This window comes from Pandoraea pnomenusa (assembly GCF_040391475.1).
GTDB lineage: Bacteria > Pseudomonadota > Gammaproteobacteria > Burkholderiales > Burkholderiaceae > Pandoraea > Pandoraea pnomenusa_C.
Window position 1 is genome coordinate 1 of record NZ_JBEBXS010000030.1, and the last position, 55972, is coordinate 55972.

Consider the following 55972-nt stretch of genomic DNA (forward strand, 5'->3'; position numbering starts at 1 on the left):
AAAACGCCGGGCACTCCCCGGCGTTTTGCATTGGTGGGGAGAAAAGAGGGACTGGGGCGAGGCGGGAGGAAGCGGGAAGCGGACGGTGTCGGTGGAGGGACTGGGGGCGTGGAGGTGGGACGGATCGGGGCCCCTTTCTGAGGCGAGTTGGGTTTATGTCTGAGCAGCGGAAAGGGGCCCCGATCCGTCCAGGGGGGAGGTTTTGTCCACCACATCGAGACAAACTTACAAATTCCACCATCTTGATGCATTCCAGCGGGACTCTAGAATTGCCACATGTTTCGCGAATCGCGCAAACACCCACTTAAAAAGGCAGATGAAAAATGCGTTACCTCTCGCTTGAATCGAACAAAGATGGCGTGCTGTTGGCGGCACGCGTATTGCTGATGGTGTTGTTCGTGATGTTTGGATACCAGAAGCTGATGGGCTTCGAGGGCACCATTGGCTATATGGCGGCGACGGGTGCCCCGATGCCGACGATCTCGGCAGTCATTGCGGTGGTGGTTGAGTTGATTGTTGGTTTGATGATCGTCGTGGGTTTGTACACGCGTCCGTTGGCATTGGTGTTGGCGGTGTACACGTTGGCGACGGCATTCATTGGCCATCGGTATTGGGGATTGAGCGGCATGGACCAGTTCATGGCGATGATCAACTTCTACAAGAACGTGAGTATCGCGGGCGGTTTGCTGCTGTTGGCCGTGACGGGTCCGGGCAAGTACTCGTTCGACCGTAAGTAAATCGAAGCCAAACAAAACGAGGGCGCCATCGTGCGCCCTCGTTTGCTATGCCTCCGACAGCATCAGGGGTGCACGGCGTCCGAATAATCCTCGGGCCGTGTCGCGTCCGCGTGCGGTTGCATGCCCAGCATCTTCACCAGCGCAGTCACCAGCACTGCGACGATCAGATTGACGACGAGCGAATAGAACGCCGCGTATCCCGGCATGATCAGCGAGCCGAGATGTAGCGCGAAGATCGACGACTTGAAGCCCGTCGAGGCTGCCATCCAGGTACCGAACGCGATGCCGGCGAGCCAGCCGATCAGCAGACCTCGGTGATCCAGCCAGCGCGTGTAGAGGCCGAGGACGATCGCGGGCAGCGTCTGAATGATCCAGATGCCGCCGAGTAGTTGAAGTTGAATCGCGTACTGAAGCGGAAGAAACAGCACGAAGAACAGTGCGCCGAGTTTCACCACGAGCGACACCCGTTTCGCGATCAACGTTTCCTGCGACGCCGACACATTCCGGTTCACGAATGTCTTGTGCACGTTTCGCGTGTAGAGATTTGCCGCAGCAATCGACATGATTGCGGCCGGCACGAGTGCGCCAATCGCAATCCCCGCGAAGGCCACACCGACAAACCACGATGGGAACGCGTACAGGAACAGTGCAGGCACTGCGAAATTCGTCCCGTATTGCGCGAAATACGGTGCAAACTGCGGCATCGATTTCACGTCGGCGGCCAACGCCATATAGCCGAGCAGCGCAATCAGCCCGAGCAACAGCGTGTAGGCCGGGAGCAATGCCATATTGCGCCGAATCGTATTCCCGTTCTTCGCACTGAGCAGCGCCGTGATCGAATGGGGATACAAAAACAATGCGAGTGCCGAACCCAGTGCCAGCGTTGCATACGCGCTGTACCCGTTAAGCGAACCGCCCGAAGGGGACTTCAGCAGCAAATTGTCCGCAGGCACCGCAGCAAAGATGTGCGAGATACCGCCAAGACGCGCCGGAATCACCACCAACGCCGCGATGATCGTGATGTAGATCAGCGTGTCCTTCACGATCGCGATCATCGCCGGCGCACGTAGCCCGCTCGTGTACGTGTACGCCGCCAGGATCACGAACGCGATGATGAGCGGCAGATCGTCCAACCAGCCGCCCGCGTGAAAACCGAGCGCGCCGATCACCACCTCGATCCCGACCAACTGCAACGCGATGTACGGCATCGTCGCCACGATCCCCGTCACCGCAATCGCCAACCCCAACCAACCGCTGCCATAGCGAGCGCTCACAAAGTCAGCCGCCGTCACATAGCCGTGCTTGCGTGACACCTGCCAGAGCTTCGGGAACACCACGAATGCGAACGGAAAAATCAGGATCGTGTACGGCAGCGCGAAAAAGCCCAGCGCGCCAGCGCCGAACACCAACGCAGGTACCGCGATGAACGTATAAGCCGTGTACAGATCCCCGCCCAGCAGAAACCAGCTCACTATCGTGCCGAAACGGCGCCCGGCCAGCCCCCACTCGTCCAACTGCGCCAGATCTCCACGCCGCCAATGGGCTGCCACAAACCCCATCACCGTCACCAGCGCGAAGAACGCCACAAACACCACCGTCGCGGTCCAGTTCATGATTGGCCCCCCGCAGCGTTATCCAGCGGCGCGGTGCGCAGATACACCCATGCCGTCAGCAGCGCGGTAAGAATCACCCACGCGAACTGATACCAGTAGAAAAACGGGAAACCGAAGAGAGACGGCTCGAGCCGGTTGTAGAACGGCACCCAGAGCACGCCGAAGAAGGGCAGCAGCAACAGCCACAACCAGCCCCTGCCGCGCGATTGCGGCGCATCGTTGTTCATGATTGCGTACCTCCCGGCGGGATCGCCGCCGATCGCTAACGCAACGTGTGCCTGATAACGACTATATGTCGCGAAAAACAAAACGGCTTACGGACAAACCCCAACGTTGCCGGAGTCGCCAGTAAGCCGCACTTCCATCATTTTCCCACCATACTTCCACCGTATTTTCGCCGTATTTCGAGGGGGAAAACCGGCGCAACGTTCGCACACCGGTGCCCTCAGTCACGACTCACATACCGTGCATCAAGCTGCCGGCACCACTGCCGTCACCTCGATTTCCACCTTCGCTTCGTCCTCCACCAGATCGGCCACCTCGACCGCCGTCATCGCAGGGAAGTGACGACCGATCACCGCGCGATAGTGCTCGCCGATCGCCGGATAGCTCGCCACATACTCTTCCTTGTTCTTCACATACCAGGTCATGCGAACGATGTGCTCCGGCTTCGCCTTGCCCTCGGCAAGGATCGCCACGATGTTCTCCAGCGTCTGACGCACCTGAAGCGCGAAATCATCCGTCTCGAAACGTTGCTGCCCATTCCAGCCGATCTGACCGCCGACAAACACGATGCGGCTGCCCACCGTCATCTCGAAAGCCATGCCATTTGCATAGCCACGCGGTTTCGCCCACTCGGGCGGTTGCAGAACTTGCAGCATCACGACACTCCTTCAATCACAGAATCAGGTGCGGCAAAGCGCACAATCGCCTCACGTTGCGCCGCCGGCACCGCAATCGCGGCAGGCCGGCCGCCCTCGCCCTTCGCCACCCACACCAACACCAGCGTGGCCTCCAGACGTGTCTCGTCATTCGCGCCCGCGAACCGGATTCGCAGCGTCATCGACGAACGTCCCAGTCGTACCACCTCCAGCGAACGCGACAGCGTGTCGCCCAGGAAACTCGGTGCGCTGAAACGACACTCGATATTCGCCGTCGGCACGCCCATTCCGTCGCGCAGATGCATTTCGCCGAACGACAAGCCCAGCCCGTCAGCGCACCAATCCTCGACGAGATCGTTCATCATCTCGAAGTAGCGCGGATAAAACACGATGCCTGCCGGATCGCAGTGCTTGAAGCGCACCAGCAACGGCTTCACGAAAGCATGTGTTGCCACGTCGGCTCCCGCCATCATTCCCCTCCTGTCCAACCACTCGCCGTACCGCCCGACAACCTCGCGACGTCACGGTCTCCAAAAAGTCAGTGGGTGCCAACTGGAGCGCCCCACCCCCAACTCACTGCGCCATCTGACGCAGCTTGAAACGCTGCAGCTTGCCCGTCTCCGTGCGCGGCAACGCGTCGACGAACTCAATCGCACGCGGATACTTGTACGGCGCGATGTTAGCCTTCACATACTCCTGAAGCGCCTTCACCATCGCGTCGTCGCGCGGTTCGCCCGCCTTGAGCACCACATAGGCCTTCACGATCTGCCCGCGTGCTTCGTCGTTCGCCCCCACCACCCCGCACTCCGCCACGGCCGGATGCTGCAACAGCGCCGACTCCACCTCCGGCCCGGCGATGTTGTAACCCGCCGAGACGATCATGTCGTCCGAGCGCGCCTGATAGTAGTAATTGCCCGCTTCGTCACACATGAACGTGTCGCCCGGCAGATTCCAGCCGTTCTTCACGTAATTCGTCTGACGCGAGTCCGCGAGATAGCGGCAACCCGTCGGCCCCTTCACTGCCAGCTTGCCCACCTTGCCCGGCGGCAGCGGCTGCATGTTCTCATCCACGATCATCGCGATATAGCCCGGCACCGGCTTGCCGATCGCCCCCGGCACCACGTCGCCATTCGCCGCCGAGATGAAGATGTGGATCATCTCCGTGCCGCCAATGCCGTCGATCATCTCGATGCCCGACGCCTGCTTCCACAACTGGCGCGTCGCATCCGGCAATGCCTCGCCGGCCGATACCGTCTTCTTCAGACTCGACAGATCGTATTTGCCGACCAGCGCCGCCATCTGACGATAGAACGTCGGTGCCGTGAAACAGATCGTCGCGCGGTACTCCGCAATCGCCTGCAACAGACTGTCCGGCGTGAGCTTTTCCAGCAGCACCGTCGACGCCCCCACGCGCAGCGGGAACGTCAACAAGCCGCCCGTGCCGAAAGTGAACGCTAACGGGGGAGTGCCGCAGAAAATATCGTCCGGCCCCGGCTTCAGCACATGACGCGGGAACAGATCGCACATGGCCAGCACGTCGCGGTGAAAGTGCATCGTGCCCTTCGGCTGCCCCGTCGTGCCGCTCGTGAACGCGATCAGGCACACGTCATCCACCGCCGTGTCACACGCCTCGAAGCTCGCCGGCTGACGTGCCATGCGGGCCTCCAGTGAGTCCTCACCCACGTCGTGGAAATACACCACCTGCGTGAGCAACGGACAGAAATACTCATGCCCTGCCTGACGGTTGAACTCCAGTTCCTCTTTCAGACGACCGTCGCACAACGCCGCGCCGATCTCCGCCTTGTCGATGATCTGCTTGAGCTCCTTCGCGCGCAGCAGCGGCATCGTCGGCACACCGACCAGCCCCGCCTTGATCACTGCGAGCCACGCGGCCGCCATGAACAGATTGTTCGGCCCCCGCAACAACACGCGATTGCCCGGCACCAACCCCATATCGTTGCGGAGCACGTGCGAGATCCGGTCGACCATCTCGCGAAGTCCGAGATACGTCGTGACCGTCGGCTTGCCGTTCTCCACCGAGTAGATGGCGGGTGCATCGCCCCTGCCCTGTGCAATCGTGCGATCCAGCAATTCGGCGGCGCAGTTGATGCGCGCCGGGTACGCCACGTCCGGATTGTCCAGCAGAAACTCAGGCCACTCATGCGCGGGCGGCAGGTTGTCGCGCGCAAAAGTGTCGAGATGTCCAGATCGTTCCATGTGCTTCTCCTTGCCCCCGGTAATCAAGCATGACGCCGGCCACGCAGGCCGGGCATTGTCCTAGTGCTTCCAAGTGTTCTGCAAGACGCCATGCTGTCCCGGTCTCCACGGGCAACACTGCGCACATCACAAGCCATCTACAGGCCATGCCCCACGCGTCGAACCGAAACGCTCAATCGTCCTTGAGCAGTTCGCGCGCGATGATCAGTTTTTGTACTTCCGTTGCGCCCTCATAAATCCGCAACGAACGAATCTCCCGGTACAGACGCTCCACGATCGCGCCCGACACCACGCCCGCGCCGCCGAACATCTGCAAGGCCCGGTCGATCACCTGCTGCGCGGATTCCGTGGCAAACATCTTCGCCATCGCCGCTTCACGCGTCGTGCGCTGCCCCTGCACGTCGCGCTGCCAGGCCGCGCGATACGTGAGCAGTGCGGCCGCATCCACCGACGTCGCCATGTCGCCCAGCGCCGCCTGCGTGATCTGGAAGTCCGCGAGCGTCTGCCCGAACATCTCGCGCGACTTCGCACGCGCCAGCCCTTCGTCCAGTGCTCGACGCGCAAACCCCAGCGACGCCGCCGCCACTGACGCGCGGAAAATATCCAGCGTCATCATGGCGACCTTGAAGCCCTGCCCTGCATCGCCAAGCCGTTGCGAGGCCGGTACGCGGCAGTTCTCGAACTTCAGGCGCGCCAACGGATGCGGCGCGCTCACGTCGATGCGCTCCGCAATCGTGAGGCCCGGCGTGTCGGCATCCACCACGAACGCGCTGATGCCGCGCGCACCGGGTGCCTCGCCCGTGCGCACGAAAACGCAATAGAAATCCGCAATCCCGCCGTTCGAGATCCACGTCTTCTCGCCGTTGAGCACGTAGTGATCGCCATCCGGCGTAGCCGAGCAGGCCATCGCGGCAACGTCCGATCCGGCGTTCGGCTCCGACAGTGCGAAGGCCGCGATCGCCTCACCCGACGCCACACGCGGCAGATAGCGCTGCTTGAGCGCGTCGCTGCCCGCCAGCGTGATCGCACCGCTGCCCAGCCCCTGCATCGCGAATGCGAAATCGGCAAGGCCGTCGTGACGTGCAAGCGTCTCGCGCAGCACGCACAGCGCGCGCGAATCCAGCTTGTCCAGCGCGCCACCATGGCTCGCGGGCACGCAATACTTCAACCAGCCCGCGCGCCCCAGCTGACGCACCAGCGACACACACGTGGCATCCGTATCCGCGTGATGATCGACGTGCAGCTCACGCGAGCACCAGTCATCGAGATCGGCACCGAGACGCCGATGGGCGTCATCGAAAAACGGCCATGCCAGAAAGTCGGCGTTGCGCGCGTTGCGGGGAGTTTCAGTCGTCATAGCACTCATCGTCTCGCGTCAGTCGCCCTTGAACACCGGCTTTTGCCTGGCGACGAAGGCGTCGTAAGCGCGGCGGAAGTCCTTCGTCTGCATGCAGATGGCCTGCGCTTCGGCCTCGGCCTCGATGGCCTCGTCCACGCCCATGTTCCATTCCTGATGCAGCAGCTTCTTCGTCACGCCATGCGCGAACGTCGGACCACAGGCGATCTGATCGGCCAGCGTCTGCGCCGCCGAGAGCACCGCGCCGCCGTCGTGCAGCGCGTTGAAGAAGCCCCACTGCAGCCCCTCCTCCGCCGTCATCACGCGCCCGGTGTAGAGCAGCTCCGAGGCACGGCCCTGTCCGATCATGCGCGGCAGCAGCGTGCAGGCGCCCATGTCGGCACCGGCCAGCCCCACGCGCACGAACAGGAATGCGGTCTTCGCTTGCGGCGTGCCCAGACGCATGTCCGACGCCAGCGCCATCATCGCGCCGGCACCGGCACAGATGCCGTCGATGGCGCTCACGATCGGCTGCGGGCAAGCCCGCATCGCCTTCACGAGATCGCCCGTCATCCGCGTGAAATCGAGCAGTTCCGGCATGCTCATGTTCGTGAGCGGGCCGATGATTTCGTGGACGTCGCCGCCCGAGCAGAAATTGCCGCCCGCGCCGGTCACCACCACCGTCTTGATGTCCGTCGCATAAACCAGCGCGCGGAACAGATCGCGCAGCTCCGCATACGAATCGAACGTCAGCGGGTTCTTCTTGTCCGGACGGTTCAGCGTGATCGTGCCGATACTCGGACGCCCTTGCGCGTCGTTCGACACCGACCACAGGAAGTGCTTGGCTTCATAGTTCGCGAAGGGGCGCTTGTGATGCGCCATCGTCAGTTTCACGTCACTCATTGGCCGATCTCCTTGAATGGGTTGTGCGTGCGCGCCGTGGCTGATTGAGGCGACGGCACGCCGATGTGATTGCGTATGTGTGCGGACTTACCCGACGGTCACTTCGCCGCCCGCCACCGCGAGCGACTGCCCCGTCATCGCACCGGCGCCCGGCTGGCAGAGCCACAGCACCGCGTCGGCAACCTCCTGCGGTTGCACCAGACGCCCCTGCGGGTTGCGTTTGGCCAGCTCGGCGCGGGCTTCGTCTTCACTGCGTCCGGTCTTCGCGACGATATTCGCCACGGCGTCGCGCACGATATCCGTCTCCGTATAGCCGGGGCACACGGCGTTGACCGTCACGCCCTTCTTCGCCACTTCCAGCGCCAGCGCACGCGTGAGCCCCACCACGCCGTGCTTGGCGGCGCAGTAGGCCGTCACGTAGGGATAACCGATCAGGCCGGCCGTGCTGGCAACGTTCACGATGCGCCCCCATCCGGCGGCCAGCATGGCGGGCAGTGCGGCGGAGATGCAGTGGAACGTGCCCGTCAGGTTCACGTCGATCATCTGCTGCCAGAGCGCGCTGTCCGTCTTGCCGAACGGTGCGCTCACCGCCTGCCCGGCATTGTTCACCAGCACCTGCACCGGGCCGAAACGTTCGGCCGCGCGTGCGAATGCGGCGTCGACGGCAGCGGCATCCGAGATGTCCGCGCTGACCCAGGCCACCTCACCGTGCGCTGACAGGGCTTGCGCGCCAGCGGCAAGCGAGGCTTCGCTGCGCCCGAGCAGCGTCACACGCGCGCCTTGCAAGAGCAATGAGCGGGCGACGGCTTCGCCAATGCCACGCGCACCGCCCGTCACGAGCGCGTGTACGCCTTGCAGGGAGACGGGTGCGGCGGTTGCCGGGGGTGTCGTCGACGTCATGAACTGTCCTTATTTACCGATCTGTTGAGCGTAGGCGGCAGCACGCTCCAGATTCGTCTCGTACTGCCGTTTGCCGGCATAGTACTGTGCAGGCCACGGCAAGTCCTTGTAACCGATCTTCGCGGCTTCGTGCAGTGTCCAGAACGGATCGGCCAGATGCGGGCGAGCCAGCGCACACAGGTCCGCACGGCCCGACGCGATGATGCTGTTCACGTGATCCGCCTCGAAGATCGCGCCGACCGCAATCGTCGGAATGCCCGCTTCGTTGCGCACGCGATCGGCAAACGGTGTCTGGAACATGCGACCGTAGACCGGCTTTTCTTCCTTGCTGACCTGTCCCGACGAGCAGTCGATGAGATCGGCCCCCGCGTCCTTGAAGGCGCGCGCGATCTGCACGGCGTCGTCCGGCGTGATACCGCCTTCGACCCAGTCGTGCGCCGAGATACGCACCGACATCGGCTTGGCCGCCGGCCACACGGCACGCACGGCGTGGAAGACTTCCATCGGATAGCGAAGACGATTCTCCAGCGAACCGCCGTACTCGTCGCTGCGATGGTTCGTCAACGGCGAAATGAAGCTCGAGAGCAGATAGCCGTGTGCGCAGTGCAGTTCGAGCCAGTCGAAGCCGGCTTCGGCCGCGCGGCGGGCCGCTTGCACGAAGTCGTCCTTGACGCGGTCCATGTCGTCGCGCGACATTTCACGCGGCGTCTGCGACACGCCGTCGATGTACGGCAACGGCGACGCGGAAATCAGCGGCCAGTTGTCCTCGTCGAGCGGCAGGTCGATGCCGTCCCAGGCCAGACGCGTGGAGCCCTTGCGCCCGGCATGGCCGATCTGCATGGCGACCTTCGCGTCGCTGCTCGCGTGCACGAAGTCGACGATACGCTTCCACGCATCGCGCTGCGTATCGTTCCACAGCCCCGGGCATCCCGGGGTGATACGCGCGTCGGGCGACACGCAGGTCATTTCCGCCACGATCATGCCTGCACCGCCCAGCGCGCGGCTGCCGAGGTGCACCATGTGGAAGTCGCCGGGCACGCCGTCAACGGCCGAGTACATCGCCATCGGCGACATGACGATACGGTTCTTGAGCGTGAGTTCGCGGGCGCGGTACGGCGTGAACATCGGCGGAATCGGATGCTGTCCGTCGGCACGCGTCACGCCCGCACGTTCGGCGAGCCAGTCCTCGTAGCCTTCTACGTACCCGGCGTCGCGCACCCGCAGGTTTTCATGCGAGATACGCTGCGAGCGCGTGAGCAGCGAATAGGCGAACTGTTGCGGGGCGAAGCGGGCGTAGCGCTCCACGGTCTCGAACCATTCCGTCGAGTTGCGGGCGGCATTCTGAATCTTGAGCACTTCGACGCTGCGCACGGCTTCGTAGTCGTCGAGCACGCGCGGCAGCGCGTCGACGTTATGGGTGACGAGGCCGTCTGCCAGGGAGATGGCGTCCTCCAGCGCGAGCTTCGTGCCCGAGCCGATGGAGAAGTGCGCGGTATGGGCGGCGTCGCCCATGAGCACGACAGGCACACGCTTGCCGTCGATATCGTTCCAGTGCACCCAGTGTTCGCAAATGACGCGCGGGAACTGAATCCAGATGGCCGAACCGCGCAGATGCTTGGCGTTGCTCATCAGCTCGTGGCCGCCGAGGTACTTCGCGAACAGCTTTTCGCAGAACGCCACGCCCTCTTCCTGGCTCATCTGATCGATGCCATGCGCGCGCCAGACTTCCTCCGGCGTCTCGACGATGAACGTCGACGTGTCGGCATCGAACTGATAGGCGTGCGCCTGGAACCAGCCGTGCTCGGTCTTTTCGAAGGCGAACGTGAAGGCGTCGAAGCGCTGGTGGGTGCCGAGCCAGACGAAGCGGTTCTGGCGCGTGTCGATGTCCGGACGGTACGTGTCGGTGTAACGGGTGCGAATGCGGCTGTTGAGGCCGTCGGAGGCAATGACGAGATCGGCCTGATAGCGACGCGCGATTTCCTGATCGTCGGTGACGTCCGTCTCGAAGACGAGTTCGACGCCGAGGGCTTCGCACCGCGCCTGCAGGATATTGAGCAACTTCTTGCGGCCGATGCCGATGAATCCATGACCGCCGGAGGTGATCGTCTGGCCTTCGAAGTGGATGTCGATATCGTCCCAATGATTGAACGCGGCGTTGATCTCTGCGGCGCTGACGGGATCGGCTTCCTGAAGGTTGTCCATCGTGGCGTCGGAGAACACCACGCCCCAGCCGAAGGTGTCGTATGGCCGATTGCGCTCGACCACCACCACCCGGTGCGACGGCTCGCGCAGCTTCATCAACAGCCCGAAATACAGGCCCGCGGGACCGCCACCGATACAGACGATATTCATCTCCAGCCTCCGGATTCACAGATCGCGGCGCGCTCGCCGAGCTTTCGATCTTTGTTAAATCGTAAATAGTTTATGCCTAAAATACTAGCGAAAAAAATTCCCGCCAGCAAGGCCGGCAAGCCCGGACGGTGCCGGGGAAGGGAAAGTACTTAGGCAGGCGCCCCCCCTCGCCGACTATCGAACGTCACCGGAAACGCGAGTCCCTGATCCGAGGTTGCATGAAACCCGAGTGTCTCGTCCAAATTCGAAAGCCGATACGCCACCCGTTCGGCAGAATCGCCGCCGTCTTGTCATCTGCGCTCCGACTCAAGCTCTGGCCTGACGCCAGGGTGTAAGCCCCCTCTGCTGTTGCATGCCTCCGCCGTGCTCACTGTTGCGCCCTTTTTTTTGCCGCATTCGCACTTGCGTCCGCACCGATCCCCGATATCCCGGACTTCGCTTCAGACGTGATTGCGCGATGCATCGATTCGATCCTCCCAAAGGGCTGTGCAATCCGTGGCATATCGCGACTTTCCGGGCTATCTCGCCTATCTCCCCCCTCGTATTCGCCGATTCGCGTGTGACGTCGATGCCACTCGGCTGACACGTCGACCGCGTCACGCAATGAGCGTGCCTGGTATGCATGCCGTTCTGCGGACCGGCGCGCTCGCTTGCGGACTCGCACTCGCTTGCGCCACAGCCGTTGCGCAAGAGCGCCCTCCATCGGCGCTCAGTGAGGCAGTCCGGCAAGGCACCCAAGATGAACAGCTGGAGCGCCAACGCCGGGAAACCGAGGAGCGCGAACGCCGCGCCCAGGCACCGGACGTTCGGCTGCCATCCGTAGCGGACGGCCCGTCCGCCGTCGACAGCAAAACGCTGCCGGTCGAATCGCCTTGCATCGTGTTGCGCAGCGTCACCGTGACCGGACCTGACGGCGCCGCGCTTCCCCAAGTGTTCGCGTTCGTCGCATCGACGCTTGCCCCATTTGTCGGGCAATGCGCGGGCGCCGACGGGGTAGCGCAGATCGCCGCCGTGGCGACCGAAGCCATCCTGGAAGGCGGTTGGGTCACGACCCGCATCGGCGTTCCCGAGCAGGATCTGGCCGATGGACACCTGAGGCTGCACCTCGTTCCGGGGACGGTTTCGTCGGTCCGCTTCGCCGATCCGGACGTGCGCGGCACCTGGCGCTCTGCGGTGCCGCTGCGTGCTGGCGACATGCTCTCGGTAAACGCGCTGGAGCAGGGACTCGAGCAACTCAAGCGCATGCCCAGCCAGGACGCCGACGTCCGCATCGAGCCTGGCGATACCCCTGGCTCGAGCGACATCGTGATCGACGTGAAACGGCAACGTCCGTGGCGCCTGCAGGCCTCCGTCGACAACAGCGGTACGCGCGATACCGGGCGACTGCAAGGGCAGTTGGCCATCGGCATCGACAATCCGCTCGGGCTGAACGACCTGCTGGATGTCGCCATGCAACACGACCTGTCGCCCGGCGACGACCGGTTCGGCACCCAGGGGGGCAGCGTCAGCTATTCGATGCCGTGGGGTTACAACACCGTCTCGGTCTTCGGCAGCACGCGCACTTACTTCCAACGCATTGCGGGCGCCAACGAGTCGTTCGTCTCAAGCGGTCGCAATCAGACAGCGGAACTCCGGGTCGAGCGGGTCGTTCATCGCGACAGCCGGGGCAAGACAGCGATCGATGTCCGGCTCGGGCGTCGCTTCGGCAAAAGCTTCATCGAAGACTTCGAGATCTCGCAGCAATATCGCAACAACACCTATCTCCAGACCGGTGTGACGCACCGGCAATACGTCGGCAACGCGCAGGCCGACATCGCACTGAACTACCGGCAAGGCATGCCCTGGTTCGGCGCACAGGACGACCTTCGCGACCCCGTCACCCGTCAGCCGACGCAGCAAACCTATCGCTACCGCATGTTCACGGTAGATGCGCAGTGGTCCGTGCCGCTCAAGGTTTCGGCGCTCACCGCCAGATACGTCGGCGTGTTTCACGGGCAGACCACCGCCAACGCCCTATGGGCGGTCGACCAGATAGCCATTGGCGGACGGTACAGCGTTCGCGGCTTTACCGGCGACGAAACCCTGAGCGCCGAGCGCGGCTTCTTCCTTCGCAACGAATTGCATGTCCCGATCGGCGCCACCGCCCACTCGGTTTATGTCGGCGTGGACTACGGCCGCGTGTTCGGCCCGAGCGCCCGATGGCTCCCCGGCACCCAACTCGCCGGCGCAGTTCTGGGCCTGCGGGGACAAATCGGTGCCTACGGCGGGCCCTGGGGCAACGCCAGCTACGACGTTTTTGTCGCCCGCCCCCTCTCCTCTCCTTCGCAGTTCCCGACCTATGCCGCCGTCGCAGGCGTCTCGCTCGCCCTTCGCTACTGAGTCCCGCTCATGAACACACGTTGCTTTCGTCTGATCTTCAGCCATGTCCGACGCCAGTGGGTCGCCGTCGGTGAAAACGTCTCCCGCGGGCGGACGCCCGGAAGCGGGCGCAGCGCGCGTCGACAAGGGGGCGGCAGCGAGATGCCATGCGTCTCGCATCGGTTCCTGCTGCGCCCGTTGAGCACCGCCGCCTTGTCGGCGTTAGTCGCGCTCGGTTTCCCCGTCGCCGCGTGGTCGCAGATCGTCGCCGCCCCCGGGCCGCACGCGCCCGGCGTCGGCGTGACACCGAATGGCCTGCCGCTCGTCAATATCACCACGCCGAGCGCGGCGGGCGTATCGCAGAACCAGTACCGACAGTTCGATGTGCCGACACAGGGCGCGATCCTCAACAACGCCCGCACCATCGTGCAAACGCAGATGGGCGGACTCGTGCCGGGCAATCCCAATCTCACCGGCGCGCCCGCACGCATCATCGTCAATCAGGTGACCGGGGCACTGCCATCGAACCTGGCCGGCTATCTCGAAGTCGCGGGGAGTCGTGCCGAAGTCATCGTCAGCAATCCCAACGGGATCACCTGCAATGGCTGTGGCTTCGTCAATACCTCGCGCGGGGTCCTCACGACTGGCGTGCCGGTGTTTGGCGGCAGCGGGTCGCTCGAGGCCTTCCGCGTTACCGATGGCCGCATTCGCATCGCCGGCGGCGGCCTGAACGCCGGTAATCTCGAGCACGCCGCCCTGCTCGCCCGCGCTGTCGAAGTCAACGCCGCCGTGCATGCGCAGCGGCTGGACGTCATTACCGGTCTGAACGACATCGACGCCGCCACTTTCGATATCCGTGACAGCCAGACGTCGTCGGGCGGCACGCCCACGTTTGCCCTGGACCTCTCCCGACTCGGTGGCATGTATGCCGGAAAGATCCGACTCATCGGCACGGAAGCCGGGGTGGGTGTCAATCTGGATGGGCAGGTCACTGCCGGGCGGGGCGCGCTGACGCTGAGCTCCGCCGGACGGCTCCAGGTCGGCGGCAAGCTGCAATCCCAAGACGACCTTCGGGTAATGGCATCAGGCGACCTGTCCATCGACGGCGACGTCATGGCCGAGGCGCAATTGGCGCTGCGCACCCAGGGGAACCTGCTCAGCGCGGGCAACGTGCGCGGTGCGCGCGACGTGGCACTCGACGCCGCAGGCACATGGCGCCACACCGGCAAAGCGTCTGCGGGCCGACATTTCGTTGTCGACGCCGCCGCAATCGCCTCGTCAGGTGTCATCGCCGCGGGCGCCAACGCTGATGGAACACAAGGCGCGACGGGAAACATCACGCTCTCGACAACAGGGTTACTCCAGGCGGGTGGAAACCACGCTGCCACCGGAGACATCCGGCTGTCGGCGAAGGCCATCGACCTGACCGGTTCGACATCGACCACCCTGCGCGGGCTCCAGATGGACACGCGCGGCGGTGACATCACGATGTCCCGTGCGACAACAAGTGTCGGCGGCACAACCCGGATCACCGGGCGTGGCGACGTGGTTCACGATGGCGCAACCCTGCGAACCTCCGGCCTCTTCATCGACGCGGCCGGGTTGCGAAACGACAAGGGCCGCATCGAGCAATGGGGGGCGATGTCCCCACTCCAGATCACCCTCTCCGGCTCGATGCGCAATCGTGGGGGGCAGATACTTGCCAACAGTACCGATCTGCGGCTGGACTCCGCCCGACTCGACAATACGGACGGCAAGATCGAACACGCCGGCGCGGGCCGCTTCGCGCTTGACGTCGGCAATGTCGAGAACGTGGGCGGGGCCGTTGCCACCAACGGCGTCATGTCCATCGAGGCGAACGACTGGCGCAACGATCGAGGCACGCTTTCGGCCAAACAATCCCTGACGGCAACGCTGCACGGCAAGTTCACGAACACGGCCGGGCTGATGCAATCCGGCGGGCTGTTTTCGTTGAAGGCGAACGACATCAGGAACCTCGGCGGACGGATGCTCGCCCTGAGTCACGCCGATCTCCACTTGTTCGCCGACACGGTCATCGAGAACGGGCGTCTCGATGGCGCCGTGGGAGAAATTGCCGGGCGTGGCAATGTCCGCCTCGATGCGACGTCGCTCATCAACAGCGGCAACTGGACCGCCCTCGCCTCGCTTTTCGCCAACGCCGCAGGCGATCTGCTGAACGTGGGCGGACGCATCGTCGCTCGCCACCAAGTCAGCGTCGCCGCGCGCGGTGCATTCGACAACACCCGCGGCACCGTGACCGCCGACGAGGCACTCACCCTTGAAGCCGACGCCGCAGACAACTCCCTCGGCGAGATCCAATCGCGCTCGATCGCCGTGTCCGCCCGGACACTGACGAATCGAACGGGCAAACTGATTCAGACCGGCACCGGCGCACAAGATCTGGCGCGCCTGCGCGTTGCCGATCGCATCGACAATCACGCCGGCTCGATGCATCTGGCCGCGCGAGACGCCACGATCGACACCTCCGGGTTCGAGAACACCGACGGTACGGTGGCGCACGCCGGGAATGGCACGCTCAGCATTAGCGGAAAATCGCTCGACAACCGGGGCGGGCGAATCGGCACAAACGGCGACCTGCTGCTCGACGCCCGATCGGTCGACAACGACAACGGTCTCATGACCGCTATGCGGACGCTGAAATCGACCATCGCAGGGCAACTGAGCAACGTGTCGGGAGAAATGGCGGCAACGTCCGTCTCGCTGAACGTTGGGGATACGTTCGACAATCACTCGGGTTCTGTCGAGGCCAGCGACACGTTGCGGTTGAGTGCCGCGCGCATCAACAACGCCAAAGGCAAGCTGCTGAACAGCGGTCACGGGCAGACGGCGATGACCGTGCAGGACGCGCTGGACAACATGGACGGCGGCACCATCGCCGCGAACGCCACCCTCTCGGTCGACGCCGGAAGTCTGGACAACACCGGTGGCCGTCTGCATGCCGGCGACAGTCTCACCCTGAAAGTCGCCAAAGACGTCACCAACGATACGGGATATCTCGCCGGTGGCAGCCGGCTGAACATCGACATTCGCGGCAGCCTCATCAATCGCGTCGGTCACGTGAGCGCGCACGACGCGTTGCGCCTCTACGTCGCCGAACAGTTCGACAACACCGACGGCAAGGTCGAAGTCGGTGCTGCCAGTGGGCAGATGGACGTGTCGGCCGGCACCCTGGACAACGCGGGCGGTCGCTTTGCCAATGCGGGCACGGGCGCCATCGACATGACCATCGCCGGGCGGTTGCGCAATCGCGCGTCTGCCGGGCGCACGCCGGATGATGCGGGCAGCATTGCCGGCAACGGGGCCATCAACGTGCGGGCGGGTGGCATCGAGAACATCGATGGCGCACGAATGGCCGCCGGGACATCGCTCTCGCTCACCTCAATCGGCGCGGGCGGTTGTTGGCCAATGAATCGCTCGACGTGAGGGCATCTGGTGCCATGTCGAACATCGACGGCACCGTGCATTCAGGCAAGGCACTGAAGGTGACGACGAACGGACGTCTCGAAAACACGCGCGGCAGCATCGAAACTGCGGGGGATCCATCAATTGCCGGCGGCGACGACCTCAGCATTGGCGCCGCAACACTTGAGAACACCGACGGCCGGATCGTCAACGGCGCCCGCAGCGGCGGCCAACTGACCATCAACGCCGAATCGATCGTGAACGCACTGACGCGCAATTCGACGGCAGCGCGTCCCATCGGTCTGATTGGCGGCAACGGTCGCGTTTCGATCACCGCGTTCTCGTTGTTGAACGGGCCGAATGCCTCCATCAGTGCCGGCACGGATCTCTCGCTCAGTGTGCGCGACAAGCTCGGCAACGCCGGCACGGTGTTTTCCGGCGCGGATCTCAGCGTGAGGTGGCGAGACACCGTAAAAACCGGCGCGTTCGAGAACACAGGAAACGTACAGGCACGACGTGACGCTTCCCTCGCGGTCGACGCGCTGAACCATCGCTCCGGCGAGATTGCCGTCAATCGGGACCTGAAACTGCACACCAACGGCCTGCTCGGCACCGCGCGATTGCGCGCAGGGAACGATCTGCGCATTGCGCTGCCGGGCGACTTCACCTATGGCGACGCTCACGGTTGGCAGGCGAACGGCAACCTGACGCTCGACGTCGGCGGCTTGCTGCGCGTGCATGGCGCGCTCGGGGCGATCAAGCAACTTACGGTGAACGCGGCCCAACTCGTCAACGTCGGGCAAGGCCGTCTTCGAGGGGGTTCGGTGCTACTGAACGTGGCCGGCGACATAACCAACGACACCCGCATCGATGGCGACGACGTCAGACTGCACAGCGTGCGGTTCATCAATACGGGGGCTGTCATTGGCGGACACATCCGTTTTGACGGTCGGCACGTGAGCAACACGGGAGATCGCGCCGTACTCGCAGCGACGCGGCAACTCGATCTCTTCGCGACAGGCGATGTTCTCAACGAGAACGGCGCTACGCTGTACAGCCTCGGCAACCTGCGCGTGGCGGCTGGCGACGCCCGCGACGCGCAGGGGTTCCTGAAACAGCAGTCGACACGATTCATCAATCGGTCGGCGGTCGTGGAGGCCGGCGCAGACGTCGATATCGCAACTCGTGAGTTCGTGAACGATCGTAGCTTCGTCAACTTTGTGCGAGGTGCGCAGGAGGAGGAAACCCAGCAGGTTCTCGATCTCTGGATCGCGGGCTACATAGCGATTCCTCAAGGCGGTGGCCGCATGCGATGCGCCGCAGCTGGCGGCACCTGTCAGGAGCTACCGACGACGCATACGAGCCATAGCCTGAGCGTCGACGGGGAGCCCGCGACAATCCGGGAGTCCTACATCGAGATCGACACGTTTGGAGGTGAGGTCACGCGTTACCGCGATGTGCCCAATCCCCGCAATCAAGCGTTCACACAGTGGCGTTGGTCTCGCGAAGAGCGTGCCGCGCTCTCCAGCGAAAAGCTTCATGCAGTAAGCAGCCCCATCAGCGTCAAGATTCCGAAGCATGGGCTGACGGCGCTCGACGTCGACGCGAAAACGTTCTCGCTCGAAAAGCCGATCATCGAGGTGTATCGGACATTCGCCACTTTTGGGGACTATGAAACCCGCAACATTACCCAACGCGCCGTTCAGCATTTCGAGGCCATTCAGGATGACGGTCAAGGCAACTGGGTGATCCAGTTCTGGCCCGACTTCGATCCGTCGATGCATATCCGCCCGACCGTGGTCGATCAATCGAGAAGCACCATCACCGGCGCGGAGGACGAAGGCGCGCGCATCTTCCGTCGTGGATACGGCATTCCGGACAATCAAGACCACAACGAATACGTGCGTCGCATCACGATCCGCAGCAAGACCGACGTCCTGGGCGACGTTGCCGCCCCCGGCGTCGTCACGTCGCAGGGCACGATTCGCATGAACGTCGACAACGGCACCGCGCTGAACCATGCGTCAACGATCAGTGCCGGCGGCAACATTCACGTTCGCGGCAATGGCGGTGACATCACAAATCGCAGCATCGGGCTGGAGCGTGTCGAGCAGATCGAGCAAACGTCCGATCTGTATTGGCACGAAAAGAAGGGAAACAGCGATAGCAGGTTCATATCGGTCAATCTCGGTACCACCGAACGCCGGTCCACGGTCGGTGGGCTTGACAGCGTGATCTCGTCGAACGGGACGACGCATCTTCGTGGTCGTAATTTCGAGAACGAGACGGCCACCGTAGACGGGACGGTCATCGGTAGCCGTCAAACGGATAGCGACGTCGGTACGTGGAGCCGCGTTGCGGTCGATGGCACACGCGCAACCGTCTCCACGGGCAAGCGGGCCGATATCGATGCGCCGGAGGCTACGTCGTCCGTGCCCGGCGTCTCCGGCGCCATTCAGACCCTCGACACGGCTTCCGGTGGCATTCCCGGACTCAAGCTCCCGCGCAGCGCCCTCTTCAGCGTGGTTGAGAAGCCCGATCATCCGTATCTCGTCGAGACCGATTCCCGATTCACCGATCGTGGGACTTTTGTCTCCAGCAATTACATGCTGGATCTACTCGGCGTGGCACCTGACAAGATCGAGCGACGTGTCGGCGACGGCTTCTACGAAGCGAAGCTGGTGCGCGAGCAGATTCTCCAATTGACCGGACGCGCCTCGCTGAGTGGTCGTGACGGCGACGCCTCGGCGGCCTTCGATGCGGAATTCCGAAAGCTTCTCGCGCAAGGGGCAAGAGCGGGGCGCGATCTGGACCTTCGCGTGGGCATTCGTCTGACGTCCGAGCAGATGCAGGCGCTGACCGACGACATTGTCTGGCTGGTGCGCCAGACCGTCACACTGCCCGACGGCACAACCACCACGGTGCTCGTGCCGACGGTCTACCTTGCGCATGGCAAACGTGTCGTCATGCAGCCCGGCGGCGCGCTGGTGACGGGGCGAGACGTCATCGTCGAGGCCACGAACCAGGTCAGCAACAGCGGCCAGATCGTCGGCGATTCGAGCACGCGAATCCGGGCGTTCGACGTCGAGAATCGCGGCGTGATCGGTAGCTCGGGAGGTCGCGGCGGTGCCGCAGACCAAGGTGGCGCCGGTGCAGTCGAGGTCACTGCGGAGCGCGACGTCCGGAATATCGGCGGCGAAATCGCAGGCGAGCGCGTGCAAGTCACCGCCGGACGCGATGTTGTCGTCACGAGCCAGAGCCGCACGAACGAATGGGTGAAGGATTCCCAGAGCGGCAAATCCACGGCCATTGAATCGCTCGGCCACATCGATGCGCGAGACGCCGTAGTGATTACCGCAGGAAGAGACCTGTCCGTCACCGGCGCGGCCATCGACGCCGGGGGTAACGTCGATCTCGCAGCGGGACGTGACGTGTCGCTTGGAACGATAGCGTCGGACCGCGAGTTTGGCGGCGGAACGAGTGGCAGTCACAGTCGGACGCAAGTCACCGAGCAGGTCTCCTCCGCCATTCGCTCGGGAGGCGACACCTCTCTCATGGCGGGGCGCGACGCATCCACTGCAGGCGCCAACGTCGATGCAGGCAAGCGTGTCGTTATCGCGGCAGCGAGAGACGTCGAGATCGGTGCGGCGATCAATACGGTCACGGACACTGCGCGCGTGAATGGCGACGGTTACGCGGCAACGGTCGACTCCTATGAGGAAAGCGTCCGGGGCAGTCGAATTCAGGCGAAGGGTGACATTGGCATTGCCGCCGGGCAAGTGGAGGCGATTGGACGGCTCCTGGACAAACGCGGGGTCACCGCCTATGTCACGTCCGGGGACGGCACCACTGGCGATGCGAAGATTCTGGGTTCCTATGTGAACGCCGGAGCGAGCGATGACAAGACGACCGGAACGACGCCGTCTTCGGGTACGGAAGGCACGTCGAACCTCAAGATCGTCGCGACGGGAGATGTGAGCGTCGGCGGTGTTTCGGCGCGATACGACGACACCCGATGGTCGAAGCGCACCAGCGACGGCCTGCTTTCGTCCACGACGGAGGAAAGCTACCGCGACAGTCACGGCACCCGCACGACGGGCAGCACCCTCTCCGGGGACGCGGTGACGATTGCCGCCGGGCGCGACGTCGCGATTGCCGGGTCGCAGGTGGTGGCGGATGGCGACATGACCATCGGCGCAAAGCGGAATGTGACGATTACGTCTACCGAAGACAAAAGCAACTCTCTGAGCGTGACGGAGAAGACGACGAGCGGTGTCTTCGGCAGTGGTTTGAGCGTCACCATTGGCAATCGGACCGAGAAGGATAAGCAGCGCAGCGAGGAGGTCAGTCAAACAGGCAGCGTCGTGGGTTCGGTCAGCGGCGATGTCGTGATTCGTGCGGGCAACGACTACCAGCAGGAAGGCAGCACGGTCATTGCACGTGATGGCGATGTGGACATTGCGGGCAAACGCGTCTCGATTACGGAGAGCGAAGCGTCCGAAAAGCGCCTGCATGAGCGAGAGATCACGCAGGCGGGATTGACGATCGCCGTCATCAGCCCTCTGCTTAACGCCGCCGAAACCGTGGCTCAGATGGGCAAAGCCGTTGGCAAGGTCAACGACTCCCGCATGAAGGCGCTCGGCGTGGCGGCTGGCGGGCTTGCCGTGAAAAATGCGGCAGATACGGTCAAGAACCTCAAGGATGCAGCCAGCGTCAGCGTTTCGGTCACCGTAGGCGGTTCGAAGCAAGTCAGTCGCGAGACCAACGACAGTACGACGTCTGACGGCTCGAGCGTTCGCGCGGGCGGCAACGTCACCATCGCAGCTACTGGGGACGGCGATCAATCGTCGCTCCTCATTCGAGGCAGCGAGATCGCCGCCGGGAAGGACGTCAAGCTCACCTCCGACGGCACACTCGACATCCTCGCCGCCAAGGACACCTCCGAACACCACCGCACCTCTTCCAGTGTTTCGGGCGGCGTCGGGGTGGCTTTCACGCTGGGCAACGGCCCGCCGGTTGGGGTGACGGCCAACGCCGCCATGTCGCGTGGCAAGGCCGACGGCAAGGATGTCACACAACGCAACAGCCACATCGTGGCGGGCGGCGTGGCCGAGATCGCCTCGGGGGGCGACACCAATATTCGCGGCGGGACAGTCGTTGGCGAGCGCGTCGTTGCCAACATCGGCGGCGACCTGAACATCGAGAGCTTGCAGGACACCAGCGTCTACAAGTCCAAGGACCAATCGATCAGCGGCAGCGTCACGGTCGGGTTCGGTGGCGCCTCCGGCAGCATCAACGTCAGCCATCAGCAGATCAACAGCGACTTCGCGAGCGTGACGGAGCAATCGGGAATCAAGGCCGGAGACGGCGGCTTCGACGTCACCGTCAAGGGCAACACCGATCTGACCGGCGCCGTCATCGCCTCGACCGATAAGGCCGCTGACGAGAATAGGAATCGTCTGATAACTGGCTCGTTGACGACGCGCGACATCGAAAACCACGCAGAGTACGACGCCTTCGGCATCAGCCTTGGGGGCGGCATCAGCACGGGCGGCGGGGATAACGCCAAGGTCGGCACGGACCAAAAAGGAGACGCGCAGACGGGTGCTAACGCTACGCCTGGGAGCGACTTACCGAAGACTGGGCCAGTGAGCATTCGACCGCCGGTCGCGGTGGCCGCTAGCGATAGCGCAACGAGCACGACCCGCAGCGGCATTAGCGCTGGCGTGATTCAAATTACCAACGAGGCGAGCCAACGCGAGAAAACCGGAAAGTCGGCGGAGGAAACGATTGCCGCCGTCAATCGAGATGTGTCCTCCGACAGAGACGGTAGCAGCGCACTCACCAATAAGTTCGATAAGGAGCAGATCGAAACCAGCTTCGAGATCATGCAGACGTTGCAGCGCGAGGTCGGGACGTTTGTGAACAATCGAGCCAAGGAAGCCGATGAGTTGAAAAAGGCACGAGACAACGAGACGGACCCGGCCAAGCGCGCCGAGTTGGATGCACAACTGGCCGACGCGCAGAAGTGGGGGCCGGGTGGCAACTACCGGCGAATTGCCACGGCCATTACCGCAGCGGTCGGAGGAAACGTCACGGCCGGAATGGGCGACATGGTCATACGCGGTGGGGTGAACTACTTGCAGAGCCTGGGGGCCGAGAAGGTTAAGGCAATTGCCGATGAGCTCGATAGCGACACGGCGCGTGCGGCCTTGCACGGCATCGTGGGTTGCGCGGGCGCGGCAGCCTCGGGCGGCAACTGCGGCGCGGGGGCGATGGGCGCGTCGGCGAGCGTCGTGCTCAACAACCTGCTGCAGAAGGCCGGTGCAAAGTCAGCCAATGAGATGAGTGCGGAGGAAAAGGAGGCGCGCACGAATCTGGTAGCGAGTGTGGTCGCCGGGATTGCTGCAGCTACAGGGACCGAAGTCACGACGGCGACAACGGGCGCGAAGATCGAGATCGAAAACAACTACCTGAAAGAGAAGGAAGCAAGAAATCTTGATAAAGAGCTGATGTCCTGCAAAGAATCAGGGGGAAATTGCAGGGAAGTCGTCGAGAAATACATTGATATCAGCAACAAAAACAGTAAGGAATTGGCTGAGGCCTGCACCGGCGGTGGCGTGGCGTGTGTGACGTGGGAGGAGCTTATTCAAGCCAGTACCAATGTTGCGAGAGATGGGGATGCGCCGCAGATACGGTTAAGCGAAAAACTTAAAGACCCGGAGGCAGCCGCATTGGTCGAATACCTTAATGGAATGGATCTTAAGTTCCTAAAGGAAAATATATCGACAACGGACAGAGTTCTTTCAGTCGTCAGCGATCCCACGAGTTGGCCAGTGATTGTGATGGGGACGAAATCCATTATCACCGGGGCCAGCGGGAAGGAGCAGTTGATTGCTGCGGGGGTCACGAGTGCAACGAATGCTGCAATTCAATACGGCTCCGAGAACAATGTGAAGCTATCAGACGTCATTGGATCGGGCGTCATTGGAGCAATAACAGCCAAAAAGCGTTTCAACCCGACCGTTAAATGGAATGCTGTAGGCAGCTATTACTCCGCAGAAATAAAAGGTGACGATCCCTTCATGGCTGGATTGTTAGGCGCAGCCGGAGCTTCTGCGGGCTATACAATCGGCAATATCATTAAGGTCCCAATGAATAAAATCATGAATCCGATATCAAAACAGTATGAGTGGCAGCCCGTAGGATTCTGGACGATAACAAAACCAACTCCTCAGAACATCGTTCCCTCCGTGGCTGGCAACACCGCGGATTCCGCCGCATCCTCTTTGGTAAATAAAATCTTAGAAAGCAACTCAACAAACGAAGCAAACAAAAATGAAATTAAATAAATCTATTATCCTCATGATCTACCTATCAGCATCATTCTCGTTGATGCTATTTTTTGTTAGCATATTTTTTAGCACACTCGGATATTGGATTCGTGGTGACGACAACATAGTATCGCTTGTCATAGGAGATATATACATTTACCTCAAAATGGCTGCCATCGGATTTTTTGTTGGCTTTTCTTTGTGGTTTTTTGGAGTTCGATAGGCGTCATCGACAATTTTGTCGAATTTCTTGCCACTTTCACCAACAAAAACAACAAAAAACCCCCACAACACAAAAATGAAGCGAAGATCAACCTGATTGAATAGGTCTTGGCTGGCATCACCGTCGGAATTGATGGTGATGCAAAAACGACAAACGTCTCGCCGCGGTGTGATTTGAAAAACAATCAGTTCGTCGATTTACCGACTTTTCTTAATATCCACTCCTCATCTGAGCTGAGGAGCCATTATCTCTAGATTTCTTTGGTACGAAATTTTCGGACAGGTCAGAAGCGATGATAAAGCGGCAGAATGCGTTGCTGGATCAGCAAGAGGCTAACGCGAGAACGGAAGCCGCCAACTTGGCGGAACGGGCACGCCGCCCAGGACGTGTTACGCACCCAGATGAATGAGATCAACGATTTCCGGCAGCATCAAAAAATGACAAAGACCAAGAAATGGAGTCCTGCAAGTGTTTGGGCTAAGAATTGTATGAATGTTGAAGAGATTCGTGGTTTAGGTGGATGGTTGGCCTTCTTGATATTCGCGCTGCTTGTTATCGGTCCATGTGTTACGCTCGGTGAAGCATACGTTGGTTTCGCGGAACTTGAACGCGCATATCCAGGGCTGCGCGGGAGCGAATTATGGGGCCGATTCCGGATGCTATCGTGGGCCGTCATAATCGTCTCCATAGGCCTATCCTATTGGGCCGGAATGCGCTTGATACTCCGTAGAGAGCCATCGTCAGTATGGATTACGCAGTTTGCAATATGGTTGTCGGGGCCATGCGCAACGGCAGTTCATTTATTTGTCGTTCCCGTTATTGTTTCCGGATCGGTCGCTGTAATCACGCATATCGACACGCCTCAGCTCATCGTGGAGATAGTTCGCCTTGGTTCCGGCGCGGTCGGAACCGCAGCGTGGTCGATCTACTTAGTGAAGTCGCGCCGTGTTGCCCGCACGTACGGGATGCAGAGGAATTGCCAAGATCTTCGATAAGGAGAAGATCGAGGCGAGGCTGGAGATCGTGGAGGCGTTCCAGCGCGAGTTGGGGCAGTTCGTTAATAACCGCGCGAAAGAAGCCGAGGCGTTGCACCAGGCACGCGATGCGGAAACGGATCCGGGCAAACGTGCGGAGTTGGATGCGCAGCTTGAGGTCGTCTCGTTATACCGAAGTAGTCCCACCGCGTCTACGCATGCAAGCGGCACCGCTTCCGGCACAATCTTTAAAGGTGAAGCCCCGAGTACCGCGTCAGTCGCCGGAAATAGCCCCCTGCGGCGTAACTCTCAACAAAAAGGCGCCACAACAGCCTCACGCGCAACCATCGCACGCGACGCCATCGGGCGCCTTCTTTCGGTCTTCCTCACCGACCTACCACCACTCCCTCATCGCGCCCCCATCCGCGAGCGTGCGATGAGCAGTGTCGTCAGGCTGATCACCGCCCCGACCATCAGATACAGACCCGGGGCGAGTTTATTGCCCGTCGAGGCAATCAGCCACGCCACTGCCAGCGGCGTGAAGCCACCAAAGATCGTCGTGCCGAGGTTGTAGCCCACCGCCATACCGGTTGCGCGCGTGCTCGTCGGGAACAGCGACGACATCAACGCCGGAATCGGCGCGAAATACACCGCCTTCAACGTACCGACCCACAGCATCACCACCATCATCGTCAGCAGCGACGGATGCGCATTCATGAACGCGAACGCCGGATACACCGTACACAGGAACAGCACGCCCGCCACCAACATGATGCGAATGCGCCCGATCTTGTCGGACCAATGCCCCACGAACGGCGTGAGCGTCATGATCACGAAGCCCGTCACCAACGTCGCAATGAACCCCTGGGCCGGCGGCAACCCCAACTGCTTCGTGGCGTACGTCGGCATGTACAGGATCATGTAGTTCGCGGTCGTCGTCAGAATCAGCGCACCGATGGACACCAGCAAACGCGACTTCTGCGTCGCCAGCACCTCGCGTACCGGCGACGTCCCGGCGTGCGCATCGGCCTTGCGGGCGCTCTCGAACGCAGGCGTCTCATCCACATACTTCCGGATGTAAAGGCCGATCGGGCCCACCAGCATCCCGAACAGGAACGGAATGCGCCATCCCCACGATTCGAGTTGCGGTTGCGTCAGCGCGCCAGTCAACACCGCACCGAAGGCAGACGCCAGCAACGTGCTCGCCCCCTGACTCGCAAACTGCCAGCTCGACATGAAACCCGGACGGTTCGGCACGTGCTCGACGAGAAACGCCGTCGAACTGCCAAACTCGCCACCCGCCGAGAAGCCCTGCATCAAACGCGAAAGAAAGATCCCGATCGGCGCCCAGACACCGATCGCAGCATACGTCGGCATGAACGCGATGAGTCCCGTGCCGAACGTCATCATGGCAATCGAGAGCATCAGCGATGCGCGTCGCCCGTGCCGGTCCGCGTAGGCCCCAAGCACGAACGCCCCCAACGGCCGCGCCAGGTACGACAGCGCAAACGTGCCCAATGCCATGAGCAACGACACGGTCTCGTCGTGCGCCGGGAAGAACAACTTCGAGATCGTGACGGCGAAATACCCGTAGACGATCAGGTCGTACCATTCGAGCGCATTGCCGATCGAGGTGGCGACGATCAGCTTGTAGACGGGCACGTCCGGGCGCGCGGCCGACGCCGCATTCGCACGATCCGCCCCGCCGGCAGCAGCAGAGGTGCTCATCGCGGTTTCCCCTCTTTCAGGTTCACATCGCCGAGGTCCCAGAACAGCCCCGCCATGATCTGCAACGCCTCACGCGCGACCGAGCCAAGCAAATGCTCGTCCGGCGCATGTTGCGAGCACGCCGGGTACGAGTGCGGCACCCACAGCGTTGGCAAACCCAGCACATCGGCGAACACATCGTTCGGCAGCGTGCCACCCAAGTTCGGCAGCAGCACCGGCGGCTTGCCGGTCGTCTCGCGCATCGATGCGAGCGCCCACAGCACCCACGGATCTTCCGGATCGAGGCGCGTGGCCATCACGCCGCGCTCGACTTCGATCTCGACCATCGGGAAGCCGTGCGCGTCGAGGTGCGCTCGCAGGATCTCGCCCAGACGCTCCCAGTCGGTGCCGACCACGAAGCGGATCTGCATGTGCGCATACGCGTAAGGCGGAATGGCGTTGACCGGCTTCTCCGGATTGCCAGTCTTGAATGCCAGCACTTCAATGTTGTTCCAGCCGATCACGCGCTCGGTCGGCGTAAGTCCCGGCTCGCCGTAGTCGACGTCGACCTCGGGATCGTTCGGGCCGCCGCCCACTTCAAGCCCGGCCAGCGCACGACGCACCGCCGCAGGCAGCTCGGGCGGACGCAGTCCTTCCACGAGAATCTTGCCGTTGCCGTCGACGATCGCAGCAATGGCGTTGGCGAGCACCACGCCCGGATTGCGCAGCAGTCCGCCCCAGTTGCCCGAGTGATGACCGCCATCCCGCAGATTCAGGCTCAGCTTGAAATTGACGAGACCGCGCGAGCCGAGGAACACCGTCGGACGCTCGGCCGACAGACGCGGGCCGTCGGAGGCGATCAGCACGTCGGCGCGCAACTCGTCGCGCAACTGCTCGCAAATCGCATGCAGACCCGGCGAGCCCATTTCCTCGCCCATCTCCACGATCATCTTCACGTTGTAGCCAAGCTTGCCGTCGCGCAGCTTCAGCACCTCGGCCAGTGCCGCCAGATTGACGGTGTGCTGGCCCTTGTTGTCGGCCGTGCCGCGTCCGTACCAGCGGTCGCCTTCGACCACGATCTCCCACGGCTTCAGGCCACTGCGCCACTGAGCGTCGTAACCGCGCACCACATCGCCGTGACCGTAAGTCAGCACCGTGGGTGCATCATCGCTCTCATGGCGTTCGGCAATCAGGAACGGGCCGCCACCCGGCACCGGGTTGGGCACGATGCGCGACGTGAATCCCAGCGCGGCGAGCGACGGCGTCATCTCGTCGGCCAGATAGGCATTCAGAACGGCACCGCTATCCGCTTCCTGACTCTCGGTCTTGTAAGCGACGCGGCGGTTGAGCGTGTCGAGGAAGGCGCCCGAATCATATTGGGCGGTGGCTTGGGCAATCGCTGCGCTACGGGTCACTGCTTGTCTCCAGAAGGCTTGTGAGGGCACGGCTGCCGCCTCGCACCGCTGTGCGACGCGTGTCGAACGCACGCTACGGCACCACCGTTCGAGCCATTCTAGGAGCGGGTATTTTTGACAACAATGATAATATTTCGAAGGTTTCCTTGCCGTTTCGGCAAAGCAGAAATCGCACCGGATGCCCTCCTGGGCCAACTCGCTTCCGCTTCCTCTCGCCCATGCAAACGCACGCGTTGCGCTACTTTCTCGAAGTCGCCCGCACCGGGTCGCTCAGCCGCGCCTCGGAGCGTCTGCATGTCGCGGTCTCGGCCCTCAGTCGTCAGATTGCCAAACTGGAGGAGGATCTCGGCACGCCGCTGTTCGAACGGCGTCCGCGCGGCATGGTCCTGAGTGAAGCCGGCGAATTGCTCGCCGATCATGCGCGTCGGGTGCTGCTCGACACGGAACGCGTGACGTCGGAAATTCGCGGACTGACGGAAGTGGGCCGCGCAACGATTCGCGTTGCCAGCGCAGAAGGCGTGGCGCGCGACTTCCTGCCGCAGGTGTTCGCGCGCTTTCGCGAAGCCTATCCCGGCGCGCACTTCCTGCTCGACGTCGTCTCACCGTTCGTCGCGACGGAGCAGGTGCGCGATGGCGAGGCCGATATCGCCGTGTGTTTCAGTGTGGCGCCGGAGAAAGGCGTGCAAGTCGTTCACACGCAGCCCGCCCCGATCTTTGCCTTGATGGCGAAGCGCCACCCGTTGGCCAAGCGGCGAGATGTCGCACTGGCCGATCTGCAGCCCTACCCCATCGCGCTATCGAACGCCGGGGTCACCATCCGACAGATGTTCGATCTGTGCTGCACCCTCGAAGGGCTACTGTTCGAACCGGTGTTCGTCAGCAACTATCACGCCGCGCTGCACAGTTTCGTACGCTCCGGCAACGCCGTGACGCTCACCGGCATGCTCACCGTGCGCAGCCGTCTCGCACCGGAGGGCCTTGTCGCCATCCCCATTCGCAACCCGGCCCTGCACCAGCGCACGCTGCAAGTGCAGACGATGGCCGGACGCACGCTGCCCGCGCCTGTCGAAGCTTTCCTCGGCCTGTTGATTGACGCGATTCGCGCGCCCGAAATTCTCGACAAACCTTTCGCCTGACGCCTGCCGCCTGCCGCCTGCCGCTTGCCGCTTGCCGCTTGCCGCTTGCCGCTTGCCGCCGGCCGTCGATGGTCAGTTTGCTGGCGGCGGTGGCGATGCCGTAACCGCGCGGGCCTGCGCGTCGCCGTCGTCGGTCGCCATCTGCTCGCGGTCGGTCAGTTGCGCGAAGATCCACGCCGAACAGCAGGTAATCAGGCCAACGCATGCAAACGTGGCGCGAAACGCAGGCAACGCACCCACCCCGGCGTGCTCGCCAAAAGCCCCGGTAAACGTGACCAGCAGCGCACCGCCAACCGTCAAACCGAAGCTCATCGCCAGCATCTGCACGAGTGAGAACAGGCTGTTGCCACCGCTCGCGTCGTCCGGATTCAGGTCCTTGAGGGTGAGCGTATTCATCGCGGTGAACTGGATCGAATTGATGCCGCCGAGAATCCCCAGTTGAACGATCAGCAACGGCACCGGATAGTGCGGCGTGACGATCGCGAAACTCGCGATCACGCCGCCCGCGAGAATCGTGTTCCAGACAAGCACCGGACGATAGCCGAAGCGCATCACGAGTCGTGTCGCAAGGCTCTTCGCAAAAATGCCGGTGATCGTGATCGGCAGCATCAGCAGCCCCGCTTCGAACGCCGTGTAGCCCAGGCTCACCTGCAACAGCAGCGGAACGAGATACGGCACCGCCGCAATGCCGATGCGCGCAAAAAGGTTGCCCAGCAGGCCGACACTGAACGTATGCACCCTGAACATCGCCAGCGAGAACAACGGCTGCGGCGTACGGTTCGCATACAGACCATAGGCGACGAAGCCCGCAAAGCCGAGCACGAGCAACATCAGCATGAGCGCGTGCGCCCCGGCCATGTCGGGGCGGCGGTCGAGCGCCAGCGACGTCGCCACCATGCCGATGGTCAACAGCACATACCCCTTGATATCGAACGACGTCCGGTGCGGCGCGCGCGCGTTGATGAGGAAGAAGTGCGCCGCGACACATCCGGCGATGCCCACCGGCACGTTGATCAGGAACACCCAGTGCCACGAAGCGACCTTCACGAGCCACCCGCCAAGCGTCGGCCCGATGAGCGGCCCGATCATGCCCGGCACGGCCACGAACGCGAGTGCCTGAAGATATTGCTCGCGCGGGAACGTTCGCAGCACTGCAAGCCGCCCCACCGGCAACAGCATCGCGCCGCCGAAGCCCTGCACCACGCGCCATACCACCAGCGCATCGAGCGTGCTCGAATAGGCGCACATCGCCGAGCCGATGGAGAAGATCGTGAGCGCGCTCGAGAACACCACACGGGTGCCCAGCCGGTCGGCCAGCCACCCCGATATCGGGATCGTCACGGCCATCGTCAGCGCATAGGCGATGACCACGGCCTGCATGTGCAGCGGCGACTGGCCGAGATCGCGCGCCATGGCGGGCAGCGCCGTATTGACGATCGTGGAATCCAGCGTCTGCATGAAGAAGCCGACGGAGACCACGAACAACATCGCTTTTTGCCGCCAGTCGGCCGGGTGAGATGAAGTCATGTCGAGATGCGCGAAAGGTCATGGAGGCTTCGCCTGCGAAGCCCCATGACCCTACTACACCCCTTTGACGGCGTCACGTACCTGTTCAAGCGCCGCCGGATCCTCCAGCGTGATCAGGTCGCCGGTCTCCCGCCCTTCGCAGATCGCCTGGATCGCGCGGCGCAGCAGCTTGCCGGAGCGGGTCTTGGGCAGCATCGTCACGAAGAATACGCGCGCCGGACGCGCCACCGCCCCCAGTTGCTTGTCGACCGTCTTCATGACATCGCCCTCGAGCGCCAGACGCGCGTCGGGTGTGGCCGCCAGTTCCGGTTGACGCAGCACGGCAAACGCCATCGCCACCTGCCCCTTGAGCGCGTCCTGCGCGCCGATCACCGCGACCTCCGCCACCGCCGGATGGCTCGCAATGCTCTCTTCGATCTCGCGCGAGCCGAGGCGGTGGCCCGCCACGTTGATGACGTCGTCGGTGCGCCCGAGAATGAAGTAGTAACCGTCTTCGTCGCGCACACCCCAGTCGAAGCTCGAGTACAGCGTGCGGCCCGGCACGGTCTCCCAATAGGTCTTGACGAAGCGGTTGTCGTCGCCCCAGACAGTGCTCATGCAGCCCGGCGGCAAGGGCCCCTCGATGGCCAGCACGCCCTTCTGGTTCGGGCCGCAATCCTCGCCGGTCGCCTCGTCGACCAGCTTCACGTCGTAGCCGTACACGGGCTTGCCCGGCGAACCGAGCTTGCCCGGCAGCACCTCGATACCCCGCGCCATGCCGAGAATCGGCCAGCCCGTCTCCGTTTGCCAGTAGTTGTCGACGACCGGCTTGCCGACGCCATCGGTCAGCCAGCGCGCAGTGGGCTCGTCGAGCGGTTCCCCCGCGAGGAAGATCAGACGCAGCGACGACAGGTCGTACTGCGTCAGATACGCCGGATCCTGCTTCTTGAGCACGCGAATGGCCGTGGGGGCGGTGAAGAGTTGCGTCACCTTGTACTTCTCGACAATGCGCCACCAGATGCCGCCGTCCGGGCGAATGGGCGTGCCTTCGTACATCACCGTCGCAATGCCCGCGAGCAGCGGCGCGTAGACAATGTAGCTGTGCCCGACCACCCAGCCGATATCCGACGCACAGAACATCGTGTCGCCCGGCTTGGCGCAGAAGATGTGCTGCATCGACGACGCGAGCGCAACCGCGTAGCCGCCCGTGTCACGCTGCACGCCTTTGGGCTTGCCCGTCGTTCCCGACGTATAGAGCACGTAGGACGGCTCGCTCGATTCGAGCCACTCGCACGGCACAAGTGCGTCGAGATGCTGCTCGCGCAGTTGGGCGTAGTCGACGTCGCGTCCTTCCACGCGCGTCATCGGCGCGAGGCCGCGGTCGATCAGCAACACGCTCGACGGCTTGTGCTGCGCAAGCGTGATGCCTTCGTCGAGCAGCGGTTTGTAGGGCACGACCTTGCCGTTGCGTGACCCGGCGTCCGCCGAGACGATGACCTTGGGCTGTGCGTCGTCAATGCGCGCGGCGAGGTTGACCGACGCAAAGCCGCCGAACACCACCGAGTGAATCGCGCCCAGACGCGTGCAGGCGAGCATCGCGAACAGCGCCTCGGGCACCATCGGCATGTAGATCAGCACGCGCTCGCCCTTCGTGACACCCAGCGATTGCAGCGACGCCGCCATGCGGTTCACTTCCGCCGCCAGTTGGTCGTACGTGTAGACGCGCTCCTGCTCCGTCTCCGTCGACACCCAGATCAGCGCGTTCTGCGTGCCGCGCGACGGCAAATGGCGGTCGACCGCGTTGTGACACAGATTGGTACGCCCCCCCACAAACCAACGCGCGAATGGCGGCTTGTCGTAGTCGAGCACCTGCGTGAAGGGCGTTTCCCAGTCGATCAGATGGGCCTGTTCCTCCCAGAAGGCCTCACGCGAGTCGGGCGTGATCGAACGGGCGTGAAACGACGCATACGAAGTCATGATGTCTCCTTGCATGATTTGATAGGCTCGCGCGCCCGACGTGACCTCGTTTCGCCGTTGGCGTGGGCGGGGAGCGGTCGGGCTGGCGCGGCGCCGGATCGGGCCGGCTGGATCTGCTGGGTCTGCGGGCATGGCGCCCTCGACCGGCAATGCGCTTCGGTGCAATGAAATCGTCGGACACCAGTGACGGGTCTCGCGTTCAGTGTGCGCGTTGACGCTTACGGAAGGCTTACCGGGGCCCTCGCCCGGGCGCCCGATCGCTAGGGGATTACGCGGAGTGGCCGCAGATGCTCACGCCGGATCGGGGACGGAGGCGCGCGTGGAGGCGGCGGCGGTGACGGTGACGGTGGCGGTGGCGGTGGTGGGAGCCGGTGTCGCCATCGTATGGCTCGTATGGCTCGCAGGCTCAGGTGCCGCGTCGGTGACGGCGGTGGCGCCACTCCTGGCATGGGCTGCCGAGTCGGCCTGCTGTGCTTGCCAGAGTCGGGCGTACAGGCCGCCGCGGCGCAGCAAGGCGTCATGATCGCCCGTCTCGACGACGCGCCCGGCGTCCATGACGACGATGTGCCCCGCGTGCCGGATCGAGGCCAGACGGTGTGCGACCACGAGGCAGGTCGCCCCAGCCCGCTCGCGGGCCAGACGCTGAAGAATTCGCGCCTCGGTCAGCGCGTCGAGGGCGGCCGTCGGTTCATCCAGCAGCAACAGCGACGGATGTCCCCAAAGTCCGCGTGCGATGTTGACCCGTTGCCGCTCTCCCCCGGACAGGCCCGCAACGGACGTTGTGTCGGGCACTTCGGCCAACGCCGTCACACGGGCAAACTCCGCATGCTCGGGACCGCCTTCGGCCGGCGCCGTGGCCCCAAGCCCCTCGCGATACGCGACATTCTCGAAGACGCTTCGATCGAACAAGCGGCAGTCTTGCGTGACGAAGCCAGTGGCGCGCCGCCTCGCACCGGCTTGAAGGTCTCCCGCCGCGCCGACGGGTTGCCCGTCGATACGCACTGCGCCGCCCGTGGGTAGCGTGAGTCCAGCGATCAAACGGAGCAGCGTCGACTTCCCTGCCCCCGACGGGCCGACTATGGCCACATACGCCCCCGAGCGCACGATCAGGCTGACGTCTTCCACGATGCAATGGCCGTCACGCGTCCTTACGTTCACGCCGTCGAATTCGATACCGGGCGCGTGGAGCAACGCGGGCGGAAGCGCGGCATCCGGCGTTGGCACCGGACCTTGCGACGCTGCTGCCACGGCGGCCGGCCCGGCAGCACTGTCGCGCAAATGCTCATCGACGCTCACGAGCGCGCGCGCCACCTGCGAGACCAGCGCCCCGAGCATGGCGGCGGGCAAGGCGAACTGCAGCAGGTAGGCGTTGACCTGCACCAGCGTACCGACCGGCTCCGCGCCGTGTGCCACATCGCTCACGGCAAGCAGTGTCATCGCCGACACGCCCGCCGCCATGATCGCCATCTGCAAGGCGCTCGTGACTTGCGAGATGCACGCCGTCGACAGCGCCGCCCGGTAGCGCGCGTACAGACGCTGCGACAGGCGCGCCGTTTCGGCAGGCTCCTGAGCAAATGTCTTCACGCATTCGAGATGGCTCAGGGTGTCGGCCAACGCACCGGTGGTGGCCCGCGAGACGTCGTTCGCGCTCGACTCCCGGCGTGTGACCCGCGCGAGGGACGGACGCAGCGTCAGCCCGTACGCCAATACCGTCGCCCCCAATATCACGCCGTAAAGCACACCGAAATTGAGTACGAGGATGACGCCGGTCGCCACGACCTGCACGGTGAGCGGCAACAGGCCGAAGACCAACCCGGTGACGATGACCGGCAGTGCCACTTCGACACGGAACAGGCAGTCGAGCACCTGTCCCGCACTCACGTCGCGCGCGCGATGCGCAGGCAGTGCGATGAGCCGGGAGAGATAGCCGAGGGCCGTGCGACGGCGCAGATCCTCCATCACGCGCTGGATCATGAGGTCCTTGCCACGTTCCCCAATGGCCGCGCCGGACCAGAGCGCGACGTAGGCCACGGCCAGCGGCATCGCCAGCGCGGTCGAACGCCCTGCGGCCAGCGCATCGACCGCCAGCCCGAGCACCCACGGCGCGCCCAGACGCAACGCGAGCATGAGCCCGGCGGCAAGCGCTGCCGCAACGAGCCACACACGATGGCGCGACGATGCCGGGTCACGCGCCCAGAGCGTGTGCAGCACGAAGCAAAGCGCGCGCCAGCCGGCCTGCCACGTCATGCGACAACCTCTCCCGTGTCGCCCGCCCCGCTTTGTCGCCAGCCGCGAACGAACATCTCCACAGCGTACAAGCGGCGGATCGTCGTCATCGATTCGAGATGATGATGCGCGATGCGCCCGATGGCGCGGCGGCACGCATCGCGGTGGATCCATCCGGATGCTGCGCAGTAGCCGTCGAGACACACCTCCTCGACGTGCGCCAGATTGGCCGCCACGCCCGCCCCGACGATGCCCGTCATCATCCCCTTGTCGCGCCGCCAGAGGTTCGGCAAGCCGCTGGCGAGATACGCCGCGCGGCGCAGTGGCAGACGATTGTGGACGGCGTTGAAGAGCCGATAGGTCGGCATGGCGAAACCGGCTTCGACGACAGGTTGTGTGAGGAACGGGAACACGCTGCCACCGTCGGTGAGCGCCGGATACACCTCGATATCGCGCAGGTTTCCCAGCGTGCCGAGGATTTGCGCGCGTTTGCCCGGCCGCAGGCGAAGCGCCGCACGCTGAAGCCAGGCTTGGGCGAGCGGCTCGGCGCGATACGAATGACCGGCGCTCCCCGCAGCCGTGATCAGGCCATCGGCGCCGGCAGCCACCGGATTCGCGTGGCGCTGCCGCAGTTGCGCCAGCGCGCCTTGCGCGACCCACCATAACGGTAGACGCTGCATCACCGCGAGATCCCGCCACGCGCCGAAGGCTCGACGCCATTGACCGTCGGCGAGCGCGTCGAGAAGCGCACCGTCGGGCGGCGGCGCGAGGAAGACCGCGTCGCCGCCATGCCCGTTCACGAGACGATGGTCGCGATACGACGCCAGTCGCGCGCGCACGACGTCGAGTTGCGAGAGCATGCACATGTGCATCGCCGGACGCGCCAGTCGCGGAATCTCGACCGGCGGCGAAAAGGCAGAACGTTCGATGTCGAAGCGCTCGAATGCCATACGCACATACTTGGCCACACGTCGCGCATGATGCGATTCGTCGCTCGAAGGCGACGCCGGATCGCGGTGATTCACGGCGGTACACGCGCCCGCGCGCCCGGCTTCGGCGAGTGCCAGCGCGAGCGACGTCGACTCGACGCCCCCCGAGAGTTCGAGCACCGCCGACTTGTTGCCCAGGCAGCGTTCGGCGGTGTGCCGCAGCAACCCCAGCAGCCCCTTGCCCGACGTCATGTCGTGAAGCTCGCATGCCCCGTTCGGCCGCCACGACGGCCACCAGACGACGCGTGTCTCGGGCGCCCCCTGCGCAGGGATCCACAAGGCGTGTCCGAGCGGCAGGCGCTCCACGCCGTCGAGCGCGCACTGCACGCCACCCAGATCGCCGTGCACCAGGAAGGACTTGAGGGCCGTGCTGTCGAAGGTAGGACTGTCGCCGGCAATAGACGCCGGGTCGGAAGCGACATGTACCGCACCGTCGTGGCAGAAGCGATAGTACGTCGGACAATGGCCGCAGGGATCGCACAGGACCAGCGTCGAGCCCCCCCAGCGGTCGTGCACGATGATCCGGTAAGGCCCCCAGTACAGTTCGACGAAGCGCTCTGCCGATTCGAGCGCCATGCGGGCCAGATCGAGATCCGGCGGCATCTCGGTGCCGTCGTCCTTGCGGAACACCTGACCGCTCACGTACCAGGCCAGCAGTTCACTCTGGCCGCTGGCGTGCTGCCGACCGATGCCCGCCGGGAGAATGCGTGCGACAGGCTCACCGTTCATGCCCCCGAGGACCACGGCGCCGGGCAACGGCACGTGACGTTCGGCCGGACCAGGTCTCAGACGCGCAAGTTTCATGACGGACTCCGTTTGCATCGCTGCGTGTGAACGCGCCGCCTGGCGGCCACGTCCGTGGGAAACGACCGGAAAACGACCGAGAGGCGACCGGGAGGCGACCGGCAGGCAAAGGCGAATCAGGCCGGCGTCTCGAAGATGACGGCGAGTTGCTCGCGACGGCGTGGGTCGTCGGCGATCACCCGCCCTTGCGCTTCCGCCCAGGCGTGCGCATAGAACGGCTGGCGCTGCACCCCGATCACCAATTGCAGCCGCAGGCCATCGCTCGCGCACCACATGGCAAGCGCCGCATACCACGGCAGACACGGCGTGCACTGCGGATAACACAACGCAGCGCGGTGCATTGCAGCCACGTACGACGCATAGTCGCCAGGCGATCCGTACCGGGTATGACGGGCATGCTGCGCCGCTTGCACGGCGTTGATCACCCCTGCGATACGCCCGCGCCGCGTGGCACGTTGCGCGCGCCAGAGCCAGTACGTTGCTCGGAGCACGTCGCGCGAACGTGGCGTGAACGCAATATCGGCAGGCATGGCGAGCCAGGCGTCGAAGCCCAGACGCGGCGCCATGTCGCGCGTGGCGTGCCGCATGTCGGGCGCGTCGCACTCGCCAGGCGCGAGAATGCCCTCGGCGTCGAACACGTCCTGCATTGCCGGCAGCGCATCGGCAACGCCCGCCGGGTCATGCCGCCAGCCAATCAGACGTCGCAACGCCTGCGAATGGGCATACGAGAGATTGAAGTAGCGATCGCGCGAGAACTTGAGCAGAACCACATGCGCGCCCAGCCCTACCCCGTGCACGTCCGATGCCAGATGACGGAAAACCGGCGCGTCCGCACACGCGCCGGTTTCGATTCGCACCGAATCTGCCACCTCAGCCATTGCCCCCGGTCACCGGCGGCAGCGTCGGAATGCATACCGGCTTGAAACACAGCGGCAGCACGGTGATGCCTTCGGTGTCGTTGCCGAGAACACCGCGCGTGGCATGCGTGGCATCCACCGACGCAAACATCTCAAGTTCGGTCACTGCTCTCGTGGTTCCCGTTTCCTTCTTCATTTAGGACTCCTTCTTGAGTGAATGCGAACGACATCGTCCGCGTCTTCATCATAGGAAACGTGAGCCGGTGCATTTATGGGAATTTTCCGAAGCCGGACGTCAAGCCCGTACCGGGACTTGCGGGCCACTTGCGGGCCATTTCCTGCCACCAAAAGCAAAGCGCCCGCGGGAGAATCCTCGCGGGCGCTTTGTTGCGGTCTTGCCGGAGTGCGGCGCAGCGGCGTCGCCGGCTTTGCGCTTAGCGCTGCGCCGTCTTGGTGACCTTTGCCGGGGCCTTGGCGGCCGGCTTGGCAGCAGCGGTCTTCGCAGGCGCCTTGGCGGCCGTCTTCGCGGGCGCCTTGGCCGGTGCGGCCTTGCTGGTGGCCGCGACAGCCTTCGTTCCCTTGGCCGGCGTGGCGGCCGGACGATGGTCGACCACGCGGATCATCTTGCCGTTCTTGCCGCGCACCAGACGCGTGCGCGGCGCATCGTCGTCGTCCTTCGCGGCAGCCGGTGCCGGGGCTGCCGAGGCAGCGACCACGCGCGAGGCGTCCTTCACCGGCACGTGGAGCACCAGCAACTGGCCCGACGTCAGCGTGTCGCGACGCAGACGGTTCCAGCTCTTGATCTGCGCCACGCTCACACCGCTACGCGAAGCCACAGCAGCCAGCGTGTCGTGCTTGCGTGCGCGCACCATGACCTTGCGCGTATCGGGCAGGTCCGGCTCCAGCGCCAGCACCGCGTTGCTTGCCACCGATGCGCTGATGTCCTGGTCGATGTCGTCCGAGCGCGGCACCAGCAACGTCGAGCCGGCCTTCAGACGCATGCGCGGCGCAATGTTGTTGACCGAGCGGATCACGGCGGCATCGACACCCAGCTTGCGCGCCACGTCTTCCGGACGCTCACGCGACGACGACGTGTAGGTCGTCCAGCTCGAAAGCGGCTTGTCGTAGCTCTTCAGGCGACGTTGGAACACTTCGGCGCTGTCGAACGGCAGCAGGATTTGCGGCTGACCGGCCCCCAGGATCACCGGCTTGCGGAACGACGGATTGAGCGCACGGAACTCGTCGAGCGGCAGATCGGCGAGCTTCGCAGCGAGTGCCACGTCGATGTCGCGCTTGGTCGTCACGCTCACGAAATACGGGTGGTTCGGGATTTCCGGCAGCTTCACGCTGTAGAGATCCGGGTGCGCAATGATGTTCTTGATGGCCTGCAGCTTCGGCACGTAGTAACGCGTCTCGGTCGGCATGCGCAGGCTCAGGTAGTCGGTCGGCAAACCCTGGGCCTGATTGCGGTCGATGGCGCGCTGCACGTTGCCCTCGCCCCAGTTGTAGGCCGCAAGCGCCAGATGCCAGTCGCCGAACATCGCGTAGAGCTTCGACAGGTAATCGAGCGCGGCGGTCGTGGAGGCAAGCACGTCACGACGCTCGTCCTGCCACATGTTCTGCTTGAGGTTGTACGTCTTGCCCGTGCTGGGAATGAACTGCCACATCCCGGCCGCCTTGGCCGTCGAGAGCGCCTGCGGGTTATACGCGCTTTCCACGAACGGCAGCAGCGCGAGTTCCGTCGGCATATGACGGCGCTCGAGTTCTTCGACGATGTGGAACAGATACTTGTTCGAACGATCGATCATGCGCTCCACGTAGTCGGGACGCTGCGCGTACCACTGCGTGCGGTCCTGCGCGAGATCGGTGTCGAGATCGGGAATGGAGAATCCGTGACGGATGCGTGACCAGAGGTCGGCGTCGTCGCTGCCGTAGGCGAGGTCGTTCAGGGAGTCGTTGTCGAGGTCGATCGTCTGATCGCTCGAAACGCGTTGCTTGCCTTTGGCGGTCGAAGCGAGAGGCGACTTGCTCTGCGCATCGGGGGAGGAATTCGACGCACCTGTGGTCGGCGCTGTGCTGGCGCAAGCCGCCAGAAGCAGCGTCAGTAACAAGCTAACGATAAGTCGCATTGATCGGGCTCGAATGGGGTTGCATCTTCATGAAATTGGCAAGGATGTTAAGGAAACCCTTCAGATGCGTCAACCATTCTGCCTAATTTTTTTGCAGAATTTACGCCAAAAAGCCCCGAATTTAAGGGTTATCCCCGAGCGCGAATCGAGACGATGTGGCGGCAACGACACACAAAAGCCACACCCAACGCCCGTATACGATGCGATCGATAAGACACCGAAACATCATCGTCGAGGCGATTCGTCAGGGGTGAGCAGGCGAGTCCATGTGTGTCAACGTCTGCTTTATGACAGACGCCATGACGCGTCGCGCGGTTGACAGCGCGACGCGCTCACGATCAACGGAAGGTGTCTTTCCAGGCGCGCAAGGTGGCGAACACGGCTTCACGCGAGAGCGGCGCGCGTCCGGCATGGTGCTCGGCTGCGGCGGCAACCGCTGGGGCGTCGCTGCGCAGGAAGGGATTGGTCACGCGCTCCTGGGCGAGCGTCGTGGGCAACGTCGGGCGGCCCGCCGCGCGCAGCGCCGTGGCTTCCCGGTGCCACGCGGCCAGCGCCGCGTTATCCGGATCGACGGCCTGTGCGAAGCGAATGTTCGAGAGCGTGTATTCGTGCGTGCAGTGCACGAGCGTGGCCGGTGGCAGTGCGGCGAGCGAGTCCAGCGAGGCGAGCATCTGGGCGGGGGTGCCTTCGAAGAGGCGTCCGCAACCGCACGAGAACATTGTGTCGCCGCAGAACAGTCGCGGCGCGCCGGCGGGCCCGGCACCCAGGAAGTAAGCGATGTGGCCCGCGGTGTGGCCAGGCACGTCGATGACGTTCAGCGTCATGGCCGGCGATGCGATGTGCACCGTCTCGCCGCCCTGATGCGGATGGTCGACACCCGCGATGGCCTCGCGAGCGGGGCCATGCACCGGCACGTCGAAACGTTCGAGCAGTGTGCCGATGCCGCCAACGTGGTCGGCATGCTTGTGCGTGATGAGAATGGCGCGCAGCGTGAGGCCGCGCGATTCGAGATAGGCGAGCACCGGGGCGGCGTCGCCGGGATCGACCACCACGGCATCTTTGCCGTCGTCGATGACCCAGAGATAATTGTCCTGGAACGCGGGGACGGGAAAGACGGTCAGTGTTCCGGCCGACTGTTCACCTGCCGCATCTGCGTGCGCATCCATATATACTCGCCACCATGTCAGAACGTCCGATTATAGACTGGCCCGTCTGGCTCGTCTCACCGCCAGGCCGCTACGCGCTCGCATGGGAACAGGCCCTCTTCGACCAATGGGTCGGGGATCTGTTCGGCTATCACGCGCTGCAGCTCGGCCGCCCCGAGCTCGATACGCTGCGTGAGAATCGCATGCCATACCGGGGGCTCATTCTTCCCGCCGCTCGCGGCCCGGAAGCGCCGCTGCTCATGACCAAGGCCGCCAGCGACACGTCCGTCTGCCCGCCGCCGGGTGACGGTATCGCTGCGGCCGCGCCGAGCGCGACGGCAGCCACCGAAATGGTCGCCCGCGACATCCTCGTGAGCCGCTTCGACGAACTGCCGATCGCCACGGCAAGCACCGATCTCGTTGTGTTGCCGCACGTGCTCGAGTTCGCGGAGAACCCGCACGACATCTTGCGCGAAGTCGAACGCATTCTCGTGCCGGAAGGACAGGTCATCATCACCGGCTTCAACAATCTGAGCCTGTGGGGCGCCCGTGAAGAACTGGGACGCCTGGCCGGTGCCCCGTTCCTGCCCCCGGGCGCCGACCTCATCGCGTTCACGCGTCTGAAAGACTGGCTCAAGCTGCTGTCGTTCGATATCGACCGCGGACGATTCGGCTGCTATCGCCCTCCCCTGCGTGGCGAGCACTGGCTGCAACGCTTCGAATTCATGGAGCCCGCAGGCGATCGCTGGTGGCCGATCTTCGGTGCGCTTTATGCCGTGCGCGCGGTCAAGCGGGTACGAGGCATGCGCTTGGTCGGCAAAGTCCGCAAGCGTATACTCGGCCTCCAGCCGGCGGCGGCACCGGTGGCCACACCCAACACCACGCACCGCCAGATGGCTGAAGCTACCGAAGCGTCCGATTGAATGTTTGAGAGATGACCTTGCCGCAAGTTGAGATCTACACCGACGGTGCCTGCAAAGGCAATCCCGGCCCCGGCGGCTGGGGCGCCCTGCTCCTTGCCGGCAAACACCGCAAGGAAATGTTTGGCGGCGAACCCAATACGACGAACAACCGCATGGAGCTGCTCGCCGTCATACGCGCGCTCGAAGCGCTGAACAAGCCTTGCCATGTCGTGCTGCACACCGATTCGCAATACGTGCAGAAAGGCATCAGCGAATGGATTCACGGCTGGAAGGCGCGCGGCTGGAAGACGGCTGCCAAGGAACCCGTGAAAAATGCCGATCTCTGGCAGGAGCTCGACGCCATCTCCCAGAAGCATGACATCGACTGGCGCTGGGTCAAGGGTCACGCCGGACACGACGGCAACGAGGCCGCCGACCAGTTGGCCAATCGCGGCGTGGAAAGCCTGCGGCGCGGCTAATCGCCCGTTGCGCGATCGGCGCGGCGTTCAACGCTGCGCCCCTCGTCCGCGCGTTGCGTGATATCGAATTGTCTGCAGCGCGCTTATTCCGAAAGCACACACGATTTACCAAAGATTTACCGAACCTCATGCGACAACTGATCCTCGATACCGAAACCACCGGCCTGAACGCCAAGACGGGTGACCGCCTGCTGGAAATCGGCTGCGTCGAACTGGTCAACCGCCGCCTGACCGGCAACAACCTGCACTTCTACATCAACCCCGAACGCGACAGCGATCCGGGCGCATTGGCCGTGCACGGACTGACGACCGAGTTCCTGTCCGACAAGCCCAAATTCGCGGAGATCGCGGAAGAGTTGCGCGAGTATTGCCGCGACGCCGAGATCATCATTCACAACGCGGCGTTCGATCTGGGCTTTCTCGACATGGAGTTCGGCCGCCTCGGCTGGCCGCCGTTCATGCAGCACTGCACGAGCCTGATCGACACCCTGCTTCGTGCACGCGAGATGTTCCCCGGCCGCCGCAATTCGCTGGACGCGCTTTGCGAACGTCTCGGCGTGAACAACGCGCACCGCACGCTGCACGGCGCATTGCTCGATGCGGAGCTGCTCGCCGACGTCTACCTTGCCATGACGCGCGGCCAGGAAAGTCTGGTCATCGATGCCGGCGACGGTGATGAAGGCCACGCCGGTGCGCAGCGCGAAAAGATTTCGCTGCGCCAGTTCGATTTGCCAGTGATCCTGGCCGCTGCGGAAGAAGTCACGCAGCACGACGACGTGTTGAACAGCATCGATAAAGGCATCAAGGGAACATGCGTGTGGCGCACGGAACCGGCACCGCCGGAAGGCGAGGCCACACCGGCCGCGTGAGATTGCAAGGGATGCGAGACGCTTTGCGAGAAATTCGCACGAAGGTCTTCCCAAGTGGAGAAAACATCCCTATAATCGCTGTCTTTGCTGCTTGCGAGTCATCGCAAGAAACGGCGTGAAGTGATCGAGAGATATCGTCACGGCGGCAGCAAAAAAGAACAAAAGAAAGGTTGCAGACTTCAGCGAAAACAGTTAAAGTTCTGCTCCTGATTGCGAAAGAAGAACTTCAGCAATCGACACTAAGTCATTGATTTAGTTGATGATTTGGGTGGTTAGCTCAGCGGTAGAGCACTGCCTTCACACGGCAGGGGTCACAGGTTCAATCCCTGTACCACCCACCAGATTCGAAGGGCCGACGATGCGTCGGCCCTTTTTGCATTCTGCGTCCGGATTGATCGATGCGAGCGTCAGTTGCGCTCCCATCGTTATCCCACTGCTCCCTTCGTCAGCGCTTGAATCCTGCTACCCCGACCACTCGAACGTCGGGCCCGGTAAGCGAATAGACGATCCCCCCATTGTTCGCCGCTGCACCGGTCAGCACGCCTTGCGTCCAAAGTTGGCATGCTCCCGCGCATGCACCGCCCGTCACGTTTTGCGTAATCGTGCTGAAGGTCGCGCGTGCGCCATCCGGCCCCACCGCAGCCCTTCCCGCACCAGTCACGTAGGTCTGCCCCGCCGTCATCGCGATGTTCAGATTCGGCGCGCGGCAGCGATGCGGTGAAGCCGACAGGCAGTGAATCCCGGCACACAAGGAGACGCACGTCGAGCGGCGCCTCTCGCTGGTCTGTTGCGGGTCTATTACTCGTTTTGCCTTGTACCGCGCAGTCGCCCAGCCCGCGTTTACCTATTCTGATGACAGCGACCCTGGCGAACCGGCACGAAACCCGTCACACCAGGACGTGCACCCGGCCGTTTTTCATAGATTTTTTGTATCACCGGATAAAATCAATCGATTTCGATATATCGAAAGCCATAGGAAATACATTGCCGGAACGAACCCGCCGCCCGTCCTACGGGGTTTTCCACGACGTGACGGGGCCTACAGTGGCAGTCTTATATAAGACCCAAGCATTCACATTACGAAAAGGCATTTCAGTTTTGCCCCCGACCCGTGTCACAATCGAGGCAATTTGTCATGGCTAGCGGACTGTCACCCCAGTCGGCGGCGTTCCCCCACCTTTTCCTGCTTCTTGAATCCGAGACCAGCGATGAGTACGCAGCAACCCAGCATCATCTACACCCTGACCGACGAAGCACCGCTTCTGGCCACCGGCTCCTTCCTCCCGATCATTCGCACGTTCACCGCGCCCGCCGGCGTGGCGATCGAGACGAGCGACATTTCGGTGTCGGGCCGTATCCTCGGTGAGTTCCCCGAATTCCTGACGGAAGACCAGCGCGTGCCGGACAACCTCGCCGAGCTGGGCCGTCTGACGCAAGATCCGGACACGAACATCATCAAGCTGCCGAACATCAGCGCGTCGGTGTTCCAGCTCCAGAGCGCCATCAAGGAACTCCAATCGAAGGGCTACAAGGTGCCGGACTATCCGGAAGACCCGAAGACCGACGAAGAAAAGGCCATCCAGAAGCGTTACTCGAAGTGCCTGGGCTCGGCAGTGAACCCCGTGCTGCGTGAAGGCAACTCGGATCGCCGCGCGCCGCTGGCCGTCAAGAACTACGCCAAGAAGCACCCGCACAGCATGGGCGAGTGGAGCATGGCTTCGCGCACGCACGTCGCGCACATGAAGCATGGCGACTTCTACCATGGCGAAAAGTCGATGACCATCGACAAGGCCCGTGACGTCAAGATGGAACTCGTCACCAACAGCGGCAAGACGATCGTGCTCAAGCCGAAGGTCTCGCTGCTCGACGGCGAAATCATCGACAGCATGTTCATGAGCAAGAAGGCGCTGTGCGAGTTCTACGAAGAGCAGATGGAAGACGCGCGCAAGACCGGCGTGATGTTCTCGCTGCACGTGAAGGCCACCATGATGAAGGTCTCGCACCCGATCGTGTTCGGCCACGCCGTGAAGATCTTCTACAAGGAAGCCTTCGAGAAGCACGGCAAGCTGTTCGACGAACTGGGCGTGAACGTCAACAACGGTCTCGTGAACCTGTACGAGAAGATCGAAGCGCTGCCGAGCACGCAACGTGAAGAGATCATCCGCGATCTGCATGCCTGCCACGAGCACCGTCCGGAACTGGCGATGGTCGACTCGGCCAAGGGCATCTCGAACCTGCACGCACCGAACGACGTGATCGTCGACGCCTCGATGCCCGCCATGATCCGTATCGGCGGCAAGATGTGGGGTGCCGACGGCCGTCCGAAGGACACGAAGGCCGTGATCCCGGAAAGCACGTTCGCCCGCATCTATCAGGAAATCATCAACTTCTGCAAGACGAACGGCGCTTTCGACCCGACCACGATGGGCACGGTGCCGAACGTTGGCCTGATGGCGCAGAAGGCCGAAGAATACGGCTCGCACGACAAGACGTTCGAGATCGCCGAAGACGGCGTGGCGAACATCGTCGACATCGCCACCGGCGAAGTGCTGCTGTCGCAGAACGTGGAAGCCGGCGACATCTGGCGTATGTGCCAGGTCAAGGACGCCCCGATCCGCGACTGGGTGAAGCTCGCCGTGAACCGCGTGCGCAACTCGGGCATGCCGGCCGTGTTCTGGCTCGACCCGTACCGTCCGCACGAAGCCGAACTGATCAAGAAGGTCGAAACGTACCTGAAGGATTACGACACCAACGGTCTCGACATCCAGATCATGTCGCAAGTGCGCGCCATGCGTTACACGCTCGAGCGCGTGATCCGTGGCCTGGACACCATCTCGGTGACCGGCAACATTCTGCGCGACTACCTGACCGACCTCTTCCCGATCATGGAGCTGGGCACCAGCGCCAAGATGCTCTCGATCGTGCCGCTGATGGCCGGTGGCGGCATGTACGAAACGGGTGCAGGCGGTTCGGCACCGAAGCACGTCAAGCAACTGGTGGAAGAAAACCATCTGCGCTGGGACTCGCTGGGTGAGTTCCTGGCGCTGGCCGTGTCGCTGGAAGACCTGGGCATCAAGACGGGTAACCAACGCGCCAAGATCCTCGCCAAGACGCTCGACGCTGCCACGGGCAAGCTGCTCGACAACAACAAGGGTCCGTCGCCGAAGACCGGTGAGCTCGACAACCGCGGCAGCCAGTTCTATCTGTCGATGTACTGGGCGCAGGAACTGGCCGCACAGACGGAAGATGCCGACCTGGCCAAGACCTTCGCGCCGCTGGCCAAGCAACTGACCGAGAACGAGAAGACCATCGTGGGCGAACTCGCCGACGTGCAAGGCAAGCCGGCCGACATCGGCGGCTACTACAAGCCGGACTTCGCCAAGCTCGACCAGGTCATGCGCCCGAGCAAGACGTTCAACGCCGCGCTGGAAAGCGCAGCGAAGGCGTAAGCGCACTGCAGCACCGGTAGCCTGTGGGCGGGTCGGTACGACCGCCCTTGTCTACTCGCAATACCCAACAAAAAAGCCGGCAAATGCCGGCTTTTTTGTTGTCGCTGCCCCGTCCTGAAACCACGTTTCCCGCCAGCCATTTCAAGACGCGACATCGCCCGCAATGCCTTGTGCCCGCGCACATGGCGCGGGACGCAACACATCAATCGTCGAACAACGCGAGGGCACGAAACTCGATGCTCTCACGCGGAAGATGATTTTCCGGAGCACTCGGGTCGGTGAAAGCCCCGTGCGGCACGAACTGCGGCCCCAAAGACGTCGAAGCATCGTAGACCTTGAAAATCCAGGCCTGATCGGGCTGCATTCCCCTCGCATAGAACCAGCGATGCGCCGCATTATGCGACAGCGCAAACATCGAGCCCTTGCGTCCCGGGAACATCAAGGTCACCGGCACCAAATCCCCTTCCTCAATCGATCCCGGGTCCGCGAACGCGAGCGGCTTGTCATGCAGCGGGCCTCGCAGGGGATGCCAGATATTGAGAAAGACGAAGCGCTTTCCGGCGTATTTCGGCGCCTCGTCTCCCAGCAACGAGGCAACACGAACAGCGGCGGACTTGTGCGTGTAGTCATTGTGCATACGGGGGTCCGGTGCACGTTGCTCGCTCCCCGCCGCACGCCCGTTGACCTGTCCGATGCTGATTTCGCCTTCGACAGACTTGCGAATCGTGTAGTCGTAAAGCTTCACGAAAGCAGCGCCGGTGTGCTCGGCCACCATTTGCGCAATTTCCGGATACGCCACGGATTTGATTTGCGCTTCGGAGTAATCCGTTACCGCCGTGTGACGCGGAACGAGTTTGAACCCGTGACGATCCAAATCCAGACGCCCGGCGACCGGATTCACGTCATAAACCCGCATCGATTGCGGGTCCAGCGTTATATTGTTTTGCGGCCCGTCTTCACGCGCATGGCCGTAGGAATACAGTTCTTCATCCGAGCGTTTGACGTAGTTCAACTCGGCATCGACATACGGCAGTTGGGACAATACCAACGATTGCGTTGAATCCATGGTCAGCTCGCCGTAACCGGTGGGTGATTCGCGTCAAAAATCACCGCCAGCTTGTTTTGGTCCGGATCACGGAAATACGCGACATAGATATCCGGGTGATAGTCTTTTCGCGGACCGGGTGCGCCTTCACACTTGGCCCCCTGTTCGATCGCCGCGCGATAAACGGCATCGACCTGCGCTTGCGAATTCGCCCAAAATGCAATCGACGTGCCATTACCAAAGCTTGCCGCGTCGCCATTAATGGGCAACATGCTCCAGAAAACGCATTGATGATTCGGTGCATCGGGCTTTCCGTATCCGACAGCATAGTCGGCGTCGTATCGGGCGACGAGATTCAGCGGCGCCAATACAGCGTCGTAAAATTGCTTTGCTGCGGCGATATTTTGGGTACCGACAGTGGTGTGGCGAATCATGCTTGATCTCCAAAGGGAATTGAACGCAAATGCTACGTTTCAAGCATGGCAATAACAACGCAACATCACGCAAACCGAGGTTGCACTATGCGCAAAGGTGATGATCTGTCGACGTGGCGACTCTTCGCCCGTGTCGTCGAATTAGGCAGTTTCACCAAAGTCGCGGAGGAATCCGCGACAGAGCCATCGACGATCAGCCGCCGGATTCAGTCTCTTGAAAATGATCTCGGCATTCAATTGCTGCATCGTTCCAGCAGGGTCCTCAGCGTTACCGACACCGGAATGCTCGCGTATCGCCAAATGCAAGAGGTCCTGGCCCATTTCGATCAGTTTCACGAAAACATCAATTCGCCCGAAGGCGAGTTGAGCGGATTGATCCGTTTTTCCGCCCCGGTGCTGGAAAGCGAATATTTGCTTTCCGATTGGATACTCGAATTCTGCCAAGCCCACGCCAAGATCCGGATCAACTTCCAGGTTAGCGATACGCTGTTCGATTTCTTTGCGGATCGCATCGACCTCGCGTTACGCGTTGGCATGATCCGCGACGAGGAAGTCGTGGCGCGCGAGATTGGCCATGAAGACATGGTGATTTGCGCAAGCAGGACATTTCTGGCGCAACGTGATCGCCCGCGTTCTCCAGCGGATCTCGATGAAGACGGCGTGCTCTGCCATCCGGCAGTTCGCAATACCCACGATCACGTCGATCTGAAAAATGGTGAGGAAATCACTTCGGTCCGCGTGAATCGCAGACTCTCCGTGAATCATGAGCCGACGTTGTATCGCATGGTGCTTGGCGGGGCCGGCGTCGGCATACTCCCGCGTTGGCTGGTACAACGGGACATTCAGGCCGGCGCGTTGGAAGAAGTCCTGGCCGGCTGGCAAAGCGTGCGCTTTCCCGTCTGGCTGCTTCGCCCCCCCGGGAAATTCACGTCTCCGGCGGTCCTCGCGCTGAGCGATTGGCTGGCGAGGAAATGGCGCGAGTCAAGCGGCGAACTTACCGGGAACGTTGGCACGAACGGGATGCCTCGCCCGTAAATCCGGCCATGAAATGCAAAACGCCCGATGACAGGCATCGGGCGTTTTGTACCACCTTCAGTGTCAACCTGTTCCAGGATTCGACACTTCACAACCAGCGCCGAAGGCGGCATACACCGCCAACGGCCCCGCAGAGAACCGGTCAGCGATTGACCTGTTCCTTCGATTGCGTGAGGGCCAGCACGGCGCCCAGTGCAAGCGCAGCCGACACGCAGTACATACCGGCGTTGGTGCTTTGCGTCACGTCCTTGAGCCAGCCGATGACGAACGGGCTCACGAAACCCGCAAGGTTACCGATCGAGTTGATCATGCCGATCGCCGCAGCGGCCGAACCGCCCACGAGCAGCGCGCTCGGGTAGGTCCAGAACACCGGCATCGTTGCCAGCATGCCGGCCGTGCCAACCGACAACGCCACCATCGCGAGCGGCACGTTGTTGCCCCAGATCGTGCTCAGGTACAGGCCCACGGCACCGGCCAGCGACACCACGGCGAAGTGCCAGCGGCGCTCGCGCGTGCGGTCCGAGCTGCGCGCCACGACGATCATGCTGACCACGGCACAGGCGTACGGAATGGCGGTCAGCAGACCCACGTCCAGTGCGTTCTTCACGCCGCTGGCCTTGATGAGCGTCGGCAGGTAGAAGCCGATGCCGTACAGGCCCATCATGCAGCAGAAGTAGATCACGGCCATCAGCCACACACGGCCGTTCGAGAACACCGATGCCACCGAGTGCTGTGCCTTGCCCGCGCTGTCTTGCGCGATATTGTGCTCGAGCACCTGCTTCTCGTCTTCCGAGAGCCACGACGCAGCGCGAATGCCGTTCGGCAGGTACATCAGCACGATCACACCGAGAATCACCGACGGAATCGCTTCGATGAAGAACAGCCATTGCCAGGCCGCCCAACCACCCACGCCGTTGAACGCGGAGAGGATCCAGCCCGAAAGCGGACCGCCGAACACACCGGCGATGGGAATGCCGATCATGAACAGCGCGTTCATGCGGCCACGGCGTTGTGCCGGGAACCAGTACGTCAGATACAGCACGATACCGGGGAAGAAGCCCGCTTCGGCCACGCCCAGCAGGAAGCGCACCACATAGAACTGCATGGGGGTCTTCACGAACAGCGTGGCAGCCGAGAGCACGGCCCACGAGATCATGATGCGCGCGATCCAGCGGCGCGCACCCACCTTGTGCATGATGATGTTGCTCGGCACTTCGAAGAAGAAGTAACCGATGAAGAAAATACCTGCGCCGAGACCGTAGATGGTCTCGCTGAATTGCAGGTCGTTCAGCATTTGCAACTTGGCAAAGCCGACATTCACGCGGTCGAGATATGCCGCGACGTAACACAGGAAAAGGAACGGCAACAAACGCCAGGTCGCTTTTGCGTAGGCTCGCGCCTCGATCTCGCGCGAGTGCGCGATGGGTTTGGTACCGCTAGCGATAGTACTCATGGTCTCCACTTCGAACTTCGGCTGCCACGCAGCCAGAATCACGACTGCAACGCTGCCGACAGACCACTCGCACCGATCACGCTGCCTTACCCACTCGACCGCTCTGAAGACCTCACGATTCCCATGCGACGGGAATCGATTTCGCGGGATCCGTCGACATTGTCTCCGGACGTCAGCCCCGGCCCATCGGCCGTTGCGCAACGTTTCTACCCTGCCATCCCCTTTGGTTTTCGGGAGGCCGACGCGATTGTAAACCATAGGACAACGCCCGATTTGGAACGCTTCCTCGGTCAGCGATGAATTTCTTAAATCGCAGCGATTGAGAATGTCGTATGGACGCGACATCGCAGTCACATTGACACGCTGGGCGACGATCGGGCGCGTCAGTGTCGCGACACCGCTTCACACGGGGCGCTGGCCCTCTGACATGTCTGCCGCTATGCGGACTTGTCTGAAAATCGTAGCGAAGGACATCCATTTGTCGCCTGACAGCCGCAGGGTTTCGCGCGTAATCTCGTCGCTATGACACCGCAATTGACGTTGCGGCGTACCGCCCGCTACCGAGGCATCGCATAGACCTCTCCGAATTTTGAATCACGCACCGTCATGACTTCTCACGCTTCCCTGTCGCTGCCCGCACCCGCTGTCGTGTCGCTGGTGAGTGTCTTCCCCGCTGCGCAGAATGGCGGCAATCCGGCGCCCATCGTGCTCGATGCCGACGCCCTGTCGGCCGACGACATGCGTGCGGTAGCGGCGCATTACGGACATGAGAGTGGATTCATCATGGCGCCGGCGGACTCGCTGAACACCTGGCGCTTTCGTTTCTTCGTGCCGAATCATGAGATGGAGATGTGCGGGCACGCCACGCTGGGCGCGTTGTGGGTGCTGCGTCGTGCCGGACGATGGGATGGCCGCCCCGTCACCATTGAGACGTTGAGCGGCAAGGTCGAGGGCCGGATGGCCGACGACGGCGAGCACATCGAAGTGAGCCAGCCGTCAGGACGCACCGAGCCCATCATCGACGCCACGGCCATCAATGCCATCTGCGCGGCGTTACGAATCTCGCCCGACGACATTGCCCCTGAGGGCATCTGCAACGCGGCGACGAGTCGCGTGAAGACACTGATCCCGCTGCGCAGCGTCGCGCAACTGCAGTCGCTGGCCCCGGATTTCAGCAAGATGCTCGCGACCTGCGATGCCATCGCATCCACCGGCTTGTACCCGTGCGCCCGCGAAGACGTCGGTGACGGACGCGCGCTACCGGTATTGCAGGCGCGTCAGTTCCCGCGATCTTCCGGCTATCCGGAAGACGCCGCAACCGGCATCGCCGCCGCGGCGCTGCTCTACGGGGCGCGCCGCTATGGTTGGCTGGCGCCGGGCGAACGCGGCGTCGTGGTGCGACAAGGCGTTGCGATGGGACATCCGTCGGCCATCACGGTCACGCTGCGCGATCCGCTCGACGCCGACGCCGGTTGCTGGATCAGCGGCGACGTGCACGCAATGTGACGACCACGACGACACCGATCGCCGCCGCCACGGCGCCACACAAAAACACCGCGCGATAGCCGAATGGATTCGCCACGGCGCCGGCCAGCGGGCCGGTGAGCAGGATGGCAACGTCCTGAAACGCGGCATACGTCCCAAGACTGGTGCCTCGGCTCGCGGCGGGGGCACGTTTGACGACTTCGATCCCCAGCGACGGGAAGATCAACGACGCACCGGCGCCGGCGAGTGCGGTGCCGAGCAATGCGAGCCACGCGACCGGTGCCTGCCAGACAAGCAGCAGACCAACGGCTTCGACGACGAGCGACGCTTGCGCGACGCGCAGGTTGCCGAAGCGCTCCGGCCATCGACCGCCGATCAGGCGCACCAGCACGAAGGCCAGACCGAAAGCCGAGAGTGCTATGGCGGCGCCAGCCCAGCGCGACGCATCGAAGTACAAGACCACGAACGCCCCGACCACCGCAAAGCCCACCCCCTGCAACGCCAGCGCCAGCCCCGGCAGAAACACGATGCGCAGCACCTGCGAGTACGGCAGCGCGCCGCCTGCGTGGTGCGCCGGAGCAACGCCCGGAATACGCGAGATGACAGCCCAGCCGGCCAGCGGCAGAAGACACATCACGATGGCGACGCCAATGAGTGCCGTGCTGCCGTAAAGCGCGAGTCCGAGCGGCGCACCGACAGCGAACCCGCTGAAGACGGCGGCGCCCGTCCAGGACATCACGCGACCCGATTGCGCCGCGCCGAGGCTGCCGATGGCCCATGTCAGCGTGCCAGTGATACACAGACTCTCGCCCACGCCGAGCAGCAGACGGGAGATCGTGAGGACACCGAGACGCGGCTCGGGCGAGAGCGTCACGAGGCCCGTGGCCAGCATCGCGATACCGGAGAGTCCGACGAACGTCAGACCGCGCATGAGTGCAACGCGCGCGCCACGCTGATCGGCGGTGCGCCCGGCGAACTTGCGCGTAAGCACCGTCGCCAGCGACTGCACGCCAACGGCAAAGCCGACCACGACGTTGTGAAAGCCGAGCACGTCATGCACGAACAGCGGCACGACGGAGAGCGACATGCCGATGGTCAGGCACGCCAGAAACACGTTAAGCGAAAAGCGCAGCAACAACGCCGTGGCGTTGACGGGCGCGCCGGTCGAGGTGGCTGGATTGGCCGAATTGGCCGGATTGGCCGGGGTGGCCTGTCCAGCCTCCGGATTGGCCGTTGCAGCAGAAGCAGCGGGGGACGACATACCAAAAGCTCCATGAGGTGCCGGCGCACACGTGGCGCATAGCGCGTACCGGCGAACGAACGAGCGCGACGCGGCCGTCGGAACGCACCGACGATTCGGGTCAACAGGGCAAATCGGGGGAAAAGGCGCTTGTGGCGCGTAGAGAACCGGGGATGGCGCCGAATGGGCAACCCGGTGGTTCACTTGCGAACGCACGCCCCTCGACCGACGTGCCGGATCGCCCGGCCGCTGTCGCGGAGTATGCGTTGGTTCACGTGAACGCTTACGTGGTATCAGCGGATAAACATCGCCGAATACCAAAAATCAGTTCGCATTCTAGCCACGCAAATTACGTTGCGCAAGCAGCGGCACGCGTTGATGTCAATCGATCGGATCGGTGCCCTTCGCGCGCCGGGTACTCGCCTTGACCGTTTGTTGCAACGCGCGGCGAATCGCGCTGTAGCGGCGCAATGCCTCTTCCATCGCGGCGATGCGCGTGGTCCCGGCGGCCCCGTCGGCAAGCAGCTTGGCCTTGAGTCCGCCATAGGCGGCCTCCATCGATGCCACGTGTGTGACGAATGATTCACCGACGTCGGCGGGTAGTGTGTCGCGCTCCACGAGATCGAGCAGTTCGGTCGACTCGTGCAGGAATGCCGTGTAGGCATCGGAAAGCCCGGTAGCAGTGCCCGTCTGGTCATGCAATGTTGCGGCGGCTATGGCCTGTTCGGCGGCACTCTCGTAGTAGCGCAGCGTGCGCAGCGTATCGGCGAGGGCTTCGGCGGCGGCGGCTTCCATCGCCACGCGACTCATGCGCTCCGCGAACGACTGGCACACCGCCCCGAGACGCATCACGGAAGCGTGTTCCTGCGCCAGTGCACCGGCACTCATGCCGGTGAGCGCGCCGCGCACCATGTGGCGGCTCATCACGCCGAGGCGCTCGACTTCACGCTCGAGCGCGTCGACGGCCAATTGCGGCACTTGCAGCACGTTGTCGTCGAGGAACTGCGGCGCGCCTTCGTCTTCCTCGCGCGTACGGAAGCGGCGTTGCAGCCAGTGCAGCAGTGGCGTGGACAACGGGATCATCAGTAACACGCCGAGCACGTTGAACGTCGTGTGGAAAATGGCGAGCTTGATGGCGGGATCGGTCTCGTAGCCGAACCATCCCATCGCGGAGGCGATGGCGCGAATCATCCACGGCAACAGGATCAGCGCGACAACGGCCGCCACCACGTTGAACGCCACGTGCGCCATCGCAGCGCGCCGGGCGTTCGGCGTGGCACCGATCGCCGCGAGCACGGCGGTCAGGGTCGTGCCGATATTCGCGCCAATCACCACGGCTGCGGCGCCTTGCGCACTCAACAGCCCGTTTTGCGCTGCCGTGAGCGTGATGGCCATCGCGGCGGCGGAGGACTGCACAATGCAAGTGAGCACGAAGCCGACGACGACTTGCAGCAGCACGTCGAGCGGTCCGTCGCCATCGGGCATGCGGATCACGCCGGCCATGTCGATGAACGCCGACTGCAGCAGGGAGATGCCGAAGAAGAGCAGACCGAAGCCGGCGATGGCATTCCCGATGGCGCCACGCCGGGAGCCCGCGCCCGTGAGGCGCAACGCCACGCCCACGGCGATCAGGGGCAGCGCGAAGGCGTCGATGTTGAACTTCAGGCCGACCACCGCAACGATCCACGGCATCATCGTCGAGCCGAGGTTCGAGCCGAACATCAGCCAGAGCGCGCCGCCGAGCTTGAGCAGACCGGCATTGACGAAACCGATGGTCGCGATGGTCACGACCGACGAGGATTGCGTGATCGCGGTCACGAGCACACCGGACGCGAAGGCCTGCACGCGTGTGCGCGTCGCGCCGGAGAGGATGTGTTCGAGGGCCGGCCCGGCGGCAAGCTTGAGGCCGTCGGTCATCAGTGTCATGCCGATGAGGAAGATACCGATGCCACCCGCCAGAATACTTACCGCCTTGACGATTTCGTCCATGCCACCGTTCCTTTGTCAGAACTGCGGGTTCCGTCCCAGGGGAATACCGGCCGTGGTGCGGCCTCAGTGATCTGCGCGCAAGAGTCCCCAGCATAACCGGTAAAGCTCGTCCTCGAACTCCGGTGTGCCGAGCAATGGCGAATCTTCGAGCGCGGCCGAGCGCAACGTGCCCATCACCGCCCGCGTGAGCACGAACACGGTAGCGGCGGTCGGCGGACGCATCTCCGGCGCATCGCGCCGCGACATGGCCACGGCGATGTGTTCGGCCGCCTCGCGCATGGCCTGCATGATGTTCTCGTGATGATCGAGTTGCCAGGCCATCTTGATGAGCGAGCGCTTGACACGCCCGCCTGCCCCGAAGGCTTCGATCAGCACGCGCAGCCGTTCGCGGATCACACGCTCCGGATCGTCGCCCCGCTCTGCTGCGCG

General features: G+C 63.1%; 36 protein-coding genes, 1 tRNA gene and 2 pseudogenes. 14 read left to right on the forward strand and 25 right to left on the reverse strand.

Annotated elements, in window-relative coordinates:
• The first annotated feature begins 323 nt into the window (after positions 1-323).
• The gene (locus tag ABWO90_RS22190; protein WP_353193392.1) at positions 324-737 is read left to right on the forward strand and encodes a DoxX family protein; all 414 of its coding nucleotides are present in this window, start codon (positions 324-326) and stop codon (positions 735-737) included.
• Between the two features lie 62 nt (positions 738-799).
• Here ABWO90_RS22190 and mctP read toward each other — a convergent pair whose 3' ends face one another.
• From mctP to ABWO90_RS22235, 9 genes are all read right to left on the reverse strand, one after another.
• A complete protein-coding gene (mctP, locus tag ABWO90_RS22195; RefSeq protein WP_353193393.1) occupies positions 800-2350 on the reverse strand; it encodes a monocarboxylate uptake permease MctP in 1551 nt (516 codons plus the stop codon).
• Positions 2347-2577 (reverse strand): DUF3311 domain-containing protein, encoded by a 231-nt coding sequence (locus ABWO90_RS22200; protein WP_353193394.1) that lies wholly within the window; start codon positions 2575-2577, stop codon positions 2347-2349. Before ABWO90_RS22200 ends, mctP begins: the two co-directional genes overlap by 4 nt.
• A 243-nt stretch (positions 2578-2820) precedes the next feature.
• Positions 2821-3228 (reverse strand): RidA family protein, encoded by a 408-nt coding sequence (locus ABWO90_RS22205; protein WP_353193424.1) that lies wholly within the window; start codon positions 3226-3228, stop codon positions 2821-2823.
• Positions 3229-3230: 2 nt separating this feature from the next.
• Positions 3231-3701, reverse strand: a complete 471-nt coding sequence (locus ABWO90_RS22210) for an acyl-CoA thioesterase (RefSeq protein ID WP_353193425.1) — start codon at positions 3699-3701, stop codon at positions 3231-3233.
• A 103-nt stretch (positions 3702-3804) separates the two neighbouring features.
• Positions 3805-5448, reverse strand: coding sequence for an AMP-binding protein (locus ABWO90_RS22215; RefSeq protein WP_353193395.1), 1644 nt, complete (start codon positions 5446-5448; stop codon positions 3805-3807).
• Positions 5449-5620: 172 nt separating this feature from the next.
• Complete coding sequence (locus ABWO90_RS22220; RefSeq protein WP_353193396.1) at positions 5621-6805, reverse strand: acyl-CoA dehydrogenase family protein; 1185 nt, start codon at positions 6803-6805, stop codon at positions 5621-5623.
• 18 nt (positions 6806-6823) lie between these two features.
• Positions 6824-7687, reverse strand: a complete 864-nt coding sequence (locus tag ABWO90_RS22225; protein ID WP_353193397.1) for an enoyl-CoA hydratase family protein — start codon at positions 7685-7687, stop codon at positions 6824-6826.
• 87 nt (positions 7688-7774) lie between these two features.
• A complete protein-coding gene (locus ABWO90_RS22230) occupies positions 7775-8587 on the reverse strand; it encodes an SDR family NAD(P)-dependent oxidoreductase (protein ID WP_353193398.1) in 813 nt (270 codons plus the stop codon).
• Positions 8588-8596: 9 nt separating this feature from the next.
• Positions 8597-10939: a bifunctional salicylyl-CoA 5-hydroxylase/oxidoreductase gene (locus ABWO90_RS22235; RefSeq protein ID WP_353193399.1), complete on the reverse strand. Its 2343-nt coding sequence runs from the start codon at positions 10937-10939 to the stop codon at positions 8597-8599.
• Positions 10940-11836: 897 nt separating this feature from the next.
• Between ABWO90_RS22235 and ABWO90_RS22240 the strand changes: the two genes are divergently transcribed.
• The 5 genes and pseudogenes from ABWO90_RS22240 to ABWO90_RS22260 all read left to right on the forward strand — a co-directional run bounded on the left by ABWO90_RS22240 (position 11837) and on the right by ABWO90_RS22260 (position 25293).
• A complete protein-coding gene (locus ABWO90_RS22240) occupies positions 11837-13318 on the forward strand; it encodes a ShlB/FhaC/HecB family hemolysin secretion/activation protein (RefSeq protein ID WP_353193400.1) in 1482 nt (493 codons plus the stop codon).
• Between the two features lie 9 nt (positions 13319-13327).
• Positions 13328-13435 (forward strand): annotated as a pseudogene (locus ABWO90_RS22245) (ESPR-type extended signal peptide-containing protein); the annotation flags it as partial.
• A 24-nt stretch (positions 13436-13459) separates the two neighbouring features.
• Positions 13460-16762 carry a two-partner secretion domain-containing protein gene (locus ABWO90_RS22250; RefSeq protein WP_353193426.1) on the forward strand — a complete coding sequence of 1101 codons (3303 nt, stop codon included), beginning with the start codon at positions 13460-13462 and terminating at the stop codon, positions 16760-16762.
• A 14-nt stretch (positions 16763-16776) separates the two neighbouring features.
• A complete protein-coding gene (locus ABWO90_RS22255) occupies positions 16777-24093 on the forward strand; it encodes a hemagglutinin repeat-containing protein (RefSeq protein ID WP_353193401.1) in 7317 nt (2438 codons plus the stop codon).
• A gap of 693 nt (positions 24094-24786) precedes the next feature.
• Entirely contained in the window at positions 24787-25293 is a 507-nt protein-coding gene (locus tag ABWO90_RS22260) for a DUF2569 family protein (protein ID WP_353193427.1), read from the forward strand.
• Between the two features lie 387 nt (positions 25294-25680).
• Here the strand turns inward: ABWO90_RS22260 and ABWO90_RS22265 are convergent, their stop codons facing one another.
• Positions 25681-27000, reverse strand: a complete 1320-nt coding sequence (locus tag ABWO90_RS22265) for an MFS transporter (protein ID WP_353193402.1) — start codon at positions 26998-27000, stop codon at positions 25681-25683.
• Positions 26997-28394 (reverse strand): M20 family metallopeptidase, encoded by a 1398-nt coding sequence (locus ABWO90_RS22270; RefSeq protein ID WP_353193403.1) that lies wholly within the window; start codon positions 28392-28394, stop codon positions 26997-26999. Before ABWO90_RS22270 ends, ABWO90_RS22265 begins: the two co-directional genes overlap by 4 nt.
• 218 nt (positions 28395-28612) lie before the next feature.
• Between ABWO90_RS22270 and ABWO90_RS22275 the strand changes: the two genes are divergently transcribed.
• Positions 28613-29530, forward strand: coding sequence for a LysR family transcriptional regulator (locus ABWO90_RS22275; protein ID WP_353193404.1), 918 nt, complete (start codon positions 28613-28615; stop codon positions 29528-29530).
• Between the two features lie 72 nt (positions 29531-29602).
• Here ABWO90_RS22275 and mdtD read toward each other — a convergent pair whose 3' ends face one another.
• The 8 genes from mdtD to gloB all read right to left on the reverse strand — a co-directional run bounded on the left by mdtD (position 29603) and on the right by gloB (position 41184).
• On the reverse strand, positions 29603-31057 hold the full coding sequence (mdtD, locus tag ABWO90_RS22280) for a multidrug transporter subunit MdtD (protein ID WP_353193405.1): 1455 nt from the start codon (positions 31055-31057) through the stop codon (positions 29603-29605).
• A gap of 54 nt (positions 31058-31111) precedes the next feature.
• On the reverse strand, positions 31112-33013 hold the full coding sequence (locus ABWO90_RS22285) for a propionate--CoA ligase (RefSeq protein WP_353193406.1): 1902 nt from the start codon (positions 33011-33013) through the stop codon (positions 31112-31114).
• 291 nt (positions 33014-33304) lie between these two features.
• Positions 33305-35260: an ABC transporter ATP-binding protein gene (locus ABWO90_RS22290; protein WP_353193407.1), complete on the reverse strand. Its 1956-nt coding sequence runs from the start codon at positions 35258-35260 to the stop codon at positions 33305-33307.
• Positions 35257-37032 carry an asparagine synthase-related protein gene (locus ABWO90_RS22295; protein ID WP_353193408.1) on the reverse strand — a complete coding sequence of 592 codons (1776 nt, stop codon included), beginning with the start codon at positions 37030-37032 and terminating at the stop codon, positions 35257-35259. Before ABWO90_RS22295 ends, ABWO90_RS22290 begins: the two co-directional genes overlap by 4 nt.
• Before the next feature lie 116 nt (positions 37033-37148).
• Positions 37149-37910 (reverse strand): lasso peptide biosynthesis B2 protein, encoded by a 762-nt coding sequence (locus ABWO90_RS22300; RefSeq protein ID WP_353193409.1) that lies wholly within the window; start codon positions 37908-37910, stop codon positions 37149-37151.
• Positions 37903-38085, reverse strand: coding sequence for a hypothetical protein (locus tag ABWO90_RS22305; protein ID WP_353193410.1), 183 nt, complete (start codon positions 38083-38085; stop codon positions 37903-37905). Before ABWO90_RS22305 ends, ABWO90_RS22300 begins: the two co-directional genes overlap by 8 nt.
• A 238-nt stretch (positions 38086-38323) precedes the next feature.
• On the reverse strand, positions 38324-40018 hold the full coding sequence (locus tag ABWO90_RS22310) for a transglycosylase SLT domain-containing protein (RefSeq protein ID WP_353193411.1): 1695 nt from the start codon (positions 40016-40018) through the stop codon (positions 38324-38326).
• Positions 40019-40356: 338 nt separating this feature from the next.
• Positions 40357-41184 carry a hydroxyacylglutathione hydrolase gene (gene gloB, locus ABWO90_RS22315; RefSeq protein WP_353193412.1) on the reverse strand — a complete coding sequence of 276 codons (828 nt, stop codon included), beginning with the start codon at positions 41182-41184 and terminating at the stop codon, positions 40357-40359.
• Between the two features lie 14 nt (positions 41185-41198).
• Here gloB and ABWO90_RS22320 point away from each other — a divergent pair, with 14 nt between their 5' ends.
• The 5 genes from ABWO90_RS22320 to ABWO90_RS22340 all read left to right on the forward strand — a co-directional run bounded on the left by ABWO90_RS22320 (position 41199) and on the right by ABWO90_RS22340 (position 46862).
• Positions 41199-42086: a methyltransferase domain-containing protein gene (locus ABWO90_RS22320; protein WP_353193413.1), complete on the forward strand. Its 888-nt coding sequence runs from the start codon at positions 41199-41201 to the stop codon at positions 42084-42086.
• Between the two features lie 11 nt (positions 42087-42097).
• Positions 42098-42544, forward strand: coding sequence for a ribonuclease HI (rnhA, locus tag ABWO90_RS22325; protein WP_353193414.1), 447 nt, complete (start codon positions 42098-42100; stop codon positions 42542-42544).
• A gap of 128 nt (positions 42545-42672) precedes the next feature.
• Complete coding sequence (gene dnaQ / locus ABWO90_RS22330; RefSeq protein ID WP_353193415.1) at positions 42673-43413, forward strand: DNA polymerase III subunit epsilon; 741 nt, start codon at positions 42673-42675, stop codon at positions 43411-43413.
• Positions 43414-43679: 266 nt separating this feature from the next.
• A tRNA-Val gene (locus tag ABWO90_RS22335) sits at positions 43680-43754 on the forward strand.
• A gap of 867 nt (positions 43755-44621) precedes the next feature.
• A complete protein-coding gene (locus ABWO90_RS22340) occupies positions 44622-46862 on the forward strand; it encodes an NADP-dependent isocitrate dehydrogenase (protein ID WP_353193416.1) in 2241 nt (746 codons plus the stop codon).
• A gap of 202 nt (positions 46863-47064) precedes the next feature.
• On the opposite strand, the gene ABWO90_RS22345 is transcribed toward ABWO90_RS22340, so the two are convergent.
• The gene (locus tag ABWO90_RS22345) at positions 47065-47928 is read right to left on the reverse strand and encodes a CmcJ/NvfI family oxidoreductase (RefSeq protein WP_353193417.1); all 864 of its coding nucleotides are present in this window, start codon (positions 47926-47928) and stop codon (positions 47065-47067) included.
• 2 nt (positions 47929-47930) lie between these two features.
• The gene (locus tag ABWO90_RS22350) at positions 47931-48341 is read right to left on the reverse strand and encodes a VOC family protein (RefSeq protein WP_353193418.1); all 411 of its coding nucleotides are present in this window, start codon (positions 48339-48341) and stop codon (positions 47931-47933) included.
• An 87-nt stretch (positions 48342-48428) separates the two neighbouring features.
• On the opposite strand from ABWO90_RS22350, the gene ABWO90_RS22355 reads away from it, so the two are divergent.
• Positions 48429-49376, forward strand: a complete 948-nt coding sequence (locus ABWO90_RS22355; RefSeq protein ID WP_353193419.1) for a LysR family transcriptional regulator — start codon at positions 48429-48431, stop codon at positions 49374-49376.
• Between the two features lie 142 nt (positions 49377-49518).
• Here the strand turns inward: ABWO90_RS22355 and ABWO90_RS22360 are convergent, their stop codons facing one another.
• The gene (locus ABWO90_RS22360) at positions 49519-50829 is read right to left on the reverse strand and encodes an MFS transporter (RefSeq protein WP_353193420.1); all 1311 of its coding nucleotides are present in this window, start codon (positions 50827-50829) and stop codon (positions 49519-49521) included.
• Positions 50830-51435: 606 nt separating this feature from the next.
• Between ABWO90_RS22360 and ABWO90_RS22365 the strand changes: the two genes are divergently transcribed.
• On the forward strand, positions 51436-52335 hold the full coding sequence (locus tag ABWO90_RS22365; RefSeq protein ID WP_353193421.1) for a PhzF family phenazine biosynthesis protein: 900 nt from the start codon (positions 51436-51438) through the stop codon (positions 52333-52335).
• On the opposite strand, the gene ABWO90_RS22370 is transcribed toward ABWO90_RS22365, so the two are convergent.
• The 3 genes and pseudogenes from ABWO90_RS22370 to ABWO90_RS22380 all read right to left on the reverse strand — a co-directional run.
• Positions 52310-53575 carry an arabinose transporter gene (locus ABWO90_RS22370; protein WP_353193422.1) on the reverse strand — a complete coding sequence of 422 codons (1266 nt, stop codon included), beginning with the start codon at positions 53573-53575 and terminating at the stop codon, positions 52310-52312. The genes ABWO90_RS22365 and ABWO90_RS22370 overlap by 26 nt on opposite strands.
• Before the next feature lie 360 nt (positions 53576-53935).
• Entirely contained in the window at positions 53936-55543 is a 1608-nt protein-coding gene (locus ABWO90_RS22375; RefSeq protein ID WP_353193423.1) for a Na/Pi cotransporter family protein, read from the reverse strand.
• A gap of 63 nt (positions 55544-55606) precedes the next feature.
• A pseudogene (locus ABWO90_RS22380) lies at positions 55607-55972 on the reverse strand (TetR/AcrR family transcriptional regulator); the annotation flags it as partial.

What these genes read in the sequence shown, in the direction of transcription:
- ABWO90_RS22190 (WP_353193392.1), top strand. Translation starts at nt 324, where the DNA reads ATGCGTTACCTCTCGCTTGAATCGAACAAAGATGGCGTGCTGTTGGCG.
- mctP (WP_353193393.1), bottom strand. Translation starts at nt 2,350, where the DNA reads ATGAACTGGACCGCGACGGTGGTGTTTGTGGCGTTCTTCGCGCTGGTG.
- ABWO90_RS22200 (WP_353193394.1), bottom strand. Translation starts at nt 2,577, where the DNA reads ATGAACAACGATGCGCCGCAATCGCGCGGCAGGGGCTGGTTGTGGCTG.
- ABWO90_RS22210 (WP_353193425.1), bottom strand. Translation starts at nt 3,701, where the DNA reads ATGGCGGGAGCCGACGTGGCAACACATGCTTTCGTGAAGCCGTTGCTG.
- ABWO90_RS22215 (WP_353193395.1), bottom strand. Translation starts at nt 5,448, where the DNA reads ATGGAACGATCTGGACATCTCGACACTTTTGCGCGCGACAACCTGCCG.
- ABWO90_RS22220 (WP_353193396.1), bottom strand. Translation starts at nt 6,805, where the DNA reads ATGACGACTGAAACTCCCCGCAACGCGCGCAACGCCGACTTTCTGGCA.
- ABWO90_RS22225 (WP_353193397.1), bottom strand. Translation starts at nt 7,687, where the DNA reads ATGAGTGACGTGAAACTGACGATGGCGCATCACAAGCGCCCCTTCGCG.
- ABWO90_RS22230 (WP_353193398.1), bottom strand. Translation starts at nt 8,587, where the DNA reads ATGACGTCGACGACACCCCCGGCAACCGCCGCACCCGTCTCCCTGCAA.
- ABWO90_RS22235 (WP_353193399.1), bottom strand. Translation starts at nt 10,939, where the DNA reads ATGAATATCGTCTGTATCGGTGGCGGTCCCGCGGGCCTGTATTTCGGG.
- ABWO90_RS22250 (WP_353193426.1), top strand. Translation starts at nt 13,460, where the DNA reads ATGCCATGCGTCTCGCATCGGTTCCTGCTGCGCCCGTTGAGCACCGCC.
- ABWO90_RS22255 (WP_353193401.1), top strand. Translation starts at nt 16,777, where the DNA reads ATGTCGAACATCGACGGCACCGTGCATTCAGGCAAGGCACTGAAGGTG.
- ABWO90_RS22260 (WP_353193427.1), top strand. Translation starts at nt 24,787, where the DNA reads ATGAATGTTGAAGAGATTCGTGGTTTAGGTGGATGGTTGGCCTTCTTG.
- ABWO90_RS22265 (WP_353193402.1), bottom strand. Translation starts at nt 27,000, where the DNA reads ATGAGCACCTCTGCTGCTGCCGGCGGGGCGGATCGTGCGAATGCGGCG.
- ABWO90_RS22275 (WP_353193404.1), top strand. Translation starts at nt 28,613, where the DNA reads ATGCAAACGCACGCGTTGCGCTACTTTCTCGAAGTCGCCCGCACCGGG.
- mdtD (WP_353193405.1), bottom strand. Translation starts at nt 31,057, where the DNA reads ATGACTTCATCTCACCCGGCCGACTGGCGGCAAAAAGCGATGTTGTTC.
- ABWO90_RS22285 (WP_353193406.1), bottom strand. Translation starts at nt 33,013, where the DNA reads ATGACTTCGTATGCGTCGTTTCACGCCCGTTCGATCACGCCCGACTCG.
- ABWO90_RS22290 (WP_353193407.1), bottom strand. Translation starts at nt 35,260, where the DNA reads ATGACGTGGCAGGCCGGCTGGCGCGCGCTTTGCTTCGTGCTGCACACG.
- ABWO90_RS22295 (WP_353193408.1), bottom strand. Translation starts at nt 37,032, where the DNA reads ATGAAACTTGCGCGTCTGAGACCTGGTCCGGCCGAACGTCACGTGCCG.
- ABWO90_RS22300 (WP_353193409.1), bottom strand. Translation starts at nt 37,910, where the DNA reads ATGGCTGAGGTGGCAGATTCGGTGCGAATCGAAACCGGCGCGTGTGCG.
- ABWO90_RS22305 (WP_353193410.1), bottom strand. Translation starts at nt 38,085, where the DNA reads ATGAAGAAGGAAACGGGAACCACGAGAGCAGTGACCGAACTTGAGATG.
- ABWO90_RS22310 (WP_353193411.1), bottom strand. Translation starts at nt 40,018, where the DNA reads ATGCGACTTATCGTTAGCTTGTTACTGACGCTGCTTCTGGCGGCTTGC.
- gloB (WP_353193412.1), bottom strand. Translation starts at nt 41,184, where the DNA reads ATGGATGCGCACGCAGATGCGGCAGGTGAACAGTCGGCCGGAACACTG.
- ABWO90_RS22320 (WP_353193413.1), top strand. Translation starts at nt 41,199, where the DNA reads ATGTCAGAACGTCCGATTATAGACTGGCCCGTCTGGCTCGTCTCACCG.
- rnhA (WP_353193414.1), top strand. Translation starts at nt 42,098, where the DNA reads ATGACCTTGCCGCAAGTTGAGATCTACACCGACGGTGCCTGCAAAGGC.
- dnaQ (WP_353193415.1), top strand. Translation starts at nt 42,673, where the DNA reads ATGCGACAACTGATCCTCGATACCGAAACCACCGGCCTGAACGCCAAG.
- ABWO90_RS22340 (WP_353193416.1), top strand. Translation starts at nt 44,622, where the DNA reads ATGAGTACGCAGCAACCCAGCATCATCTACACCCTGACCGACGAAGCA.
- ABWO90_RS22345 (WP_353193417.1), bottom strand. Translation starts at nt 47,928, where the DNA reads ATGGATTCAACGCAATCGTTGGTATTGTCCCAACTGCCGTATGTCGAT.
- ABWO90_RS22350 (WP_353193418.1), bottom strand. Translation starts at nt 48,341, where the DNA reads ATGATTCGCCACACCACTGTCGGTACCCAAAATATCGCCGCAGCAAAG.
- ABWO90_RS22355 (WP_353193419.1), top strand. Translation starts at nt 48,429, where the DNA reads ATGCGCAAAGGTGATGATCTGTCGACGTGGCGACTCTTCGCCCGTGTC.
- ABWO90_RS22360 (WP_353193420.1), bottom strand. Translation starts at nt 50,829, where the DNA reads ATGAGTACTATCGCTAGCGGTACCAAACCCATCGCGCACTCGCGCGAG.
- ABWO90_RS22365 (WP_353193421.1), top strand. Translation starts at nt 51,436, where the DNA reads ATGACTTCTCACGCTTCCCTGTCGCTGCCCGCACCCGCTGTCGTGTCG.
- ABWO90_RS22370 (WP_353193422.1), bottom strand. Translation starts at nt 53,575, where the DNA reads ATGTCGTCCCCCGCTGCTTCTGCTGCAACGGCCAATCCGGAGGCTGGA.
- ABWO90_RS22375 (WP_353193423.1), bottom strand. Translation starts at nt 55,543, where the DNA reads ATGGACGAAATCGTCAAGGCGGTAAGTATTCTGGCGGGTGGCATCGGT.